This is a genomic window from Robertmurraya korlensis NBRC 107688, from assembly GCF_001591645.1.
Taxonomy (GTDB): domain Bacteria; phylum Bacillota; class Bacilli; order Bacillales; family Cytobacillaceae; genus Robertmurraya_A.
Genome location: NZ_BCVH01000003.1, coordinates 173,015 through 230,685, shown reverse-complemented (window position 1 = coordinate 230,685; position 57,671 = coordinate 173,015). Strand labels below are relative to the sequence as shown.

The following is a 57,671-nucleotide window of genomic DNA, read 5'->3' as shown; positions in this document are numbered from 1 at the left end:
GAATCCTCCTGATGAAATCTGCTGACTCGGTAGCACTCCGTCTTTAACCTTTCTTTTTTTATACGCATTACGCTTGTTTTTATTCCGTCTGCATCCGCATCCCATATTATCACCTCCGTGCGTTATCGTTGTATGATTACACAGACTAACCATCATCAATACATTGCTCAATATACTATTAGAAGTCGGGCAAAACTGCTTGGACCAATATATTGGATGAGAAAAAAATGGCGTATTCCCTATCTCCGGAATTCAAAAGAGTAGGAAGAAAAATGCGTTCCTTTATTTCACGCAAAATAAAAGAGCGCATATATTATCTATAAAAAAATGCTCATGAAGAGAAGCAGAACTCACCTTGCTTCTTTTCTGTTCCATAAGGAGATGATTTCATGCATGTCGGATGGTTTGACCTGATTATTCTCATATTGGCTTCGTTTCGTTTAACACATTTAATTGTCTTTGATAGCATCACTGAATTCATTCGAAAGCCATTTTTAGATGAATCCGGAGATGAAATAATCATTAAAGGAACCGGCATACGTCACTTTGTCGGAAAACTCTTGAGTTGTTATTGGTGTACGGGAATCTGGAGTTCGATCATGGTGGTGCTGTTATATATTTACGTACCTGTTACGTTTCCGTTATTTTTGATTTTGGCAGTTGCTGGCGCGGCGGCTGTCATCGAATCGAAGATATGAACATTCAAATACTTGCTGTAATTCTTTGATAATGCCATAAAGCCTTCTTGCCAATCTATTATACGGAGGTGTACCTGCTTGTTCATCACCTCCCACATGTCGGAAGGTGTAAGAAAGTTTCTGAGCATTTTCAAAAAACTTCGGATCATGCAAGACCTCCTATACTCTCTCTGCTAATCCTTCTTGACTCAACCCAAATAAGAACAACCCTCCTAAATAAATAAAATACACCATCCAATGAATCCATGGATGGTGCTTCCGTTATACATGAAAAATATTTTCTATTTAAATCGCTGTGGTTATTTAGATAGTACCTCTACGTTACACCTCTTTCTTCCCTTCGTACAAACTGAATTTATTACTTTTCATTAAGAGTAGAAAGAAGTCGGTGATCCACTTCGCAATCAGGGCTACCAAGAGATACCCTAAGAACAGGAGGAAAAAGTTTTCCTTGCCTCTAAAGTGAAACAATCCTAAGCCTAACAAAAGGGGTTTAAAGATATATGCAAACGTAAGACACATACCACCAAACCAAATATAATAATTTTTCTTTTTATCTAGCGTGTACTGATATAGAAGCATATAAGCTACTGGTACAAATGAAGCATCTAACGTAAGACTAGATGGAAAATATGGTGATAACTTGTAAGGATAAATCCAGTAGGCATTATGCGTACCAATTAAATCAGAATAAGTGAAAAACACATGAACACTGTACCCGTAAAAGCCTAAATGCAACATTTTCTTTCTATCTATAAACAGAATGACACAAATAAGTGGAAAAAGGAACATAGCGAGAACCACCCAAAATTGCCATGTGCTAGGTTCAGAAAAGTCCTTCCAGTATTCGAGCCACCTTTCACTCTGTTTCAATTCACCCTGAAAGATTTCATTGAGTTTCTCTAATTGTTCCGTTTTCATATATTCGCCTCTATCTAGATGTACTTTTTGTATTCATAGTATCGACTATTTCCAAAAATTTATTTTTAAAAAAGTGAAGTCGTATATTAGAACAACAAATTTGAGAATCACCTAGTGATGAGAGTTATATCTATTTAAATGTAAAAATATGAATAAAGCCGTACCTAGGCACGACTTCTACTTTCTTCCATGATTCGCTGTTTTCTCTTGTTCCTTAAAATGGAGGCAAGTACCCAATAAGGAGGGATTGTTAACAAATGCCAGGAGGTTCCTTCTGGTTGTACTTGAAGAATGAACGTAACAGATCCCAAGAATACAATAGCCAGGGGAATATCCCATTTGTGTCGTACTAACCAGTTTTTCATATGAATCACCTCTTATTAGATTTTCTAGTAATTTTAGTAGTATATACTTTTCTGCTTAGTTTTCTTATTGATATTGAAAATGTAGCGACTATAATGAAAATAGGACTATTTACTAATTGGATAGAATAGGCAAACTCATTGAAAAATGACGACGCAAAACTATAGGGACTAAGGTCATATTCGACTAGGTTAGCCAGTTACCGATGAGAGGAATGTAAGGCCTATCGGTAGCGATAGGCCTTTTATCATATTAAGGACGATATGATTAAAAGACATGCATTTACTTAATGTTATGATATATTTTTTTAATATATTCTAAAAGATGAGGGTCTAAATGAGTATGAATTATACAACTGGGTTACTTACAGGGATGGCTATAGTTAGTTTGATTATCCCCTTCTTATATAGAAGACGGGAAAATCATAAAAGGAAGGTACTAGAAAATCAGAAAAGTTTTGTTCACATAATTGAAAACACAAGGGATTTTCTATATTATTATCAGGTTTATCCAAAAAGAGAATATAAGTATCTTAGTCCTTCAGCTGAACATTTTTTTGGAGCAGGTTCCATTGAACGTGCCTTTAAGAATTCCGAGGTACCCTTTATAGATATTCACCCCGATGATTATCATATTCTTGAAAAAAAGGTTAAGGGGGAACTTAATTTTGACGAGAGTATTGTACAGCGATGGCTTGATAAAAATGGGGAGTATAGATATTTCGAAGAATATGCTACTCCCATTTATAAAAATGGAAAGCTAGTTGCTATACAAGGAGTTCTAAGAAATATTGATGATAAAATCAAATTAGAACAGGAGTTACAGTATCAAATTAGCCACGATTCTTTAACTGGTATATATAATCGGGAGTACTTTGAAAATAAATTTGAATGGCTTGATCAAACGTCAAACGTTCCTGTAGCTATTATCATATGTGATTTAGACGAGTTGAAATATGTTAATGACCATTTTGGACATAAAGAAGGAGATTTTATCATCAAAGAAACAGCGGGGCTACTCAATAGATTCTCCTCGGATTTAGTAACAGTTGCTAGACTTGGCGGAGACGAGTTTGCTCTCATACTTGAACATGCAACAGAGGATGCCGCGAATGATTTAGTCGATCAAATAATAAAAGAGTTTAAGAGCTATAATGAAACCTCTACGAGGGAAATCAAACTATCTATTGGGGTTTCTTTCTGTGATCATTCTTTGAACAATATGAACCATTTATTCTCTAGAGCTGACAAAAATATGTATCATGATAAAAACAGAAATAAAAATGGAATTTTAAAACACTATTCCTAGATGTACGAACACCTTAGATTATTCTAAGGTGTTATTTATATTGGTTATTTTGTAAAATTAACTCTAAATATGAAGGACACATCATATTCTTTCAGAACTTCTTGAAACAAATCTTCATCTAGTTGTAATTCGTTATGAAATAAGGTTCCATTACCAGCACTGCTATAATTCATACTCCCTAACACCATATTCGGAATAAATGCTTCTTTGCCTGAAATGTTATCCCCCCATCCGCTCACTAGATTCTTTTCATAATCAGTAGGCATCGTCTCTGTATATTCACCTACTGCTGTTGATTGATCTGAATACACACCAATTCGAAACGCGATTTGATCTTCATGACCTATTACTCTATTTGTTGAGAAAATAATCATGCCTTTGTGTTCGTCTAGACCCATCGTTACTCCATTGGGATGATCCGTTTTCAGTTTTCCAAATTCATATCTATCAACCCAAATGTTTATGTTCTTATACTCCTCTTCTACAGAAAAATCATATACAAAAGATTGAGAAGCCGCGGTTGTGAGTAATGCTCGTTCCCGTTCTGTTAATTCAGATCTGCCTAATGTACTTTCAGTAATAGCGTGTGGGTTGTCACAAGCCACTAATAACAGAAATACAGAAATCATTAAAAAGAATATCCTCATCATCCTTCTCCCACTTTCGACACGACTTATTTATACATGGCAATACATTCAAAACATTACCAAAATTTGCCTAACTTTTTATATCATAGCACATAAATTTAAAACAAAGTTTATTTTTTGCTTAGTCCCTTATTGTCTATTTTGTATTTGTAGAATGATAACAAAAAATATATTATTAGTTTGAAAGGAGGCAGTTCATGAACAAAAAAAATAAAACATTCCGAATAGTCCTATTAGGGATGCTTTCTGCCATCATCATTATTCAAACGACAGTCCCGTTTTTAGGATATATCCCGATGGGACCGCTTAGCTTGACGATTATTCAGATAACGGTTATTACCGCAGCAATCGTACTTGGAACAAAGGAAGGAGCCATTGTAGGCGGCATATGGGGAATCATCACGTTCATCAGGGCATTTATCGCCCCGACAAGCATTATTGCACCCATTGTTTTCACGAATCCACTTGTATCCGTTTTGCCTCGAATTTTAATTGGTGTGGTTGCTGCATTCGTGTTCCATCGGTTACTTAGTGGGAAGCTCAATGAAACAGCAAGAATGAGTATTGCTGGTGTGCTCGGATCTTTAACAAATACTGTTTTGGTGCTTGGATTCATTTATTTATTTTATGGGGAGCCCTATGCGAACTTTTTAAAGTTGGACATGGACGAGCTCTTGCCTGCACTCCTAACTATTGTAGCCACTAATGGAATTACTGAAGCTATTCTTTCAGGTGTGTTGACTCCAATTATTTCAAAACCGTTAGTAAGAATGAGAAAAAAATAGCAGCCTTGGCTGCTTAAGGCTGTCGACAAACTTGTGTTTTTAGTTTGTCGACAGAAGGAAATAATATTAATGTCTGGTTCTTTAGTATTCAGAGGTGAAAGTAAAATCAAGAAGATGACAATTATTATACTTCTACCCCATTCTAATTCTATTTAAGTATTTATTTACTCTGCTGCTTTAAAATTTTCAAGAAATTCTTGGGTTTCTTTAAGTGAGATGTGTTGATTTACTACATCATAGATATATTCACCTTTTTTCCCCGTGAGATGCACCCAATCACCTTCACCATCATTCATAACCGTCCCCTCCCATTGAATATCGTTCAATGAAAAAGGTGAGATCCTAGTATCACCTATTAACTCGAAGCTTCCTATACTTCTTACATAAGAGTCCTTGTGGTGAACCCTCACGGACAACATCTGCGAGGAGTTTTTGTCTCCATCTCTGTCAAGCATGTAGTATAAGTAGCCAATTTTATAGTCTTTAAATGTCTCATAACTAGCAGAAGATAATTGTAAGTCTGGATGGGTAAATTCAAATAGGAATGGCATATCCTTTTTCATAAGGGCAAACACATCGTCTATCTCCTCAGGGGATTTCGTTCCAGCGACATGCACCACTTCCGCTTCACGAGGATCAACAACGTCTATTGGATCCTTTTCTTCCTCATATCCTTCCAGATCTGGTGAAAATATTTCACTATTAACTGGGATATTCACTTCTAGGCTTAGTGGATGTAAATAATCAACCACTTCCCCGTTTCCGTTATACGTCTCATACTTTAAGAGAATCCCTGTGTCTTTATCTACCCAAAAACGAAACGACTGAAAATCTCTAGTATACTTAATGCCTTTAATCACTAAGGTATTATGTCCCAGCAATTCCTCGTTCTGGTTTTCAATTTCCCATTGGTTTAGGTCACGAGTATAATTCGATGCAATTTCATAAGGAAATAAAGTTGCGTCTGCTGCACTAAAAGGTGGGCTTTCTCTATAGTCTGTATAAGGGGTCCCTTCTGAATCCATTGAAAATGCTTGGTCTAAGCTTAAAGTAGTACCACCTAAATGCCAGCCTGATGCTTGGAACTCTCTATACGTTTTGGAAGAATCAGATAACATCCAGACCTTTTCACCGTTATAATATTCTTCTCGTATTTCTCCTTTTTCATTTGTAGTTATCCCGTATCCGCCAAGTTGATTTTTCATACTTAATGAATACTCAACAATTTCAAACGCATGATCCTCGTAAAAACTATAGTGAACTTGATACTTCCCTTTAGCTGTCTCAAAATAATCAATGGAATTAATCATCTTTGTGAGGATTTCTTCCTTAGTCATGTCTTCGTAATTCTCCTCCTTATCTGGAGGGATATACACTGACTTTTCTCTCTCTTTTTTTGTTTCTGTTTTCTTTTCATCAACTTTAATTTCATCTGCCATTTTCTTTTCATCATTTCTTTGTTGCAACTGTGTTCCAACAAAGAAGCTAATACCTGAAAACATTAAGGTAACGACTGCAAAACTTAACACTGCTCCAAATTTATTCTTCATTTGAAACTTCTTACTAGGTTTTGGTTTATTTATTGAATGTAGCACTTGGTGTATGTGCTGCTCTTTAAAACTAATATGATTGAGGAGTTCATCATTGATTTCTTCTTTTATATGTTTTAATTCTTTATCCATGATTACTCTCCCCTTTAAACATTTCTTTTAACTTTAGGCGACCTCGATGCATCCTAGTTCTCACTGTGGTTGAATGTACCTCTAATAGCTCGGAGATTTCTTCAATCGTAAGTTCTTGAAAATAATAAAGAATAATGACTTCCCTTAATTTCACAGGCAACTCTATTACTTTACTAGACACCAATTCTTTTTTATCATCTATTTCTTTTGGTTCTTTACTGTATGAAATAAGGTTTTCTCTTATAAAGTCAGTAACCAACAGGTTTCTATAGGACCAACTTCTTAAGACATCTTTACATTTGTTAACAGTTATTTTTATTAGCCAAGTTTTATAAGAAGATTCATTGCGAAAGGTATCTAATTTTTCATAGCACTTAATAAATACCTCTTGAGCAACATCCTCAGCTAACTGTTCTTGTTTTAAGTATGTATAGGCAATTCGAATAATATCGTTCCCGTATTCCTTCATTAACCACGCTAGTTTCTCTTGGCTGTTTAAATGACTTAATACAGTTGCTTCATTATTCTTTATTTTCTCAATCATGTCTCTCCTCACGCTTCTTTATATTTATTAATTAGACGAATGACATTCGGTCAAATGTTCTATATATCCTAAAATATTTTTTAATAACTTTCTATCGATAATCAACATAAGGGGGTGATAACTAGCCTAGCCTCCTTCTTATTTAAAGTGTACGCCCCTACCGTATAAATAAGAAAAACCTTACTTCCCACTTGAAGTAAGGCCTAATTACATATTCGACGAACGGATACTGCTCCTTTTCTTCAATCTGATCAAATTAATACGTTATATGAAACTATTTTATGATTGTCATGCTGCATTTTTTATTTCTAACATCCACTTAATCAATAAGTCTCTGTCAATTAATGATACATTATTTGATTGTGCTAATTTGACAGCTGGTGCAGTGAAATAGTTGTTTGTGATAACCCAACATTCATCAGCCTTATAATAGTTCTTAGCAGATACAACCTCTTGAACGGCCTTCAAGCCAACTTTCTTTTTGTACCTCTTGGCCTGCACGACAATTTTTTTTTCATTATTTGAAAGCACAAGATCAGCACCATAGTCTCCTGTTACTAAAATAGTACTTAATTATTTTAATTCTACCATTATATTGTAATTTATAGGTATATTTTCTCAAAGAAGTTTGTAAAAACCATCTTAAACAAACGTTGGTATTCCTGACCTTCTCTATTAATACGACTGCTAAAGCAGAAACAAAGTGGTTACGTAGTAATCATCTACAAAAAAGCCCAACCTTTTAAAATATGAAGAGAAACAGATCCTTCCTTACTTTTTATTTTGGCCATAGCCGGTGCTGCTACTGTCATTGAATCGATAATTCAAAAGGGTTTTGTAACCTAAATGAAAAGCCCCATTCACATTGAATGGAACTTTCTATTGTTTAGTCATTACAAACGATACTCAAACCAATCAAAATACGCAGGAGCTGTAGAACGTCGGCCGTTTCCTGTTGCATACAGTCCAAAGAACACCCCTGTAAATCCACCCGCTACTTCCGTCGATAAAAGAGAGCATTCTCCCGTACCCATAGTAATTGAGTCTCCACCCGGTGATTGATAGCTGAAGGTATAGTTTTTGGCATCTGCCTGAACCGATAGAATAATAGAATCTTGTTCATACTCATGCTCTATCTCTACTTTCCAAAGCGACCCGACCCTACGTCTGACGAAGACCTTTTTCACCTCATCACGGATTCCCATCGCGATTTCATAATGAAATCGATCATTCATGAAGACGGTCAGTCCAGCCTCTTCGCCTTCTTCGGTTGGAGAGAACTCAAGCAGTGTTGAGATGTTGCACTCAAAATGCTGTTGTCTTCTTCCGATAAAGGACGGGGAATCCACGTCATCTAAACAAACAGAAGATCCATATAGGGTAAGATAGCCTGGTCGCTCAGATAAGGACCAGCTTTCTTTCTTAGGATTTCTCAAAAAACTCCAGGAGAAATCTAAGGTTTCATGATCAAAATCGTCCTTTTCAAGCCACGCTTTCCTTCCCTCTATCTGAAGTGATTTTCCGTCCATTTCTAATTCTACTGGTGTGCTAATAGATGGCCAGCCATCCTCTTTCCATTCAACAGGTGCCAGGAAGGTTTCTCTTCCCAGATGATGGTGCTTTCCACTAAAACGAACGGGTGCAGGTCGGATTCCTAAAAATACCGTCCACCAGCTGCCATCGGTATATTGAATGAAATCAGCATGCCCTGTTGCTTGAATGGGACTGGCACTGCTTCGGTGAGTAAGAACCGGATTGTTCGGATGACCCTCGAAGGGTCCAAATGGCTGTTGGCTTCTAGCCATGGTCACCATATGCCCGTATTCGGTTCCTCCTTCAGCAATCACTAAGTAGTAGGTCCCGTTTATATTGTAAAGATGCGGTCCTTCCGGATGAGCCCCGCCCATACCTTCCCAAATCAACCGTCGTTCAGAAAGAAGTTTCCCTGTCTCTATATCAATTTCTGCTTGATAAATCCCCATAGGTTCTCCGCTAAAAATATCTTGTGTTCCGCTTAGATACACCTTTCCATCTTCATCAAACAGTAACGATGGATCAATGCCTGGCCAATCGAGAAAAATTGGCTCAGACCAAGGACCTTCTGGATTTTCAGCCCAAACAAAAAAGTTCTTTTTGCTAGTCATATTAGTCGTAATCATATAAAACCGTCCATTGTTATACCGAATTGTCGGGGCAAATATGCCCAAGGAACTTTTGGCTTGATGCAGCGACAATTGACTTTCGCGTGTTAAGCAGTGGCCTATTTGTTTCCAATTAACAAGGTCCTTCGAATGGAAAATCGGGACACCGGGAAAATATTCAAATGAACTTGTCACTAAATAAAAATCTTCTCCCACATTACAAATGCTTGGGTCTGGATGAAAGCCAGGGATAACAGGATTTGTATACTTCATAACGAATCTCCTTCCGTGGTAAAAAGTTTGTGTCAACCTAAACAGAAACAGCGTTGTTTTTTGAAATATTCCCTAACACACGTCCGCTCTCTTTTACTTGTCTCTCTTGGGTATCCCTATTCACTGCAATAATCCCGAACTTCGGTTCATATCCAAAGGTCCATTCATAGTTATCAAATGTAGACCAATAAAGATACCCAATTACTTGAATTCCGTCCTCGATGCACGAATGCAATTCTTTCAGTCCTCGTTGGATAAATTCGACCCGGCGGCTGTCATCGTTCGTGGCTATGCCGTGTTCGGTTACCATCACAGGGATATCTAGTTCTTTCACCACATTTCGAATCGTACCAGCCAATGCTTCTGGATAGTACTCATACCCCATCGCCGTCACTTCTGTTCCTTCCGCAACCGGAACTTGACCTTGTGGCCCATAAATTTCACGGGTATAATTCTGTATTCCTAAGAAATCGTCTCCTTCAATCGCAGATGTAAATTGTCCAAAGTAATCATACCAAACCTTTGTCGCCTGCTCTTCCCCGCCATCAATGGCTTGAATTTCTGGCAGCGCCAAAGATAACCCAACTTTAGTTAACGGATTGATCTTCTTCATAACCGCTCGGGCTTTACAATGGGCCTCTTTCACAATTTCTAATGACACCTCATCAGAAGCCATATGGAAGGTGAAATATTGATAGATGGTAGTACCGCATTTTTGGGCAGCTGATTCACGCCAGCCTGGTGCTGTCCATGACTTAGCATCCACACCTACTGGCGGCATAAAATCTAGATTAATGAACAGTTCTTTTAACATCACCGGTAAATTGACTTCGTTCATCGTCAAGACATAAGGAATGTCCTGCCCCAGCTCCTCAAACACCACCTCGCAATACTTGGCAAAAAGGTCGGCCGTTTTTGGATTTCTCCACCCTCCTATCTGCATCAACCACTGTGGTGAAGTAAAATGCATCATTGTCACAACAGGTGTGAGCTGATTGTCATAACAAGCTTTTATGACATCGCGATAATGGTTGATCTCCTCTTTTGAATACACCCCTGGTTCTGGTTCAATTCTTGACCACTCGATGGAAAAACGGTAACTGTTCAACCCTAACCTCGCCATCAATTCAATATCCTGCTTGTATCGATTGTAGTGATCGACCGCGTCACCGGAAAAATCCTTATACGGTGATCCTTCTGAATACTCTTCCGCCCACATATCTGATTGTTTATTGTTACCTTCTACCTGGTAGGCAGATGTTGCTGTTCCCCATAGGAACGATTCAGGAAATGTATATTTCATCGTAATTACCTCCGCGTGAAATTTTTTACCAAGCTATACTTTGATAGTAGCAAACGCTTTCCGCTAAGATAATGTTAAAATCCTAGAAGTTGATTGCTCGAATCATAGATTTCTATTTTAGTAAGCTTTCGTTAATATGAAACAGCTCTTAGGGTTAACACCAGGTCTTTTTTATATTAAAATGAGAGAAATGATTACTCGAATCGAAAAAGGGTGCGATACCATGGAACGATCAGAACTAGAAAGCTTTTTGAAATCGGTACATTTTGAGATTGATAAAGAAAAGGTTGTGAAGGAGTATCAACCCTCCATCGTGACAGTAGATGGAGAGGAAGTCTTTCTTTTTAGCAAAGGCTTTGATATAAACGATTCACCGATTGCGGAGAACATCTCTATTTCCCAACAGCCTTATCACTCGGTAATTCCTCTTCATATGCATGATTATATTGAAATGATGTTTGTCTATCGAGGGAGTTGTACCGTTACTGTAAAGGGGAACAAGGTGGTTTTGGAAAAAGGAGAACTGATATTCATTAACAAAGAAACACCACATAGTGTGGATGCAACGACAAAGAAGGACCTCATTATCAACATCATCATGAAACAGGACTATCTATCTCCTAGTTTTCTTAGAAGATTGTCTCAAAAAAGCATTATTTCTCAATTCATGATTGAATCATTAGTCAGCACACGGAAACAAAATCATTTCCTGATTTTCCGACCAGATGAAAAGACGAAGATCATTGAAATCATGGAGAATATGATGTGTGAATTTTTCGATCGAGACTTCTGTTCGGAAGAAATTATCGACTCATATATGATCGTGTTATTTTCCACACTCCTTCGTTATCACAACGACCCTACTACCTATGAAAGATCAAACGACTCTTCTCTATTAGAATTTTTGAGATATATTGAAGAGCATTATCAGGACTGTTCTCTAGTGGATATGGGTCAAAGGTTTGGCTTCCATCCCAGTTATCTTTCCACCTTGCTGAAAAAAGGGACAGGCAAGTCGTTTAAAGAACTTCTCCAGATTCAACGGTTAAACCAGGCAGCTTTGTTCTTGTCACATTCTGATCTACCTATTCCACAAATCGCAGAGGAAGTCGGGTATTCAAGCGTGACGTTTTTTTATAAAAAATTTAAAGAATTGTTTCAGGAGACACCTTACAGTTATAAGGAAAAACATAGATATGACAAAACCACCCAATAGGATGGTTTTGATAGTGTATTCAAAAGTTCTATAGAGAGATTCCCTGCATAGTACAGGCCCAAGTAACAAGTAAAGGTAATTAATATTTGGTTTCACTATTCAATAAAGTAACACATTGGTATGTAACAAGCTTATGAAATGAGGGGTTTATTTGGTACGTTTACTCACTTTATATCTAGTTTTATTCCTATTCCTTTCAGGATGCTCCCCCACCAAATCTGTACATCAACAGAATGTTACTGAGAGTACAGAGTTTAAGAGAGTCCAAGTAGCACTTGATCATCCTGTTGATGGAGACACCATTTCTGTCATCTATCAAGGTGAAGAACACAACGTACGGTTCTTGCTTGTGGATACCCCAGAAACGTCTCACCCACGTTTAGGTGAACAACCGTTTGGTCAAGAAGCGAAAGACTTCACTAGTGACCTTGTAACCAACGCTAAAACCATTGAACTAGAATTTGATATTGGCCCTCAAAAAGATAAATATGGTCGCCTTTTGGCTTATGTTTATGTGGATGGAACGATGGTTCAAGAGGAGCTATTACAGAATAGTCTAGCGAGGGTCGCTTACGTATATCCACCCAATACACGCTATGTTGATCCATTTACTGACTTACAAAAGGAAGCTCAACAACAAGGCATCGGAATTTGGGAAGTGGAGAATTATGTACAGGAGGATGGTTTTAAACCTGAGGTCATTGAATCACCACAAATGGAAAGTGGGACGGAACTTCCTGAGAGTTGTTTGATCAAAGGGAATATCGGTTCGAAGAAAATCTACCATACGCCTGATTCGCCCTGGTATGAGCAGACAAAAGCCGAAGTAATGTTTTGCACGGAACAAGAAGCCATAGACGCTGGATTTCGAGCACCAAAGGGAATTTAACACTATTTCACTTCTATTACTAGCTGCATAATTGAAACAAACATAGCACAGATCGCTACTGATCTGTGCTACTTTTAAGTAAAGTTATATTTCAGAATAGACCTATCTTTTTCAAATCCTCCATCTTCCCAAGACAATCTACTCCCCCTAGAGGGTCTACCTATTCCCTAAAACCTCGTCTGCCTTACGTAATGCCGCTTCGACAACCTGGTCCATATTATAATATTTGTATTCCCCTAGGCGGCCTCCAAAAATGACGTTGCCTTCTTTATCTGTTAGTGCTTTATACCTTTTATACTGCATGCTGTTTTTCTCATCATTGATCGGATAATATGGCTCGTCGCCTTGTTTCCACTCGACACTGTATTCACGGGTAACAACGGTTTTGGGTTGAGTGCCGAAATCAAAATGTTTGTGCTCTATGATTCTCGTGTATGGTGTCTCGCGGTCGGTATAATTCACGACAGCATTCCCTTGAAAATTATCTGTATCCATAACCTCTGTTTCAAACAGCAAACTTCTATACTCCAGTACACCAAACTGATAATGAAAATAGGCATCAACCGGACCCGTGTACACGACCATGTTTGCAAGATGATCCCAGTCGCTTTTGTTTTCTAGATAGTCCGTTTCAAGTTTCACTTCAATTCCTTCAATCATTCGTTCAACCATAGCTGTATATCCGTCAATTGGAATTCCCTGATAAGGATCGTTAAAATAATTATTGTCGTACGTAAATCGAACCGGCAATCTGCGAATAATGAAGGCTGGTATTTCCGTACATGGACGTCCCCATTGCTTTTCTGTATAGCCACGAATCAGCTTTTCATAGATATCGCTACCTACGAGGTTAATCGCCTGCTCCTCCAGGTTTTGCGGATGTTTAACATAGCTTTCCCTACGCTGTAGGTCAATCTTCTCCTTTGCTTCATCTGGAGTAGTCACGCCCCACATTTTGTTAAACGTATTCATATTAAACGGTAAATTATAGATTTCACCCTGATAATTAGCTACTGGACTATTTGTGTATCGATTGAATTCAGCAAACTGGTTGACAAACTCCCATACCTCTTTGTTGTTAGTATGAAAAATATGCGCACCATATTTATGTACCTGGATATCCTCGACTTTTTCTGTATAGATATTTCCAGCAATATGGCTTCGTTTATCAATAATGAGGCAGGACTTTCCCGCTTTTTTCGCCTTATAGGCAAACACGGCACCATAGAGACCTGCTCCAACAATTAAGAAATCATATTTTGCCTTCATACTGTCCTCCTCCTTTTGATAAAAAACAGCTTCAGAAATTTCACTGAAGCTGTTTTTTATTTACGAGTTTTTAATTAAAGCCAACAACTTTTTGGGATAGTTTATAGGCTCCTACAGAAATACTACGTCCTGCTCGGCCAGGTAAATTCAACAACTGGCCCATCATTCCATATCTAAGTTCATGATACAATTCATTGTCTCTATTCTTAATATACTTCCATAGTTCTTTTTTCTTCTTTAGATTTTCTTCCGTACCTGATCGTATTAATAAAATGGCCGAAACGATCGTGACAATTTCAAGATGGTGAAGCAGATACTCACGAAGCTTTGGACTGCTAATATGTTCAAGTTCAACTTGCTCAATCATGAGCTTGTTTACCTTAATCTGCTGATCAATTCTTTTAATCATGACACTTTCATGAACCGATTGATCTTCCCTGCCAATAAAATATCTGTAAAAGTCGACATTAAGGTAAAAGATTTTCTGAACATGTTCAAGTGGTCGATAGACATATAAATTGTCCACATAAAAGGTATGCTTCGGAAGTTCAAGCCCGCACTCTCTTAGCATCTCCGTTCGGTAAATTACCGAGTGCATCAATAGATATTGGCCTTTACGAAAACGTTTGATATCATCCCAAGAGAAGATTTCCCCTTCTGGTAGAATATTTTCATATTTCATTACTTTTTTATATTTTGCGCCTTCTTTTTCATAGACAAAATTGCTAATCATCATATCAACGGAATGATTTTCCGTAACAAAATTTGCTAAAGTGTCCAAAATTTTGAGATAAGCTCTAGTATCTACCCAATCATCACTGTCAACCACTTTAAAGTAGATTCCTGATGCATGACGGATTCCTGCGTTGACCGCTTCCCCATGTCCTCCATTTTCCTGATGAATCGCTTTGACGATCGTTGGATACTTTTGAGCATATTCATTAGCTATTTCTGCCGTTCGATCAACCGAGCCGTCATTTACTATCAGTATCTCAACGTTTTCCCCACCAGGTAGAAGCGACTCGATGCAGTATCTCATATAATCTTGTGAATTATAGCAAGGAATGACGACTGATAATAATTTCATTTCGAACCCTACCTTTATAAAGCCTGATTTTCAGGCTCTTGTTTAAATATGATTTTAAAAATCGGGAAGAATACCCAGAATGAAATCGCACTATTGATAATCATTGTTATCATATCTGCCATGGTTTCACCGAAAGAACCCATCCCCCATGTATTCATTAACAAATAATAGATGGGAGCCTTATAGAATCCTTGAGCTGCGGCAGCACCAATGGTGATACCGATATACGCCACTACATACCAAAACGCGGCTCTCCACACATTGCTGTTTGATTTAAATGTAATGCTTCTCTGTGCGAAAAAGTTAATAATCTGTGCAATCGCAATGGTAATTTGCACGGCAAGGAAGTAGGCAAGTCCTCCTCCCCCACCGGAAGCAAGTGAACCTGCTGCATAATCAAATACATAATAGTCACTACCATCAAAATTTTGTCCAAACGGCAAAACCTGAAAATCCGTAGTAACTAAGGAGGTTTGAGCGAATATACTCTTAAACACAGGCATTAATACAAGCTGTAAGACGGTAATCCCATTACTTAGCAAAAAGAATACTAGGAATTGAGCTGTATTAGGATGCTTTTCCTTATAGTTATTCCAGATTCCAGCCATTCCGGAACCCGCTTTATTTGAATCTACCTTTCCGTTACTCATCCTATTTTACATCTCCTTTGTCGCCTGTACCATGGTTGTTTTTAACTTTTCGCGCTTCACCTTTTTCTTTCTTTCCTTTAGCAAATGACGCAAACCTTTCATGAACTGACCATTCATGATCATCAAAATTCCATCTAGCATTGGCATATTGATCACTCCGCCTGTCATTCTAGCAACGCCACGGAACGGCATATGATAGATGGACATCATGATTAAATTAGCCGTACTTCTCTTCCCTATTTTTTTTAGGAACCAGTGTGAAAAATTGATGGTCTTAAAAATAAACCTTGCGAATCCGCTCTTCGCATACTGACACTGGGCAATCGTATCATTATAGCCTAGCGCTTTTGTTCGATCCCATTTGGATTCTGGTACCTTTCTTCCTAGCAACTGTTCAAATTCCTCTTGGCTTACATGGTTTGCTTTACCAGAATAATAGGATGGTAGTTCATTTTGATCGTATGGAAGTGGTGCTCCTGTCCCTTCAATCGCGATTACGTCTTTTAATCGGATATCTGCAATCGATGCACCAATCATTAGTTCATAGTCAGCTGCTTCTATTTCCCAGCTATTGGTCTTAATATTAAAGTAACGAAATGTTTTATCATCAAATGGAATGGTAACGGTTTTTGTCTCGCCTGGAAGTAAGAACACTTTCGTAAACCCTTTTAACTCCTTTTTTGGCCTGAAAATATTCGTAGATTTACAGCCAACATACAGCTGTGTCACTTCACTTCCAGCCCTTCCGCCCGTATTGGTCAAGGTAAAGGTGACACCCTCCTTCGCCACTTGGATATCAGCGTATTCAAAGGTAGTATAACTCAGTCCAAATCCAAATGGGAATAACACAGCAACATTGGCTGTATCATAATAGCGGTAGCCTATATATGGACCCTCTCGGTATTCCACACTAACCTCTTTCCCTGGGAATTGGTAGCAAGACGGGGTATCCTCGTAATGAATCGGATACGATTCTGCTAATTTTCCAGATGGATTTACATCGCCTGACAATACCCGTAGAATCGCTTTTGCTCCTGCCTGCCCACTTAAATAACCATGCACTAGCCCTTTTACCTTACCAATCCATGGCATTTCAACTGCCGCACCAGAGGATAGGATCGCGACAATATTGGGATTCACTTTTTGAAGAGCTGTTAATAATTCAATCTGATTTTCAGGTATTTCCATGCTTTGTCTGTCAAGCCCTTCCGCTTCTGTCACTTCATCCAGTCCAATATATAAAAGGACCACATCCGCATTTTTGGCGAGTGCACATGCTTGATCTATTTTTTTCTGACTTTTCTTTCCGTATCGGTCAAAACCAGGTTCAAATCCAATGCTCACAAATTCGCATTCCTTGATACCATCTAACGTACTATCTAATTTCGTAGGATTAACAATGGATGAGCCTGCCCCTTGGTATCGTGCTTCTTTTGCAAAATCACCAATAATAGCGACTTTTGTTCCCTTTTTAATGGGCAGGATTTGTTCTTCATTCTTTAATAGAACAATCGATTCTTCGGCAACGGTTTGTGCCATTCGATGATGCTTTTCCTGATTGATCTCTTTTTGAGATTCCTTCAAAGCCTTATCAGTTGTAAAAATAAGGTCAAGCAATCGATCTACATTTTCGTCTAATACTTCTTCTTTTATTTTTCCCGTTTTAATGGCTTCAATAATTTCCTCATTTGTTTCACCAGCCGTTGTTGGCATTTCTAGCTCATTGCCTGCAACTAATCCTGCTACACGATCATTGCTTCCGCCCCAATCGGTTACGACAACACCATCGTATTTCCATTCATTCCGCAGGATATCTCTCATCAAATGGATATTTTCATTCGTGTAGGTGCCATTCAGCATATTATAAGCAGACATGACGGTTTTTGTCTTACCTTCTTTAATAGCAATTTCAAATGCTGTCAAATAGATTTCTCTTAGCGTTCGTTCATCAACAATGGTATCAATCGCCATTCGACGCTCTTCCTGATTATTGACAGCAAAGTGCTTCACACAGGCAGAAATTCCATGTGATTGAATTCCCTTAATCATGCCTGCAGCCAATTTGCCTGCAAGAAAGGGATCTTCACTAAAATACTCAAAGTTTCTTCCTGCTAAGGGATTTCTCTTCATATTGATCCCAGGACCTAAGAGAACGTGTACTCCCTGTGCAACCGCTTCTTCACCAAGGTACTCACCCATTTGTTCTCCCAGCTCTACGTTCCAGCTATTCGCAACTGTCGCCGCTGTTGGAAAACAAGTGGCAGGAATACTAGCATTAAGGCCGAGATGGTCTGCCGCTGCCGCTTGCTTTCGGATGCCATGTGGTCCATCGGCTAGAAACATGTTATTGATTCCAAGACGTTTGATATCCTGTGTTTGCCAGAAATCTTTTCCTGACATTAACGATGCTTTCTCTTCAAGCGTCATTTTTTCGATTAAGTCTTTATATTTCATTGTAAAAACCTCATTTTATACATTCGGCGGTCCCTGAAAAGAACCGCCGAATTTTATTTTCTATCCATTATGTCTATCTTTAAATTCTAGTTTTGCATCTTCCAAGAACGAGAAACGGCATAAAGTGTGTTCTTACTGGCTCTTTGTAAGTTTTTAATGGTGTTAATTTGAGTAGATGGCTCTTGAGCTGCGTCTAACCATATCTTACTGTTGTTTGCTCCACCTTTCCAAATGGCCATAACGTCTAGAGAAACATCTCCACCTTCATAAAGCATTTGCATAGGATTCATATGCTCATACATATGAGCATCGGTTAGGACTAATCCCTTAAAGCCCCATTCATTTCTAAGAACTTGGTTGAGTAAACCGTCATGTCCACCTGCCCATGTTAAACCAATGAAGTTAAACGAAGACATCACTCCAAGACTTCCACCTTCTTTAACAGCTATTTCAAATGGCTTTAGGTAGATTTCACGAATGGCCTGCTCATTAGACCAAGTAAATAGAGTTGAGCGAACCCCTGTTTCACGTTCATTTAAAGCAAAGTGCTTGATATAAGTGATGACACCTTTTTCATTCGCACCCTTTACGACTTGTGCAGCAATCTTTCCGGAAAGAACACCATCTTCACTATAGTATTCAAAGTTTCTTCCATTAAATGGTGTACGATGAATATTCATTGCTGGAGAATACCAGCCGTTGTACCCGAATGCTTGTGCTTCTGTTCCAACACTGATTCCCATGAGATAACCAGCATCCTGATTCCATGTAGAAGCCGTCACACTTGGTGCTGGATACGTAACACCCACTCCTTCCACTCCCATAATAGGACCTGAATAGGTGTTGGAAGCAATCGCCATCGAGCCATCTGGCTGTAAGGTTTTCGGAACTCCCAATCTTTTAATTTCAAGTAGTTGGTAAGCACCCGTACCACTAATGTTAGCCATTTCTTCAAGTGTTAATTGTGAAACGAAATCGTTCCATTTTGGATCATTGTAATCAACATTTACCATATCAGAAAGCATGATAGGCTGATCTAATTCTTGTCCATATTTTGGAATATCAGAAGAGGTAAGTCCCAATTCTTGATCAGTAGGTGTTTCATACGTCATTGCATCGAGAATTTCTTTTGATGCAACGAAATCTGAATCCTGTGGTCCAGTAAAGGCCCTGCTTGCTTGATCCCAGTCCCTTGTTAAATAGTCATCAATATGATGAGCATCTTCAAATTGGTTGGTTGCTACCTGAGTATCTGTCGGTCGATTCCCAGCATTTTCAGAATTATAAACAATCGAATCGTCAAGAGAATACGTTTCTGAGTCAAGTTTGCTATGAGCATTTTCCATAAGCATGATCTCGTAGTCACCAGCTTCTAGAACATACGCCTTGTTTTCTTTATAATCGTACGAAGCCATGTCCTCTACTTTAAATGTAAGAGGATAAATTTCTGTTTCTCCAGGCTGAATTTCATTTGTCTTTTTGAAATCTACAAGGTTCACGGTAGATTTTTCAATAGCACCTGTATAAGGAGGATTATAATAAATTTGAATACTATCCTTACCAGGTTCATCTCCTGTATTCTTGACAGCTACGCGGACGGTAACTTCTTCCCCGTCTACCGTCATTTCTACGATTTCCTTTTCGAATGAAGTGTAGCTTAGACCATGTCCGAATGGAAAGACAACTTCTTCATCATAATTGTAGCTTTCATCTGTCATATGGCGTGTTTCATAATATTTGTACCCGACATAAATTCCTTCATGTAACTGAGTAAAGAAACCAACATCTTCTTTTTTCTGCGTTAGAGGGTTTGTAACTTGACCGGCATTTGTATAATGATTTTTGCCTTCAGCCCAGTTTCCATCCTCTTCAAGTTTCATATAGTTTTTGGCTGCAGGCATACTCATGACATCCGACACCCAAGTGTCGACTAAATGACCGGATGGATTGACCTTCCCATTTAAAATTCTTGCTAATGATTTTGTACCAGATTCTCCTGGGAATCCCATCCATACCACACTTTTAATAGAAGGATAATCCTCTAAAAAGCCAAGCTCTATCACATTGGTAGAGTTAATAAGTAAGATCACATTTTCAAAGTTCGTGCTCACCACATCAACCATATCTTTTTCTTCAGATGTAAGTTGAAGATCATTCGGTCCTAATTCGGTCATTTCTCCACCACCACGACCAATGACTACCATCGCTGTATCTGAGAAATCCTTTGCATGTTCGATAATCGTCTTTCCATCGCTATATAATGAGGTATCTTCATAGGCGTTCTTAGGTACCTCAGGGAGAATAAGGTTTGAAGCGGTTCCTAATATTTCAGAATCACTTTTGTTTTTAGGCGCTGACGTTTCATCAATGGAAATATTACCTTTTTTATAGAAATTATAATTGAGGTATAACAAATCTTGATTCAATTCAAAATTTCCATCTGGGCCTTGAAGGGCCTCTTCGAGTTTAACCGCGTTCGCAACATCTGTTGCGGTTGAACCACCTGAGTTAAATAAAGTGACAACCGATCTTGTTCCAAAAACGTTAATCTTCGCTTTTTCTTTTTCAGAAGTGGCAATTGGGAGAAGGTTGTCGTTGTTTTGCATTAATACGAATCCCTCATCCGTAATCTTCTCAATGCTCTCTACAGCGGTAGAGTACGAAAGTTTTTGTTCCTCTGTATCCGGCTTAAATTTGGCCAATAGCCAGTAACCTGATGAAGTGATAACAAATCCATAGATTAGTACTCCAGCAAGTAAAAACACCAATGTACTTAATGAGATGAGTGTATTCCTTTTCTTCTTGCTCATCTTTGGTTTTTCTGTTTGTTGCATGCCATTGTTCCCCTCTCTATATCTAGTGTTCAACAAGAAGTCATCCATTTTTTGTCTACGCTTACATTAATGATTGACCTCTTCCTTACCGCTTTACAACGAAATGGTATCACATTTTTTTCTGTATATAAGAGCGCTTGCATAAACGGTACGATTTTTTGCATGAACGGACATTACACATGAAAAAGGCTTGGATAGGAAGTTAGCACATCACCCAAGCCTTTCTTATCATTTCCTCTATTATCAATCAGCTGCCACTCTAGGATAGCTTGGGTATGAGAATCTTCAGTTCAAACCAGCTGTCCTTTTGATCCACATTAACTACCCCGCCATACTTCTGTACCGCGTATCGAATACTCTTTAACCCATAACCATGATAATACGAATCTTCTTTTGTTGTTGCGGGTAAGTCCCCTTCAAGCTCGAGCTCTCCTTCGAAATAATTTTCAATGCGAATCATGAGAAAATCTTTTTGAGAAAATAACGAAACATGAATTAATCTTTTTTCTTCGTCTTCAATCTTTTGTTCATATTCAATCGCATTATCCAGAGCATTACCAAAAATCGTACAAATATCGATCACATCAATCCCTTTAAGCAAGGTTCCATCTGCCACACAGGTTAACGTAATGCCATTTTTAATACAATACATATTTTTGCTAGCCAGTAAGGTATCCAGCACATGGTGTCCTGTTTTATGTTGTGCTTCGTATGACTTGATGTCATTTTCCATCTTCGTTAAAAATTCGTTTCTCTTATCTGAGTCCTCTTCTGCTCGTAAAGCGATAATTTGATTCTTTAAATCGTGGTACTTAAAGTTGATGATTTCAATACTTTCTTTTGATTGCTGATATTGCGAGTATTGATTTTGAAGGATATTCTCCACTGCCTTCAGTTCATGTCTCACCCTTAGTTCCTTTAATTGAATATGATAGGCATAAACAATCGTAAATCCACCTAGGTCTACCAAGGTTCGAATATTAAAGATTTCTTGCGCATATTTTCCGCTAAAAGGGGTTCTTGCCGTCACAAAGCTTAAATTACTAATACCAAAAACGGCTGCTCCAATCACAACCGTTGACCATAATTCACGTGGTCGAATATTTAATTTCCCACCATCAGGGATTTGTCGTTTCTCTAATATCCAAATCACCAAAAATGAAACCCCGTAAACTATAATCAGGATCAACCCTGCCAATAACCAATCACTGTTTTTCCCCTTCAAAAAATAGAAATGCACTTGCCACTCCAATGAAGCCACTAGCTCAGCTGCTACGAATGCCCTTGCACTAAAATAACCTGCTTCTAAAGCAGAAATGTCGCAACTTCTATAGATGAACGCAAACATAAGTCCAATGGCTACAACCATACTAGGAATCCAAAGAACAATCGGTAAATCTTTAGTCAATACCAAAAATACCACTTGTCCAATCAAAACCACACCGGCGAAAGCAACCAGCTTCCATCCCGTTAGTAGTTTTTTTAATACCGAGATGTACACAATGCAAGCCATCCACTCAGCCAAGGCGGTATAGATCCTGGGGATATCAGGGAGAACATCGTTCATTTAATCACCTCACCCCAATAATGGGCCAAAGCTTCCATGAACCCTTTCTTTTTCGTACGACTCACAAGAAGTTCTTCCCCATTGACCACCGCACAGTTATCCTTCATTCCTTCTACATGCTCTAAATTGATGAGATACCCTTTATGCCCTCGATAAAAATGAAAACTGGATAATTCTTTTTCTAATTCCTTCATCGTTCCTGATGCGGTCAGCTCCCCTTTATTGGTACGAAAAATAAGGTTATGACCTTGACTTTCCACATAATAGATATCAGAAATCTGAAGCCGTTTCACCCCACCTTTTAAACTCACCGTAAGATAATGGGATTCCCTCTTTTTCATTCGTTCAACCGCCCGATTCAAGCGCTGTGAAAACTGAAAATAGGAAATCGGCTTTAATACATAATCCAATGCATCCACGGCATATCCTTTGATGGCATACTGTGCCATATTCGTAATAAAAATAATCACTACTTCAGAGTCCACTTTTCTAATTTCTTCTGCTGCAGACATTCCATCCATAAAGCGCATTTGAACATCCATTAAGATAATGTCAAATTGGGCCTTATAATGTTCAACAAACTCATCACCATCAGAAAAGGTCTCCATTTCAATGGTTTCACCTCTATCTTCTTCAAACCTGTGAAGATATTCTGTTAATTGCTCTTGGTAAGTAACCTCGTCCTCAACAATTGCTATGCGTATCATATGTGCCTCCTTAAACGCGGGACACCGGGACAGGCACCCTGTCCTGTCGATCCATCTTTCTCGCTTCCCAATGAAAGTCCCATAAGTCATTCTACAAGATTTACTATATATATTAAAAGAGAGAGAGGAAATAAATTTTGCATTAAAAAAACTCATCTTCGAAGGTGAGACATAGAAATGAAAAAACCATCCAATCGGATGGTTTTAATCGTTCATTTAAAGTGTTTAATGATTTAAACCAATACAGCTTCCCATTCAAGCTGATTGATTTCTTCAAGAATCTCTTTCACTTTCTCCTCTGTAAGGTTTGCTTCTCCCATTTCTAGTAACTCTTTCAGACTCCTTGCTTTCGTTGTAAAAAGAGCCGGTGGTTTGGTCATGCCTGGTGCTACTTTTTCAAGGACAGCTCCTGCCTCTTTGTGATCAAGGAAGTCGATAATTTTCGTATCCTCAGTAAAAATTGGTCTTAGTCCCTGCTCGTTTGGATAGACAAACTGATAGGATCCAGAACCCACTGTCACTTTTACACCTTCTGCCGTTTCCATAAATGAATGGATATCACTTGATACTAATAACTCTTCCCCTTCATAAACATCAGCAAGTGTTGCTTTTGGTAAAAGAATGTCTGCTGTTGTGTTCGGAGGAACCTCGACTTCAAGCTCTACCTGTTCGTTTGTTAGCTTCCAAGATGAGACGATTTTTCCATACATGGATTCATGAACTGCTTTTGCAGAAGTGAATGACAATCCAGCAAATTTCGGTTCGATTTTGATTTTCTTATAGGCAGGACTTGTCGCATCCATATCGAGCCCAGCTATGACTTTGTACATCCAATTGCCGATGGACCCGTAAGCATAATGGTTAAATGAATTCATTTGGTCACTCCAGAACGAGCCGTCTGGTTTAATGCTATCCCAATGCTCCCAAACAGTGGTGGCACCTTTTTTAATTTGGTACAGCCAAGATGGATAATCGTCCTTCATTAGTAATTTCACCGCGGTTTCGTGATAACCGCCTTTTGAAAGAGCAAAACAAATATACGGAGTTCCCACAAAGCCGGTATTTAAATGATAGTCATTTTGAATAATTAACTCGTTCAGTTCATAAGCCGTTCTTTCCATTGCTTTCCCATCCACCATATCAAACATTAACGCAATGATATGAGCCGTTTGGGTAGGAGACACCAATCGTCCTGCTGGGGAAACAAATTCGTCGTTAAATTGTTCAATAATATTAGTTAATAGTGTGCTATATTCTTCAACATCTTCAGCTTTCTCAAGAACCTTTGCCGCATCTCTTAAGATTCTTGTGGAATACGCATAAAACACTGTCGCAATCAAATCCTTTGGTGTGACTCCAACAAAGCTATTTTCTTTCGCATCCAGAGCTAACCAATCGCCGAAATGAAAGCCTGTGTTCCATAGGCATTCATTTTTTCCCTGCCTGCGAATATATTCCACCCAAGCTTTCATGCTGTCATATTGATCGGCTAGCACTCGCTTATCCCCATATGTCTGATAGACCGTCCAAGGAATGATCGTCGCTGCATCCCCCCAGGCGGCAGAGCCCTTTCCACCCTCTACATTGGGAATGACAAATGGTACATTGCCGTCCGGCAACTGATCCGCTTGTAAATCTCGTAGCCATTTGGTAAAGAATGGCCCTCCATGATAATTAAATAAGGCCGTCTGAACAAAGACCTGAGCATCTGCGGTCCATCCAAGTCTCTCACTTCGCTGCGGACAATCGGTCGGCACATCTAGGAAGTTTCCTCTTTGCCCCCAAACAATATTCTGCTGCAGTCGGTTCACAAGTGGATCGGAACATTCGAAGGTTCCAGTTGGTTCCATATCGGTATGGATGACTTCCCCTATAAAGTTATTAAGAGGAAGCCCATTTTCCTGTCCTGGGTATCCTTCCACTTTTACATAACGGAAGCCTTGGAACGTAAAATTGGGTGCAAAGGTTTCAATCCCTTCCCCTTTTGCAATGTATTCAACCTTCTGCTTGGCAAATTTTAAATTGCCAAAGTAAATATTCCCTTCCTTATCTAGTACCTCGGCATGTCTCAAGACAATTCGAGTACCTTCAGGAGCACGGACTTGGAATCGAATCCGACCGACCATGTTTTGGCCCATGTCTAGAACGGTATCGCCAGCTGGAGTAACAAACGATTCGATTGGTTTTAGAACTTCTGTGACACGGACCGGATCATTTTCCTGTGCCACCAATTGAGTGATCGGCATTTCCGGAATGAAGGTGTCGGCCCAATCCTCATCATGAAAATCGGGTTGGCTCCATCCCTCTTGTTCCAGTCTGGCATCGTACGTTTCCCCATGATAAATTTCTGAGAATAAAATAGGACCTGTTGCTGCTTTCCAAGTAGGGTCCGTTACAATACACTCTTCTGTCCCGTCGTGATAAGTGACATGAAGCTGGAACCTTGCTGCACGTGTGTCACCATAAATATTTCGGTGTTCCTCTCTGACCAGATTCCCTTTATACCATCCGTCAGCTAGTACAATTCCCATCGCATTTGCACCATCTTGAAGCTGTTCCGTTACATCATATGTTTGATATTGTAGCCGTTTATGATAGCTAGTCCAGCCTGGAGCAAGCAAATCCTCTCCGACCCGCTCTCCATTTAAGAATAATTCATATAAACCAACACCGGTGCCATACGCCCGAGCCGAAGAAATCCCTGTCTTAAGCGTAAATTCTCTTCGTAAAAGAAAAGCCGCTTCCGATTGAGAATCCAATTGTTCAGGGGCAGGTGTGATCCACTCGGCCTTCCAATCTTCTGGAGAAAATAGGGCTGTTTCCCACCAGGCTGTTTCACTCCAATCCGATTCACGGTTATAGCTATCCCAAATCTTGATGCGGTAAAAATATCTGGTACGGGATACAAGAGGAGGACCAGAATATTCAATTTGAATCGATTTCTCTGATTGGACAACGCCTGTATCCCATAACGTTTCATGGAAATCTTGATCTACTGCTACTTGAATCTGATACGCCTTTTGTATCGTTCCTCGTAAATCAGATTGGATCTTCCAACTAATACGAGGTCTTTCTATATCCATTCCTAAAGGATTTTTTCGATACTCACTTGTTAAAGCTTCTACTGTTAAGTTTGTCATTTTTCTATGATTCCTTTCCACACAAATTGTCAAAAGACAATAGGGATGAATATACTAAGTATACCTCACCCCCTGTATTGTCTAACTAATGTTAATCTACTTAAATCATCCATTTTCAAAAACATAGCAAGCGTTTCAGTGGAAAATCAAACTCCATTCTAACAATGCTGATACAACTTACCTTCTACTTTCATTTTATCAAGCGTTTTCAAATAATTTAATGATAAAACCAAAGACTATTATTACTCGAATCAAAGATTTAAATGATGGCACTACATTTTCGTGCAAATGAGAAAGTTAGAATAAGATGGACTGGACGAAAAAGGATGAAATAGAAAGAACCTAGTATCCTATCGAACTAAGGCATTCGTTTCAGCTGTGATTTTCCCTCTATTCTTTAGGTGTTTGATCGAACATCTCATGATACTTTTTAGAAAACTGAAAAGACAAAACCACCCAATAGGATGGTTTTGTCAACAAAGTTTATTACTGATGACTAGCCCATTCGTCTAGCTGTTTTTGTTTTTCTTTAATAATTGTATCTATTCCGGCTGCTTTTAACTTAGAAATAAACTCTGGAAGAACCTCATCTGGATCTACACTTCCTGTTTCTAAAGATAACTTATATTGATCAATAACGTTACTAACAGCCGTATATTCGTTTCTTACAGGTTCTGCATTAAATGTAAAACCTAACGCTTTTGAGAGATGAGCAGTTTGGTTAAACTCTTTATAGTCCTGTGCTAATTTTGGACTTGTACCATTCCAAACATAACCTGAACCAAATTGATTTCCAAACATCCAGTTTTGGTTTAGTGCATAACCAGAATTGGACCCGTCTACACCCTCTGGATAATCAATCACATTTTCTGATACCTCCACATAATGCTCCCCTTCAATTCCCCAATGGAGCAAACGAGCAATCTCTTCATTGCTAAACATCAAGTCAAGGAATTGCATTGCTTTTTCGGGATTTTCTGAAGTAATCGGGATACCCCAGTTTAAACCAACAACATTTCTAGTGGTCGAATAAGCTTCAGTCAATGGTGTAGCAACCATCTCCATACCAAACTTTATTGACTCATCTTCTGCAATACCTGGCTTCATTCCTGAAATGAGTGCTGCTCCTCTACCCGACTTAAGTAAATCAATTTGGCTATCCTGATTTGTCGCTGCATCTTTCATAATATACCCTGCTTCATACCATTTTCTTAGCAGATTCAAATGTTCCTCATATTCATGAGTTTCATATAAATTTACGACTTGTAAATCATTATCGTAATTCGGCAACACACCTATGGAATCCCCTAGTGAATCATACCAACGATAATGATCAAGGATTGAGAAACCTACACCTGCAGGAACAAGTGGAGCAATATCAGAATTATTTTTCTTAATTTGCTCAAATACGTATTCCAAATCCTTAAATTCTGTAACCTTACTTAAATCAATACCGTAGTCATCCACGTATTTTTTCGGAATCAAAAGTCCGTTACTTTCAGCCATTTCATTATAATTAGGTATAATAAAATGCTTGTTATTGTGCTTGGCTGCATTTAAGTATTCAGGCTCGAAAACTTGCTTGATTCCATCACCATACTTTTCTAGTAAGTCATCTAACTCATGTAATGAACCCTTTGATATAAGGCCGTCAACCGTTCTAAAACTTACCATTAACAAGTCTAGTTTTTCATTACTAGTTAACATTAAGTTATATTGTTGATCATAGGCTCCAATACTTATTGGTTCCAGGTCAACCGTTGCATTAATCTTCTCTTTTGAAATTTTATTGATAGCTGCCTCTACCTTATCCATATCTTTAGGTACAGGTCCAAACACTGGAAAAGCCATGACAAGCTCATAAGTCTCTTCTTTCCCATTATTGCTTCCTTCAGACTGGTCAGAACTATTGGTGGTGCTTTCATTCTTTGTACAAGCTGTAACCAACAATAAAGTTGCCAAAAACAGTACTTTCAACCTATTAAAATACTTCATCCTTGCCACCCCTTTTATATATTTTTTTGTACAACTAAATTGTAAGGGTTTTCATATCGTATCACCGCTACAATTCAGACATATGAATAACAATATTTCGACTATTTGACTGATCCAATTGTGATTCCTTTAACTAAGTACTTTTGAAAAAATGGGTAAGCTACTATTATTGGCAAAATGCCTACAACTGCGATAGCCATTCTTATCGTAGCAGATGGCAACTGCGAGATGGTTTTTCCTGATTGTGCAGCGTAATCACTGTTACTAGTTAAAAACTGAATATCTGTTAGGATCCGATTTAATATATTTTGAATACTGTAGAGTGATGGATCAGTTAGATAAATTAATCCATTCATCCAATCGTTCCAATACATAATTGTTTGAAGCAACCCAATTGTTGCTAAAATCGGCAAGGACAAAGGCAATACAATTGAGAAAAAAGCTCTAAATTCACCAGCTCCATCAATTCGAGCTGATTCTAGAACAGCATCTGGAATGGTATTCATAAAAAACGTTCTCATCAGCAGAACATTAAAGCCGTTAACCAGGAGCACAGGTATAATGAGAGCCCAGATGGTATTTTTTATATCAAAAATTTGTGTGTATACATAATACGTTGGTACTAAACCTCCATTAAATAATAACGTAAAGAAAACCAAAAAAGTGAAAAACTTCCCTAAAGGTAAATCTTTGCGCGACAACGGATAGGCAAGTAAGGCTGTAAGAGCTAACCCAATAGAAGTTCCAACAACGGTTACAAAGATGGTTATTCCATATGCTCTGATTAACTGTCCACGTTGTTCCCAAAGATAGAGATAGGCATCTCTACTAAAGCTTTCAGGTAAAAATGAATATCCATTTTGAAGAATAGACATTTCATCAGAAATCGATGAGATAATTAATAATAGAAACGGAATGATACAAAAGATGGAAATACTAGCTAAACAAATATGTGAAATCCATTGCCACCTTCGCGTTTCTTTTGTCATTCACAACACCCCCTATTTAAAATAAAGCATTATCTTTGCTTCGTTTTCGTACGATTAAATTAGCAATAAGGACCAAAATAAATCCAACAATAGACTGATAGAAACCTGCCGCTGATGCCATTCCAATATCTCCAAGCTGTAGCAGTCCCCGATATACATACGTATCAATAACATTTGTTGTATCATACAACATACCCGAATTTAATGGCACTTGATAAAACAACCCAAAGTCCGAATAGAAAATACGTCCAATTGATAGCAAGGTCATCATGATAATTACCGGTGAGATTAGAGGAATGGTTATTTTTTTTATTTGCTGCCACTTAGATGCACCATCCAATGTAGCAGCTTCATAATATTCTTTATCAATCCCGAGAATGGCAGAGAAAAATATAATTGTAAAAAAACCAATACTTTTCCAAAGATTAATGATAGGCAAGATAAACGGCCAGTATTTTGGCTCCATGTACCAAGAAATGGGTTCTAATCCTAGAAGTGGCAATATAGTGTTATTAAGAATTCCACTCTCTACACTTAAACCTGCATATACCAAATAACTAACTACTACCATTGAAATTAAAAAAGGGATTAAAATAATACTTTGATACAATCTGACAAAGAAAACTTTCCTAATCTCATTTAAAAGAATCGCAACACCAACAGCTGAAACCGTATTCAAAACAATAAAGAAACCATTGTATAATAGTGTGTTTCGGGTAATAATAAATGCATCCTGTGTTTTAAACAAAAACTCAAAGTTTTTAAAACCGACCCACTCACTCCCCAAAATACCTTTTACAAAGTTAAAATCTTTAAATGCAATGACAAGTCCAAACATGGGCAAATAATTATTGATAAGAAGATAAAGTAACCCAGGTGCTAACATGATGAAAAAGGGAATATATCTCTTAAACGTTCTTATTTTCTTTTTGACTCTCACCTTTGTAGGCGCATTATGCACCAAGTTCGGATCATTTTCGTATTCCAAGTCTTTTCTAATTGTTTCTGCCACCCAAAACCCTCCTTTAACTTTTAGTAACCTTCTAGTTACCTAAATGATAACGCATTCATTTCTCCCCTCACTACTTCTCATTAGACTTTTCACTAGTAGTTTTACGACTAAAAAAATTATGTCCCGTACAATAAAGAACGGGACAATTAATAAATGCTAAAGATTAAGCATAAGTAAGTTTAATTAACTTGATTTTTGTTGAACCTTTAGTCTATATTCTACGGGCGTTACCCCTTGATTTTTTTTGAATAGTTTCGAGAAATATGAAAAGTTGCTGTATCCAACATATGTAGCTACCGAACTAACCGACATATCGGTTTTTTCTAATAATTCTTTGGATATATTCATACGTTCATTAACTAAATATTCAGAAATAGAAAACCCTGTTTCCTTTTTAAAAATTCTGGATAAATAATCTGGATTCAAAAAAACTTCATTGGCAATATCCTCACGAGAGATATTTTGGTCAATGTTTGCTGTAATATATTTAATGACTTTTTCTAGGACAGATTCAGATTTACTATTGCTTTCTGAATATTGTTCCACTCGCGCCGTACTGTGAGAAATCCATTCCATTAAATCCTTCACCGATTTGCATGCAGAATTTAGTTTATTTATAGATTCATTGTCATTAAAAATAACATGGGCCTGAATCCCTTTTTGCTTTAACGTATAATAAATCATCTGCTGAAAATCGTGATAAAAATTGCGTAGCCTTTTTGCATCAATTCCATCATTATATATAGCTTCCACAATCGCACGAGCCTCTGCAATCACTTGATTGTACTTACCTTCCTGAAGCATGACGGACCATAAACTCATATCAGGTAATTTTAGATTTGAATCAATAACGATCTTCTCATCAATAAAGAACACTTTATTAAGGAATGATACATTATTTCGATCCAGGTCATACAATTCATCAACCATCGTAATGAATTCATCTGCTGTTGTTAGTGTGCCAATATAACAAGATAAATTACAATCATAAGAGGTTTGGCAATAATTTAAATAAAAACCACACATCTGTCTCAATTTATTTCGATCCAGCTCTTCTTCATTCACAACCGATAAAATTGCAATCAGCTTATCCTGACCTTGGCGAATAACTTGTATATTATAGCCATTTTGCTCACCAAAAAACTCTTCAGCTGCTTTTTTCAATACCTGTTCGGATGACCTTACCTCATGTAACCTTTTATCCTTCCAGCCTTGGAAACATATAAGAATAGGTAAAAGCTTTCTCTTTTCACTAAATTCAATAGAACGCTCACTAGCTGCATCCTTAATCGCCTGTAAGGTACTTTCAATGCTTCCATTAAGGATGTCATGCCAGAAACGCTCAACTAATAGTGGTTGATTTTTAACCCAATTCCGGCCCCATTTGCTTTCTTGTTGTAATTCTAATTCTTTATTTATTTTTTGATTAGCCTTTTTTATCACTTCTTCTAACTCGGCAAAAGGCACGGGCTTTAATATATAATCCATACTTCCTAAATGAATAGCCTTTTTTGCAAAACTAAAATCGGCGTGGCATGTAAGAAAAATACACTCTGTTTTTGGATAGAATTCTCGTACCCATACTAAGAGATCTAATCCACTTCCCTGAGGCATTTCGATATCACAAAGCAGAATATCAATAGAATGATGTGCAAAAATTTCTTTTGCTTGTCGATTATTATGTGCCGTGTACACTTTCTCTACATGAAGACTTTCCCAGTTAACACCAGCCTCAACACCCTTAACCGCATGAATTTCATCATCTACAATTAATACCGAGTACATTTTTCCTTCCCCCTTTTGAATTTCTAGTTTTCTTAAAAGGCAGAATCACTTCAACTAACGCTCCCATTGGAGAGGCATGGCCAAAAACAATCTGTGCATGATCCTCATATACCAATTGCAACCTTCTTTGCACATTCCAGATCCCAATATGTTGTTCCTGGTCACCAATTAGTCGATTACCCGCATTAAGATTGTTTAATACGTCTTCTGGAAAACCATCACCATTATCTTGAATAGTTATCTTTATTTTCTCCTCTTTTTCGTCAGTCTTTACTGACTCAACTTTAATAGACAAGTGAATCGACTTATCCATATTAACGGCGTATTTAATCGTATTCTCAACAAATGTTTGAATAACAACTGGAGGAAGCTTAGCACATAGTAAATGCTCTTCTACAGTAAATTGATAAGTAAAACGTTCAGGAAATCGTAATTCTTGAATGCGCAAATAGTTTTTAATATGCTCTAATTCATCTTTTAATACAGCAAAGTCCTCATTTCCCCTTAATATATATCGAAAATATCGCACTAGACATAATGTCATTTCTTGAACTAGGTCATGTTTTTTTACTTGAGCAAAACTAAAAATAATATTTAACGTATTCATAAAGAAATGCGGATTAATTTGATATTGCAAGTATTGTAGTTCTGCCTTTTGTTTCAATATTCGTTGCTCATAGATATTAATCTTTAATTCTTGTATTTGATCCATCATCGTATTGAAGGTATGATTCACAAGCTGCAATTCTTCTGAAGTAGAATTTCGTGGCAAACGAATATCTAAATTCCCTTTCCCTATTCTCCTCATTGCATGAACGATTTTGTTAAGAGGAGATAATACTGTCTTATTTAATTGATAAAGACATAAAGGGATTAAAATTAAGTACCCAAAGGCCGCAAAAGTAACAATTTTCTTTAGTGCTTGGAAATTTTCTGTTATCTTTTCATCAGGTATCAGCGCTACGAGACTAAAATTTGCGGTTGCTGATGGTTGACCAACAGTTAAAAATGTTTCCTCATCTCCTGTTAGATAGTAATTATCTAAATTACTCATTAATTCTATGTAGTTTTCTTCCATTAAACTAGACGGTGCACCTACAGCGTTACCTGATTCAGTAACAAAAAAAGAAGCTCCCTCATCACCTATATCAATCAAATTTAGTGGTGTTAATAGCGTCTCCAAATTTAACCATGCTCCCACTACTGTCCCACTTGTTTTTATATAACGGAACAAGTAGTGTTCACCGTCAATCGATTTTAGATGCCAGCCCTTTTCATTTACCTGCCAACTGTCGTCATGAATCACTTGTCTTATATAGTTTCTTGCATTTTCCCTATCCCGGTAAGGTGCGCTATCAAGTTTGAACGCTTCAGTGAATTCATTCGTATAATTCGAAAATAAAAAAAGCGATTCAATCGAATCAAACATTAAAATATGGTCTTTTATCTTTCTTTGTGCTCTTATTTTTGCTAACGTATAATCCTTCTCTGATAAAAAATATTCTAGTTGCTGGATATCTGTGTCAAACGTTGCTAGGTTTAATAGATATACCTCCACAGTTTTTAACTTTCGATCAATCGTATCCATATAAAGCGTTACCATTTTTTTATTTGATTCTGCTACTTCATCACGGACAACATTCATCGCGTGATAATTACTGTATATTAGGAAGACAAGCACTGGAATAGTGAGCAATAAAAACCCAAATATTAACTTAAAAACGATAGAATTCGGTGTAATTTTTAATTTCACTTGTTGGACTCCTTCTATATAAAAAAATATATAAAACTATGCCTTTATCTTAAAGAATATTTAACCGTTTGAAAATAACGAAAATTCCAACATTTAAGTTTAAAAGAGTGATATTCCCAACTACCGTCTGCTTCATAGTGATGTAAGTGCTTTCATTTTTCTGTGGAATTCTAACTATACTCTCTGACTATTCATCATCTAGTTATTGTGATTCTTGAATCTTTTGGAATACATGGTTACTTAAGAACATTAGCAATATCGCAATAACACTCCCACTAAAAAAAGGAAGAACCCCCGGAAATGTAAGATAAAGAAATATCAAGAGACCCGTCAATACCAGTTTGCTGAATGTAATTAAAGGATTTACTGTCATTAGAATGATAGAATTTTTTATTATTTCTACTAACCTGATGTTGAAGTGTACAAATACTGGAAAAATATATAAAAGCGTAAGGATATACAACATGGTAAGGATAATGGTGGGTATATATAGAATTTTAAACGCTGGAATAACTGTTGCTTCAATAATCGTAAAGTTGAAATACATCAAAAATCCAGAAAATAAGATAACTATTCCTAACAGATTACTTTTTAAAAATTCACTTCTATATGTGGACCAGAAGATTTTAAAAATGGGTGCATCGATTTCCTTCCTCACCCATTTGCGAACCACCGCAAACATGGCAATTGTTGAGGGAAAGAAACCAAATAAAAGCAAACCGATCATTGAAAAAAATATCCATAATACATTCACATAGGCCAATCGCATAACCCATTCTGAAATGCTATAGAATCCACGCATAACACCATCCATTTTTAATCCTCCTTTTCTATAATTAATTAATTATAGTTAATTCAGTTACTTCTTACTGCTACAAATAAGGCTTATTAATAGCACGATTATGACATATTTTTATATAGTCATAACATTATCTAAAGAAAATTCTCGGTTTTAGTGAAACAAGAAAAAGACAATAGGGATGAATATACTAGTATACCTCATCCCTTGTCATATTTATCTATGGTTAAGCTACTATTTCATTAGAAGAAACATTGTTATCCTTTGCCTTTGGTTCCATCTCAGGAATTGGAATAACCACCACTGCTGAAAGAATGGAGAAGGCAGCAAGCACTAGGAAAAATAATGTATAACCATCTCCACCAAACAGGCTGACTCCTAAAGCAATGATACTTGGTGCTGCAAAGTTTACTAGGGTAGAAGACAGACTTGTCGTGGTGTTCATAATCGAGATATCCTTTGCTGCCTGTTCTTTGGAAGGAAGAATCCGGTTAACAAGAGCATTGTCAACTGCATTGTACATTCCGAATCCAAAGTTAAAGATAAAGTTACCAACGATGACCCATGTAACGTTTGTTGAAAAGGCAAAGGCAATTAAACAAAGTCCTGTAATAAGTGCTGCTCCCATTACAAAAGGCTTTTGCTTCTTTACCTTGTCTGATAAGAAACCTCCAAGAATGCCAGCTAAAACCATTAACATAATCGCAGGTGCCGTAAGTCCCATGATTTTGAATATGTCGGCTTCGCCTAGATGAAATCTTGTAATGTAGAATAGCGTTAACATCCCCATCCCCGCATTAGAGAAGTTAATAAATAACTTAGTTAATAACGCCCATGTATAGGAAGGATATTCTTTAAAACTTGGGTAGAAGCCACGGAGACCCAATGATTTCTTTTCACCCGTTGTAATCCCTGCAAAAGAGTTGTCTTTAATAAGGCTAGCCGCTAAAAATCCACCGATCAGTTGGACAATTATAATCGTAATCATTTTCTGTTCAAGAGTAGAATCGGCAAAAGCTCCCATCGTCATTTGTCCCGTCATAACGAATGCAGGTGCTGCTGCACCAATTAACCCGGCTACTCGACCATACTTCTCCGCTTCTACTTGTTCAGGAACAATGGCGTAGCAAGAGAGTGCAACCATCCCGTAAAAGAAATTGATCAAACACATAGAGATGATAAACATTGGGATAGATGAAGCATACGTAAGGGCTAACATAGATAGGGCTCCACCAATACTGCCCACAATCATCCAAAACCGTCTTCTCCCCATCCTTACTTTCGTCTTATCCGCTATCACTCCACTTAAAAGTCCAAAGAGTACGACCGCTATTCCGGATATTCCCGTGGCAGTTGCAAAGGCAGCCGTTGCATGTTCTTGTCCAACAATTCTAATTACAATAAAGGTAGAAAGTCCAAATGATAGTAAAACCAAAGGAGCAATCGACGTACCTACTCCCAGCATGGCTGCAATTACCAATCTTTTAAAAGGCGTTTTATTCAGTAAACCTACATCCATTTTCATAACCTCCCTATTAATCTTCCATTCCCGATATTATAGCAAGCGTTTTCATTTAGGATAATAGCAAAAGCAAAGTTTTTCTTTGCGTGTTTCAAAGATTTCTTTACAGCCCCCGGAACTAAGACCCAGGGAGCCATGAAAATTATTTTGAAGCTAAACTTTCCTGTTGAGCTAATCGACCTAAGTACCTGCCACTTTCCTTTACCTTTCTTTCCTGCGTTGATCGGTCCACTTCTATCAACCCGAACTTCAAAGCATAGCCAGATTGCCACTCAAAATTATCAAAAGTGGTCCAGTGAAGATACCCTCGAACGTCTAAGCCTTCGCTCAAACAGTCCTGTACACCCTCTAATGCTTCTCGGATAAACGCTACCCGGCGCTCGTCCTCATCCGTTGCAATCCCATGTTCGGTAATGATTATCGGTATCGATATGTCTTTGGCTACCTTTCGGATGACATTACTAAGTGCCTTTGGATAAAACTCATATCCCATTTGGGTAAGTTCCGCCCCTTCAGCTGGTTTTACTTGGCCCTCTGGTCCGTAAACTTCCCTTGTATAATTTTGAAGCCCAAAGAAGTCATCTCCTTCCAACATATCTAGATATTGTCGGAAATAGCTGTTCCACTTTCGATCGGCCTCTTCTTCCCCACCAGGGATCGACTGAATATCGGAAAGAGCCATCGAAAATCCTACTTTTGTATTTGGCTGAATGCGCTTGATTGCCTCACGTGCCTTACGATGAGTTTCTTTTAAATTATGGATAGAAAACTCATCTGAAATCATGTGAAAGGTAAAGTAGTTCTGGGTGGTGGTTCCGCACAATTGAGCAGCTGATTCTCTCCATTTCGGAGCCGTCCAGGCATCTCTATCAATCCCAACAGGTGGGATGAATCCGATTCTTGAAAAAATCTCACGTAACATAACCGGCAAGTTGATTTCATTCATGGTCAATACATGTGGGATTAGATGTCCAATTTCACGGAAAACCACTTCACAATATTTAGCAAAACGGTCAGGTACCTCTGGGCTCGCCCATCCGCCTAATCTCATCAGCCACTTGGGGGAGGAAAAATGGTGCATCGCTACTATAGGTGTGATCCCGTGCTTGTAGCATGTCTCCAGTACATCCCGGTAATGCTCAATGGCTGACCGTGAGTATTGTCCTGGTTCTGGTTCGACTCTAGACCACTCAATCGAGAACCGGTAAGTATTCAAACCCAGACTGGCCATGAGAGCAATGTCCTCTCGATAAAGACGATAATGGTCGATTGTATCACCAGATTTATCTTTATACGGTGAGCCTTCCGCATGCTCCTCTGCCCAAAAATCGCTGTTCACATTATTTCCTTCCACTTGATACGCTGCTGTTGTTGATCCCCAAAGAAAATTGGGTGGAAATTGCCATTCCATTTCTAACACTCCTCGCTGCTACAACTTACTTTCTGATTTCATTGTAGCAAGCGTTTTCAGTTAAAATAATAGTAAAAACAAAGATGATGATTGCTCGAATCAAAGATTTTAAACGGCACTTCATTTTTGGATAAGGAGTGGACGTTTGTATACTATCGATTGAAAAAAGGTTGAAAATAGAAATGGCTTTAGCCCCTATAGAACTAAGCCATTCGTTTTAGCGGTGGTTTTCCCTATATTCTTTCGGTGTTTGACCAAACACCTCATTAAACTTTTTGTAAAAGAAAGAAACACTTGAGTAACCAACTTCCTCGGCAATCTCAGGTATAGGCAAGTCAGAGTTTGATAGATATAGAACTGCCTTATTTAAGCGTTGGTTCTGAAGAAGTTCTTTAAACGATTTTCCTGTCGCTTTTTTAAGGACAGCCGATATATAGTTTGGATGGTACCGAAAATAATCAGCCATGTCGGTTAAGGTGCATTCCTTATAATGGTCTTCAATAAACTTGAGAAAATCGAGAACAATGACATCATTCTGTGTCATCTGGTCCGTCTTTTTATCTGTTGTACTATTTGCGTGACGGATTAATTCTGTTAAGAGAATGAAAAGATACGCATTGATCATATCCGCCGAAACAAAGTCCTTATCGAAATACTCACACATGATTTGCTCCATAATCCCAACAATCTTGGAATCGCTTTCCAAAGGAAAATAAAGAAAATTGTTCTCTCTTCGCTTGTTAATGAGAGAATCTATTAAAAATTGAGAGATAATGCTCTTATTGGTAAAACGGCTAAGAAACCCTGACGACAGAAAGTCATGCTTGAGTTTGATATCTATAATGATATCTGATGGTGAAATATCCTTTACCGTATGAGGAGTGTTTTTATCAATGATAATAATGGCTCCCTCAGTTAGCCTCATTTCACCCTTATCAATAACCACTGTACATGTTCCCTGATAGACGTAGATCATTTCGATGTAATGATGAATATGTATAGGGACGTATGCGGTAGGCAATTGCTGCCAGATCACAATGTTATCTTCCACAGGAGTAGTTGAGGAATCAAAACTCAGATTGAAAACGTACACTTCCTGATCATTTACTACAATCGATTCCGGATGATACACTTCCTTTATGACATTCCAATCAGGCGCTTCATTATTGTTGTTTTTTACTAAAAATGTTCTTAATTCATTCATGTTCATATAGGTGGTTCCCCTATCTAATGTTTTGATACGGTCATTTTTCTATAGGATATGTTATCTTCAGGAAGTAGTGGAATAGGTGAGCAAAATGAGCATTTAGAACATGCAACTTCCAGTAATTAGTGGAACGGGTGAACTAAATGGGCATTTAGGACATGATGTTTCCAGTATTTAGTGGAATGAGTGAACTAAACGAGCATTTAGAACATGATGTTTCCAATAATTAGTGGAATGAGTGAACTAAACCAGCATTTAGAACATGGTATTTCCAGTATTTAGTGGGACAAATGAACTATACTTGCATTTACTATACCATATTTAGAGAATGATAGTTGATCGTCTTCGCATTGGGTTAAATTAGTAAACAAATCTTCAGAAGCAATAGAACCGTCTCCTAATTTTCTATAGCATGTTGGGAACAGCCTTTTCTAATTGCAAAAACGATCTTTTGATTTTGGATAAATCACAAAAGAACTTGCATGATCCATGCAAGTTCTTTTGCGTATGAAGGGAAACTCACTTATTTATACCCAACCTCTAAATCTTGATGCTTCAGACATTTTGCGAACACCTACCATATAAGCGGCTAAACGCATGTTAATATTCCGTTGTTGGGATGTTTCATAAACATGATTAAATGATTGAACGAGCACTTTACGAAGTTTTTCATTTACTTCTTCTTCACTCCAATAGTAACCCTGGTTGTTTTGAACCCATTCAAAATAGGATACCGTTACCCCTCCTGAACTCGCTAAAACATCTGGTACTAATAGGATTTCCCTATCAGAAAGTATGTTAGTTCCTTCTAGGGTGGTTGGACCATTAGCTGCCTCGACAACAATTGAAGCTTTGATATTATGTGCATTAGCTGCGGTAATTTGGTTGGAAATGGCAGCTGGGACTAGAATGTCACAGTCAAGCTCAAGTAACTCTTTGTTTGTAATCTTGTTTTCAAATAATGTTGTTACCGTTCCAAAGCTATCTCTACTTTCTAATAAGTAATCAATATCCAACCCCTCTGGTTCATATAGTGCACCATAAGCATCAGATATCCCGATGACCTTTGCTCCGGCATCATGCATAAATTTTGCTAAAAAACTTCCTGCATTCCCAAACCCTTGAACGACCACCCGAGACCCTTTGATGGCAATTCCCCGTTTTTTTGCAGCTTCTTCTATACAAATGACGACTCCTTGTGCAGTGGCCTTTTCACGGCCATGGGAGCCACCAAGCACAAGTGGTTTCCCTGTGATAAATCCAGGAGAATCGTATTCACGAAGCCTGCTGTATTCATCCATCATCCACGCCATAATTTGTGCATTCGTATAAACATCTGGAGCAGGTATATCCTTTGTAGGTCCTACAATTTGACTGATTGCCCGCACGTAGGCCCTGCTTAGCCGCTCGAGTTCTCCCATTGACATCATTCTTGGGTCGCAAATAATACCACCTTTTCCGCCCCCATAGGGAAGGTCAACAATGCCGCATTTTAAACTCATCCACATCGACAATGCCTTCACTTCGTCCTCGTCCACTTCAGGATGAAAACGAACGCCGCCTTTAGTGGGTCCAACCGCATCATTATGCTGGGCGCGATATCCAGTGAATATTTTAGTCGAACCGTCATCCATTCTAACTGGCATACGAACAGTAAACATTCTCAATGGCTCTTTTAATAATTGGTACATCTCATAGGTATAACCCAATTTATCTAAGGCTTCTTTTATCACAATCTGTGTTGATTTGAAAAGGTTCAAAGACTCATCTGACTTTCGTTCTGTATGGATCTCTTTTACCCCTACTTCTCCCATATGGCACCCCTTAGTCTGGATATCTAAGACAATACCTTCTGCATTCGTTCAATCGACCAAACAATCCTTTGGCCTAATTATGAGCAGCTAACGAAACGAATCACGGTATCTCTATTGTGAGGACTTATCCTCAAAAGAACATTCCTTTAGTGGAACGATCTTTGTTTTATGAACAAGTTTAAACCCGAACCACAATGCCAAAAAGATCGGTAAACCTAGATAGGACACGACTACTCCATACCAATCAATCTCACTAGTTAAAAAAGCTTGATAATTTTGGCCGAGAATGACAAAGATGCACATCGCTAAAGCGAGAATTGGACCTAACGGGAACCATTTCGCTTTGAATTTCAAATCACTCATGTCTCTGCCTTGAGCCATATATGCTTTTCTAAAACGATAGTGACTAACTGCAATTCCAAGCCATGCAATAAATCCAGTTAAGCCGGACGCATTTAATAACCATGTATACACTTGATCTCCAAAAATGGAAGTTAAAAAGGCGAAGCCTCCAATAATCGTCGTCATAACAAGGGCATTCATCGGAATCCCGCGATCATTTACATTTTGTAGAAATTTAGGTGCCTGTCCGTCCTTTGCCATAGACCAAAGCATGCGTGTCGAAGCATATAAACCGGAAGTTCCTGCCGATAAGACGGAAGTCAATATAACCGCATTCATCACAGATGCCGCAAACGCGATGCCCACTTTCTCAAATACAAGGGTAAAAGGGCTGACTGCGATGTTGTCGACATCCCTTCCTAACAGGTCAGGACTTGTATAAGGAATAATTAAACCAATGACCGCAATGGCGACGATATAAAATAGGAGAATTCGCCAAAATACTTGTCGGATTGCCTTTGGCACATTTTTCTCCGGATCTTCACTTTCACCTGCAGCAATCCCCACGAGTTCCGTTCCTTGAAACGAAAAACCTGCGATAAAAAAAATACTTAACACAGACAAAAGGCCTCCGTTAAAAGGAGCATGTTCGACAGTAAAATTTTTAAATCCGATGTACTCTCCGCCCAAAATACCGAAAATGGTGAGCATACCAACTCCAATGAAAACAATGATGGTTACTACTTTGATTAGGGAAAACCAATACTCGGATTCTCCGTAACTTTTCACTGACAATGCATTCAATAAAAAGATTAGACCTAAAAACAATATACTCCAGACGATGCTCGGTACATCCGGAAACCAGAACTTCATAATAATAGCTGATGCAACGATTTCAACGGCAAGTGTAACAGCCCAGTTAAACCAATAGTTCCAACCAAGCGCAAAACCAAATGCCGGATCGACAAAACGGCTGCCATATGTCGAAAAGGACCCCGAGACCGGCATGAAAGTGGCCATTTCACCGAGACTTGTCATCAAAAAGTAGACCATGATGCCAATTGCTCCATAAGCTATAAGTGCACCACCAGGTCCAGCTGTTTGAATGGATGCCCCAGTCGCTAAAAATATCCCTGTACCAATTGACCCTCCAATAGCAATCATCGTCATGTGACGTGCCTTTAGTTTCCGTTTGACATGCTCTTTACCCTCTTTTTTATTCTGAACATTCTGACTATTATGTTCGTTTTTATAGCTATTGAGTGATCCCATTCTTGTCCTCCCGACTCCCGTCTATATTTAACATTGTGAGAAAACTACAAAACTATTGCATATTCCCTTCAAATTTATATAGCATTTGAAGGGAATACCTTGACCTTAAACGAAAGTAACTATCACCTAATGAAAAACGGATACATCTTGCTGTTTATAATGAAAAATCAAAGTAGTTTCGCTTCAACAAGCGTGGAACGGCCATAAGTGTTTCATACTTCACACTTTTTTCGAGCTTTGAGCAATCTATTAAAAATAGATGATCCTCGATTTCTTTCACTGTATGATCTGTTTGATAGGTCATACCGCATTCTAAGCAATGAATGGATGGTGTTTCTAGTATTTCGATTGCAATTGTTCCATCTGGAAGTTCCCAATAGACTGTGTTGCTCGTTTCCCTTGCTGTGTCAGATTCGCACCATTGACAAATCAAAATTACTCCTCCTTTGCTCCCACTGTTTCATATTTCTTCATTTGCGATTGGAACTTTTTCTCTTTTAACTCGTCTCGTTTGTCACGTTTATCTTTTAATGAACTATGCTCCGTATTTTCGTTATACGTTTTGCGGCGATCTAAACGTTTCAATCCTTCTGGTGTAAGGTTAAATTTCGTATCATCAATAATGGATAGAACTCCATTACTTTCAAACTTTTCAAACACTTCAGGATATACTTTTTTGTAGTAATCCTCTGCACTGCCTGACTGATAATTTGTTGGTTCTGGATAAGAGGTAATGACACCTTCAAAGTTACGTAATACGACTTTATTAGAACTTTGAGAAATGATATAGTTCGGTTGCAATGGAATTTTGCCTCCTCCACCCGGGGCATCAACAATAAATGTCGGAACCGCATATCCCGATGTATGACCGCGAAGTCCTTCCATAATTTCCAATCCTTTGCTGATTGGTGCACGGAAATGACCAATCCCTTCTGATAAATCACATTGGTAAATATAATATGGACGAACGCGAATTTTAACAAGGTCATGCATAAGCTGTTTCATAATCGGTACACTGTCGTTAATGCCTGCCAAAATAACAGACTGGTTACCAACAGGTACACCCACATTTGCAAGCATTTCACAGGCACGTTTGGATTCTTCCGTAATTTCAATCGATGTATTGAAATGTGTATTCAACCAAACGGGATGATACTTTTTCAAGATATTGCAAAGATTCTCGGTAATGCGCTGTGGGAATACGACAGGTGCTCTTGTACCAATACGAATAATTTCTACATGCGGAATCTCACGTAAATTCTTTAAGATATATTCTAAAATATTGTCATTAATAAGGAGCCCATCTCCTCCGGAAATTAACACATCTCGAATTTCTGGATTAGATGCGATATAATGAATCGCTGTGTCTAGCTGTTTTTTGGGTACACCCATACCGATTTGTCCAGAGAAGCGCCTTCTTGTGCAGTAACGGCAGTACATGGAGCATTGGTTTGTTACTAGGAACAACACTCGATCCGGATAACGATGTGTTAACCCAGGTACTGGTGAATCTTCATCTTCGTGAAGGGGATCTTCTAAATCATATCTTGTTTTATGCAATTCCGCAGAAATCGGAACAGACTGCATTCGTACCGGACATCTTGAATCATCACGGTCCATAAGCCATGCATAATAGGGTGTGATGTTTAATGGGATGGTTTTTGTTGAGATTAAAACCCCTTCTTCTTCTTCTGGCGTTAAGTTCACTACTTTCTTTAAGTCTTCTAAATTTTTAATCGTATTCGTCAACTGCCAAACCCAATCATTCCATTGATCCTCTGTAACATCCTTCCAAAGCTCAATTTCTTTCCAATGTCTTTTTGGTTTGAATAAAGTGTTTCTCATCATAAACTCCTCCTAAAAATCAGTCTATTTTTTTCGGGTGATTTCTCCACTAATCATTACTAGATTAAGAAATTAGGTGTTCCATATAATAGCGATTTTCCCCTTCGCCAAATTCATTTAATCTCGTCTCTTTTATGACAAACCCTAACTTTTTATATAATTGGACGGCTGCTTTGTTTTGAGTACTGACCGTTAAGCAAACCTTCCGAAATCCATCTTGCTTTAAAATTGGATAAATGTCCTGTAAAAATAATTTCCCGATTCCTTTCCCTTGCTGGTCGGAGCGGACATAAAACCCGAAAATATAGGCTTTATGGATATCATGATAAGCTCTCATCACTTCGCAAATCGCAATCGGCTTTTGATCATTTTGCTGCCGGTATTGAATGAGTTTCCCGTAGCGTGTAAGCGGAACAAGCGTTTGTTCATCTACTGCTCCTAATCCCGGAAACGCATCTTGCTCAAGCTCCATCATCATTTTTAGCTGTTCTGGATTTAAAGAAGATGGTACTTCAACGTAATAGGTTTTGTTCAATGTTTCCATTTTTCTATCCCCCTCAAGTTTCCTTCATATTGGATATCATCCAGCGGCCAAATAGGCTTAGGGATGTAACGATAACTAAAAGTTGTTAAACGATTGGAGGCAACACCAGGTGCATCCACATAAATGATACGACCAACCATCGGCTCAAACGCTGCCCGAAAATGATTTTTAGCTTTTAATCCAAGAATTCTCTTTGTCGAGGGCTCAAGGCCAATATGACGAAACATTTCTGGATCATTCGCTGACATCGGCCTTCCAATAAGGAGGATATCCATCTTGCCAACTCGAATGTGAGCGGCTCCCTTTAAATCAACTCTTAAATGCTGATTGAACGGCCCAGAATTGTGAAATACACCGTCTGATAGAGCCACAACCGTTGCTTCGACCTGTATGGACTCCCCAAATTCAGGCGATACTTTCCCTCCTAGGGACAACCTTACCTTCTTTCCGGCACCCTTCTTACGACAAGCCTCGATGGATTCTGGATCGTAGAGCCCTCCAAAAAGCGTGTCGGGAATATTCATCTTGACCATCTCCCGAAGTAGCTCGGTTGTATCGCCGCTCCCGCAGCTTAGAGGGTTATCCGAGATGTCCGCCAGCACAACTGGTTTATCATCTTCCACCGACATCGCCAGTTCGAGTCCTTCTCTAACACCGGGTAAATCCATGATAAATTCTTCTCTTACACTCCAGAACAAGGTGGCCAATTTTTTGGCAGTCTCTTTACCCTTTTCAGGATCGACCGACACAACAAGTACACTTGCACCGACCATCGGAATATCCGAGTAAGGGAAGCCTCCAAATACGGACACATGATGAATTCCTTCTTCCTCTTCGGCTTGTTTCGCCCACTCTATCATTTTGTGCATCGGCCCTTCTGCCGTTCTCATATTGATAGAGGGCGGCATCATCGGCAATTTTTCAAAAGATGCGTAATAAGTGACCTCTTCTTTTACCTGCTTTAATAAAGCGATTGCCGCATGAACACCTTGTTCATACATATCAATATGGGGGTATGTTTTAAATCCAAAATGAAGCGGTGTATGATCAATCATTTTTCCACTTAAATTGGCGTGCATATCAAGTGTTGTCGCAATCGGGATATTCGGTCCAACCAATCCGCGAATGTTCCCCAGTAAATACTCTTCCGGATCATGGAGGTGTTCCACGACCATCGCTCCATGCAACGCAAGCAATAATCCGTCTAACCTCCCAGCCTCCCGGATGGACTGGAGCATTTGCTCTTCGATGATCGAATACGCTTTTGTTGATACTACGCCCGATGGGACCGCTGCCGCACAAAGCAGCGGTACGATTTCTACATCCCTTTCCTGTGTCAACACATCCAAAAACCCGCCCACTTCTGTTTTGGTTCCAGAATAGGCATCATATATTTGATCACCGATAAAGTAGCCTTCATTTCGAAACTGTTCAATTTCCGTTTTCATCGGGCTGAAACTGTGGGATTCATGGTAAAAGAATGCAATACCGATACGATGCTTTCTCATGTTATCCCCCCTTTGTATTTGAGACTTTTAAAGATTGCGTAGCCTTTCCATCAAATAAATGAGGAGAGGTTAACCGTCTATTGAGTTTTTATAGAACTTTGACCCTACCGATTAAACATTTTCGTTCATTAATAGTTCGTATAGATGGATTTCCACTCTGTCATGACATCGAATGCATGATGGGAAACTTCACGATGACCATTTCCGGACATTTTCATTCCCCCAAACGCTACACCCATCTCAGCATTGGACGTTCCGTTATTAATATAGACAAGCCCGCTTATCGCTTCCTTTGCAGCACGATTCGCATAATGAAGGCTCTCTGTATAAATAGAAGTGGATAGCCCATAGATCGTTCCGTTATTTACCTCCATGGCTTCCTCATAGGAATCCACTTCAATGATAGCGAGAACCGGACCAAATATTTCTTCCTGCGCGATCGTATGATGCGGTTTCACATCCTCAATGATTGTCGGCTCATAATAATAGCCACCCAATTCTTTCACACGCTGCCCACCTGACACGATTGTTCCGCCTTCTTCAATCGCTGTTTTCACATAGTTCTCGACGGTATGAAGCTGGTCTTCATTTACAAGTGGGCCCACTTGTATCCCTTCTTCAAGTCCATTTCCTATTTTCATAGACTGTGTTAGGTCTATTACTTTTTGTAAGAGCATCTCCTTTACTGGGCGTTCGACAATGACTCGGCTTGCCGCTGTACAGCGCTGACCAGTTGTCGTAAAAGCTGATTTTACGATTCCGTCTGCCGCTTTATCCAAGTCCGCATCCTTCAAGACGATCACTGCATTTTTTCCACCCAATTCCAATGAAATTCGTTTTAATGTTTGACAGCCCATTTCAGCCAGCTTTTGTCCAACTTCTGTTGAGCCCGTAAACGAAATGACTTTAACATCTGAATGCTCTGCGAGTGTTTGACCGACTGTTCTTCCTGAACCAGTAACTAAATTTACAACCCCTGGTGGCAACCCGACTGCATCTAATACTTCCACAAAAATCTTTGCCGATAACGCAACCTCTGAAGCTGGCTTCCATACAACGCTATTACCAGCAATCAGGGCAGAAAAAATTTTGTAGGAAGCAAGTGCAACCGGGAAGTTCCAAGGAGTAATGCACGCCACCACACCGAGAGGCTCACGGACCATTCTTACATTCCTGTCTGGGAAGCCTGCAGGGACCGTTTCACCAAAGAGCCGGCGTCCCTCGCCTGCCATATATTGGGCAGTCGCGATGACCACTCCAACTTCACCTAAAGACTCAGTTAGCACTTTTCCCATCTCCATGGTCATGACACGAGCAAGTACCTGTTTTCGTATGTCAAACAATTGGGCAGCTTTCAGTAAATAAGCCGCTCGTTCGGGAATGGGGATGTTCTGCCATTGTAAATACGCCTCATTCGCTTTTGTTACCGCTTCATTCACTTGCTCCGTTGTGGCGGCTGCACATCTGCCGACAAGTTCCCCCGTTGCCGGATTGAAGCTTTCAAAGTAGGACTGATTGGGAGCACTTACCCATTTCCCATTGATATAAAGCTCTCCCTGAAGAAAAGTTGTTTCGATTTGACTAGACATCAACCTGACCTCCTTTTTCTTGTCTTCCGAGGAAACAAAAATTAGTTTCCTGAAATGGTTTCTGTTATCACATCTTCTAGAATCGTTAACCCGCTATCAAGCACATCTTCTTGAATATTAAGAGGCAGCATTAATCGGATGGTTTGACCTATTACCCCGCAGTTCATAATGAGTAAGCCCTTTTCCAGAGCTTTCGATTTGATTTTCGGTACAAACAAAGCAGCAGCTTGCGAATCGAATTCAATCCCGATCATCATACCGATTCCTCGCACTTCAACAATGCCCGGTAAATGTCCTAGCGTGTTATGAAGTCTGCTGACAATCTTGGCACCGAGTTTAGCACTGCGTTCTACTAACTTCTCTTCCTCAATGACCTCAATGTTTGCCAATGCGGCAGCACAGGAAACGGGATTTCCTCCAAATGTCGAACCATGACCGGCTGTCGGCCATTTTTCATGAAGCTCACGACTTGCAACAATGGCGCCAAGAGGCATGCCACCGGAAAGCGCTTTTGCCAGTACTAAAATATCAGGAGTCACATCCGCATGCTCTGCCGCGAACATTCTACCTGTACGCCCAAATCCTGTTTGTACTTCGTCAAAGATCAGCAAAATGCCGTGTTCCTCTGAAATCTTTCGTAATTCCTGCAAAAAGCTTGGCGGTGCCGGATAATAGCCGCCTTCACCCATGACAGGTTCAATAATGATGGCCGCTACACGAGAAGGATCCACGCGTAAATCGAACAATTTTTGTAGCTGATTCAAGCAATATTCTTCCGCTTCTTCTTCTCGAATGTTTCTCAGCTGGCTGGGATACGGATAGGGAACGTGATGCACCTCGCCTAAAATCGGTTCATAATAACGACGGTATTTGGAGCTTGATGCCGTAATGGCTGTTGCTCCTAATGTACGGCCATGAAACGATCCTTCAAAAGCAATGATGGCGGGTCTGCCGGTCGCCGCCTTCGCGAGTTTAAGTGCCCCGTCAATTGCTTCCGCTCCCGAATTGGAGAAAAAGACCGTGTCTAGATTTCCTGGTGTAATAGTTGCAAGCTTTTCCGCCAAATTTGCTGCCGTTTCATAATAACCATAGTTCAATCCAAGATGAATCAAGGCTTCCGCTTGCTTTGTAATGGCTTCAACCATTTTTCTGTTCGTATGCCCGACTGCGTTGACAGCTACTCCTGAAACAAAATCGATATATTCTTCTCCGTCAGTCGTCCAAAATTTGGCGCCATGCGCTTTTTCAATAACAAGCTCCGTTACTCTTGTCATAACCGGTGATAGATGTTTTTGTGCTTTTTCCTTAATCTCATCTGTTTTATTTTGCAACTTCATACATCTCTTCCTTTCTTAATTGATCTTTGAATATCGTGAATGATTCGTCTAAAATTCTCACAATCTCATCAATTTCTGTTCTTGTCACATTTAAAGGAGGGCTGATGATGAGGTGCTCTCCTTTTGTACCGTCAATGGCACCTGAACCGGGATAAAAAACCGCACCGAGTTCCATCGCAATCCCATTCAATCGTTCGGCCGCTTTTTCAGACGGTTCAAACAACTGATCCTGCCTAGAATCCTTCACAAGCTCCATACCAATCAAAAGCCCTTTGCCCCGAACATCAGAGATATAAGCATGTTTTTGCTTCAGCTCCTCAAGACATTTGACAAGATAGGGACCTTGTATTTTGACGTTTTCTAGTACCATGTCTCGCTCATATACGTCCAATGCAGCAAGACCTGCTGCTACAGACACCGGATGCCCACTATAGGTGTACCCGTGAATGAATTTCCCGTCGCTGTTTTGAATGAGCCCCTCGATTAACCGATCATGAACAATCATTCCGGCGAGCGGTGCATATCCAGCTGAAACCCCTTTTCCGAATGTGATGATATCAGGCATGATCCCGATCTGTTCTGTCGCGAAATGGGTACCAGTACGGCCGAATCCAGTCATCACTTCATCGATAATTAAGACGATTTCGTAACGATCACACAGCTCTCGAACCTTCTTAAAATAGCCCGGCGGCGGTGGAACAGCACCTTGCTGGCTTCCAACAATCGGTTCGGCAATAAATGCCGACACGTTCTCAGGACCAAGTTCTAAAATCGTTCTTTCAATATCCGCTACACACGTCCAGTTTTGTTTAGAGAGACAATCGTCTTTTTGGCGATCGTATGGACATCGGTGGCAGTAGGGCGAATAGACATGGGCATAGTTTAAAAGATTAGGAGTGTATGCGTGTCTCCTTTTAACGTCTCCTCCTGCGGACAAAGAACCGATGGTGTTCCCGTGATACGACTGCCATCGCCCGATAACTATATGCTTTTGAGGTCTGCCGGAATCCCTATGATATTGCCTCGCCAGCTTCATCGCACTTTCATTTGCTTCGGAGCCACCGGTTGTAAAATACACTTTATTTAAATGGGCTGGAGCCATGTGTCCGATTATTTCAGCCAGCTCATGCAACGCTTTTGTCTCGAAGCGCATGGTATGGACGAAAGCTGCTTTTTTTGCCTGCTCTGCCATTGCCTCTCCTATAGAAGTAATCCCATGTCCCAAGTTAGCTGCAACCGCTCCTGAGCAAGCATCCATATATTTTTTCCCGTTCTCATCTACGAGATAGACCCCTACACCGTGAGTAATAATCGGGTACTGCTTTTTTAAATCACGATGAAACACGTAGTCTTTTTTTACTCCATCCATCTTTCCACCACCATTGCCATTCCTAATCCCCCCGCTACACAAATCGTGGCTAGGCCGTATTGCCGTTTTTGTTTTTCAAGCTCATGGCATAAGGTTGTGACGATTCTTGCACCGGTGCAGCCAAGTGGGTGACCTAAGGCAATCGCCCCTCCGTTCACATTCACGTTTTCCCCTTTCAAGCCCCATTCTTTTAAACAAGCAAGACTTTGAGCAGCGAATGCTTCATTTAATTCAATCAAATCGATATCTTCTAATCGAAGACCTGCCTTTGTTAACGCGAGTTGTGAGGCTGGAACCGGACCGATTCCCATTTCTTTTGGTGATACACCCGTTGCAGCAAAGGAACGAATTCTTGCCATCGGGATCACTCCAAGTTGTTTGGCTTTTTCCTCCGACATCAACAGCAGCATCGAGGCTCCATCATTTCTGCCGGACGAGTTTCCGGCTGTTACCGTTCCATCCTTTTGAAACACAGAACGTAATGTTCCTAACTTTTCAATATCCGTTAATCTTGGGTATTCATCTATCGCAAAGTGTCTGATCCCCTTTTTTCCTTCCTTTACCGGAACAGGAATGATTTCTTCATCAAAACGACCCATTTCAATGGCACGTTTCGCTTTCAGCTGACTCGTAAAGGCAAATTCATCTTGTTCATGGCGGCTAATGTTATATTTTTCTGCCAGCCACTCAGCTGTTTGCCCCATCGTGAAACGACCATATATCTCCTCTGGCTGTGATTTTGGCTGACTCTCCGTATTTGAATCATACAGGGTCATATTTCCCATCTTTAGACCGAATCGAGTGTCAACCGAATAATGAGGAGCTTGTGACATGCTTTCGACACCACCTGCTAAAACGACGTCCGCTTGACCAGTCAAAATCGACATGGCCCCGTTCATGACGGCCTGCAAACCTGAACCGCACTGACGATGGACGGTATAAGCAGGAATTGATTCTGGAAAATGAGCGTGTAATGCTGCAACTCTAGCAATATTCGGAGCATGCGCACTCTGCTTGGTTTGGCCGACGATGACTTCATCGACAATATGGGTACCGTAACCAGAAGCTGAAAGATTATTTTTCATAATGAGAGATACGAGCTCTTCCGGGCGCGTATCCGCCAGTGATCCGCCGAGGTTTCCGATAGGAGTTCGGAATGCATTTACGATTACAACCACTGTGCCATCACCTCTTTGCCATTTTTGAAAGATTCAGCAACACGGAACGGGGCGTCCGTTTTCTGTTGAACTTCCTCAAGGGAAACTCCAGGGGACAGCTCCAAAAGATGAAGTCCATCTTCCTTTACAGTGAACACCGCTAAATCGGTAATAATAACATCTACTTTTCGTTCCGATGTGATCGGATAAGTTAATTCCTTTACGATTTTTGACACTCCCTGATTAGACGTATGCAGCGTTGTTACGATGATCCTTTTGGAGCCTTCCAATAAATCCATCGCCCCGCCTACTCCAAGAACATTTTTTCCTGGAACGGCCCAGTTGGCGATCCGCCCCATTGCATCGATTTGCAACACACCGAGAATCGAAACGCTTACATGTCCTCCGCGAATCATCGCAAAAGATGATGCGCTATCAAAAAAGGATGACCCCTCCAAAACGGTGACAGGCAGTTTCCCTGCATTAACAAGATTGGGGTCAATATGCTCTGGATCAGGGCTAGGACCTACTCCAAGGATGCCGTTTTCCGAGTGTAAAAAAACGTGAACGTCTGATGGAATGTAATCTGCCACCAGCGTGGGAATCCCTATACCCAAATTGACGATATCGCCATTCTTTAATTCCTTCGCCGCTCTTGCAGCAATGTATTGTTTCGCGTTCAAGCTAGTTCCCGCCCTTCACAACGATAAAGTCAACATATAAATGAGGGGTTACAATTTCTTCAGAAGAAATTTCGCCTACCTCCACCATCTCATCCACCTCTGCAATGACCACATCGGCAGCTGTTGCCATCATCGGATTGAAGTTTCTTGCCGATTGGTTGTATATGAGATTTCCTAAGCGATCCGCTTTTTTCGCTTTAATGAGAGCAAAATTAGCTTTAAGTGGTTCTTGGAACACATATTTTTTACCGTTCAGTGTACGCTCTTCTTTGTTTTCAGCCATTTTTGTTCCTACGCTGACCGGTGTATAAAATCCTCCTAGTCCCGCACCACCCGCTCGAATCGCCTCAGACATCGTTCCTTGAGGGAGAAGCTCCACTTCCAATTCCTTATCCTGAAAGGCTTTAACCACCTCCGGATTGCTAGTAAAATAAGAACCTATCGCTTTTTTCACTTGTTTTTGCCGAACTAACACGCCAAGACCTCTACCTGGTTCACCAAGGTTATTACTAATAATCTCTAAGTCTTTCACTTCCGACTGAGCCAAAGCAGCTATTAAACTAAGCGGACTTCCTACAAGTCCAAATCCACCTACCATAATTCGTGAGCCGCTTGTAACCTTTTTTACAGCTTCTTCGCATGTAATCAGCTTGCTCATCTTTTTCCCCTTCCCTCTCTTAGATTTTTGTGGATGTAACATTTGGGAAATATAAAAAACCGAGCCAAACATAAATCCTCTATAAGAATGTCGTTACAAACGAACATTCCTTACAAAGAGTTCATGTCTAACTCGGTTTTAATAAGACCATGGGAAGAGGTTATCTTCCCACTTTATTATAACCAAACGTTATATATTCATTTGCTTCACGTTATCCCAGTAACGTTGAACTGCAGCTTGTAGAGCTACAATGATCGCTTGCTGGGATGGAGCAAAGTAAAAGCTTTGAATTCGTTTAATCAGCTGCTCAACACCGTCTAGAAGACAGTAGCCTAACAGAAGTTTTTGAAAATAATTTTTCGTTAGTTCCGTTACGAATGTGAATTCAGCTCCGACAATTTTATGATCATTCAGGTCGACTTCTAGTACAATTCCTGCATGCTTATACATTTCATACATGGAAGTTCCCTGTGGAGCTTTTGCATATCCTGTAACAATCACTGTTTCCAGTGTTTGCATGCGCTAGACCACCTTTCAAAAACCAACGGATCATTTTCTTTTTCTAACACGAGTATATAAGTCAGAAAAATGAATGTCAATAAAAATATACTAAATTTTCAAAACTATAAAAACGTTTTCATTAACAAATAAACAGCCATGATTTGTAAAGTGAGTATACCAACCTAAAGCATAAAAACCCGCTTACCATCCACGATCCTGCATACGTGCTTCAGGAGACAGTGTTGAAATTTCAATTCCCTTCATTGCAACTCCAAGATCTTTTGAAATCTCCGCTATTAGTTTGTAATCCTGGTAATGGGTAGTGGCTTCAACGATTGCTCTAGCGAATTTTGCTGGGTTATCAGATTTGAAGATTCCTGACCCAACAAATACTCCATCGGCACCTAATTGCATCATAAGTGCAGCATCAGCAGGCGTTGCTACTCCACCAGCTGCAAAATTCACAACGGGTAGTCGACCAAGACGCTTAATCTCTAGAAGAAGTTCATAGGGAGCCCCAAGTAGCTTAGCCTCTGTCATCAATTCATCTTCATTCATCGTAGCAACTTTACGTACTTGTGCATTTACCTTACGGATATGACGAACAGCTTCTACAATATTACCAGTTCCCGGCTCTCCTTTAGTACGAAGCATGGATGCCCCTTCACCTATACGGCGTGCTGCCTCGCCAAGATCACGACAACCACAAACAAAAGGTACCGTGTAAGCATTTTTATTTAAATGATATTCTTCATCTGCTGGTGTTAATACTTCACTCTCATCAATATAATCAACGCCCATTGCTTCAAGAACTCGGGCTTCTACGATGTGTCCGATACGTGCTTTTGCCATAACTGGAATGGAAACCGCATTCATAACTTCTTCAGTAATACGCGGATCTGCCATTCTTGCTACTCCACCAGCTGCGCGGATATCAGAAGGAACTCGCTCTAATGCCATTACGGCTACGGCCCCTGCTTCCTCTGCTATTCTTGCTTGCTCAGCATTCACAACATCCATAATGACGCCGCCCTTTTGCATTTCAGCCATGCCTCTTTTTACACGATCCGTACCTGTTTTCATTGTGAATTTCTCCTTTCATCCACCTAATAAGTATACGCTTTTACTTCGCTTCAAAAATAGTAATCAGATTTACAAAACGTGAGCCTTCACATTTGGAAGATACCCGTTAAAGGTAACTTTGCAAATATTTTGAAGTTTTTACTATTTTAACAAATAAACATGCAATTTCTGTGCCAATATTAAAAACCCTTATTTGTGAACTTTTTGCGAACAAATTATGCCAAATTTCTTGGCACTAACCTGCTATTTTTCTGCACTTTACCTGCAAAAAATCTTTCCAATCCGCTGGATACAGTTCATGTTTTCACTTGACTTTTTACTATTAAAAATTGAGAGATAATGCTCTTATTTGTAAAACGGATACCCTTTTTTATAAGTAATACATCGACAACCTTCTATTTAAAGCGTTTAAATTCTACACATAAAAAAAGGGATCCTCTATAGAGGTCCCCTTAAAAAACCTATTATTGTTTCCAAACTAATTCATAAATTTATTAAATGAAAAATGTCGAGTTGCTGAATTTTTGCCATTTTTCAAAACCGAAGTTTCAATCAGAATCCCTACTTGCAAAGCAGGAAGGATTTCACTGTTGCTGTATCTCATAAATTCTTTTTCTGATTCACTTTGTCAATAAAAACAGCTGTTTTTTTCTTTAAAAAGATTGATAGAATGATAGCAGCAAAAAATGCGCCCACAAGAGAACTAAAAATAAATAAAGGGATAAATCCAAACAGAGTCGCTTTTTGCCCCAGCAGTAATATGGCCATCGGGTACGCAAGAATGGCCCCAATGATTCCCGTACCTATTACCTCACCTAAAAAGGCCATATAAATCTTACTTGTTTTTAAAAAGAAAAGAGAAGCCAAAAATGCTCCAACCATACTTCCTGGAAAAGCAAAAACTGAGCCGGTTCCCATGATGTTTCTCAATATAGAAACACTTAGTGCTTGAGCAACTGCATAATATGGACCTAATAGGACCGCGGACAACACATTGATAAAATGCTGAATGGGAAATACCTTTGTAAATCCAATTGGAATATAAAAGATATTACTCGAAAGTGTCCCAATGGCAATCATCATGGCTGTTAATGTAAGTTTGTTTGTTTTTCTCATTTACAAAATCCTCCTATTTATTAATAAAGTACTTAATGGTTCTTTTAGGGCAAGAACAGTCTTAAACCATGTAGCACCTGAACAACCAGATGATAAATCCGTACGAAATCGTGATGAACTGTACAAGGGAATACTCTGGAACAGTTTCTTTATATAACAAAAAACCAGCTCCAATTCATTGGACCCGGCCTTATTAGTTTTAGAATGGTTACATTCATATACTGGTTGGCTACTTTCCTACGCTGGTATAATCCAGATCAGGTCCAAAGGGTTAAAAAACTTTACGTTTTTCTCTCAGCCTGAAGAAAGGGCACCCCTAGTAGAAGTTAGTTATTTAATTAAGCATTATAATAATCCAATAACTCCATTTCGTAAAGGTATTTGATCTTATATTAGAGGAGTCCCATTGACTCTCACCCAAAATATATGGATGTCTCAAGTCCCTGCTTTTTCACAAAAAACCCAAGTGTGAAGAGACTTAAAAGTCATTTACGGGTGATTCATAAAGGTAATAAAAACAGAGACCGGATTCATTCAGAATCCGGTCTCCTATATGCTGGACAGACTTTGTCTAGGACCTATAAGGTAAAGGCTATCCCCGTTTCACTTGTAAATTTAGGCAACCATTCACCATGTGCTTCAATTAAGTCATCACATAGAGAGATAATGTCGTCCATGGATAACTCAGCCGCGGTATGTGGATCAAGCATAGCAGCCTGATAAATATATTCCTTTTTCAACGTGATGGCTGCTTCGATGGTCAGAAGTTGCGTGTTGATATTCGTACGGTTTAAGGCTGCGAGCTGCTCTGGAAGGTCTCCCACATAGGTTGGGGTGATTCCGCTGCGGTCCGCGATACAAGGAACCTCGACACAAGCTTTCTCTGGAAGATTGCTAATTAGTCTTCCGGTATTTAAGACATTTCCGCCAAATTTAAACGGAACATCCGTCTCAATTGCTTCAATAATGCGCGATCCATATTCACGAGAACGAATATGATTTAAGGAATGATTGTTCACCAGATCCTCTCTCATGGCTACCCAATCATTAATTTGCCTTTCACAGCGACGTGGATATTCATCAAGCGGAATATTGAAACGCGCAATTAACTCAGGGTAACGAGATTTGATAAAGTACGGGTGATATTCCGCGTTGTGTTCAGATGACTCAGTCACATAAAACCCGAATTTATCCATTAATTCAAATCGAACCATATCGCCATGCTTTGTTTTTTGCAATTCACGGGCTCTTCTCTTAATTTCAGGATACAGGTCAACACCATCCTTGCTAACCTCAAGCAGCCAAGCCATGTGATTGATCCCGGCAATTTTCTCCTTCACACCTGTCCGGTCCATCCCCAATGCCTCAAATAATTCTTTTGTACAAACCTGCACACTGTGACATAGGCCGACTGTTTTAATATTTGTATAACGGTTCATGACCCCAGTCAAGACAGCCATCGGGTTGGTATAATTCATAAATAAGGCATCCGGACAAACTTCTTCCATATCCTTTGCAAAATCAAGCATTACCGGAATCGTTCGTAGGTTACGGAATATCCCACCGATTCCGACTGTATCAGCAATGGTCTGCCGTAAACCGTACTTTTTCGGAATTTCAAAATCAATCACGGTACTCGGCTTATAGCCGCCTACCTGGATTGCATTGATTACATATTTCGCTCCTCTTAAAGACTCCTTCCGATTCGTATACGCTTTAATCGTAAGGTTTTTCCCGAGAATTTCCTTTAAATTGTTCAGCATTTGTTCGGAATCTCGCAAACGCTGTTCATCAATATCAAATAAGGCAAATTCAAAGCCGTCCAACGCGTCAACAAACATGCAATCTCCTAATACATTTTTTGCAAATACGGTACTACCTGCGCCAAGAAAAGTAATTTTA

The 57,671-nt window shown here is 39.3% G+C and carries 47 protein-coding genes and 2 riboswitches (2 of these 49 running past the window's edge); of the genes, 5 read left to right on the top strand and 42 right to left on the bottom strand.

Translation table 11 applies throughout. The features are described 5' to 3' along the window. Nucleotides 1–105: the 5' portion of a hypothetical protein gene (locus BKO01S_RS07510; RefSeq protein WP_066051170.1), read on the bottom strand. The gene continues 90 nt to the left of window position 1, outside the view; the window shows 105 of its 195 coding nt (coding positions 1–105); the start codon lies at nucleotides 103–105; its stop codon lies off the left edge, out of view. A 284-nt stretch (nucleotides 106–389) separates the two neighbouring features. On the opposite strand from BKO01S_RS07510, the gene BKO01S_RS23845 reads away from it, so the two are divergent. Next, nucleotides 390–698, top strand: coding sequence for a DUF1360 domain-containing protein (locus BKO01S_RS23845; protein ID WP_084362002.1), 309 nt, complete (start codon nucleotides 390–392; stop codon nucleotides 696–698). 321 nt (nucleotides 699–1,019) lie between these two features. On the opposite strand, the gene BKO01S_RS07500 is transcribed toward BKO01S_RS23845, so the two are convergent. Continuing rightward, nucleotides 1,020–1,619, bottom strand: coding sequence for a CBO0543 family protein (locus BKO01S_RS07500; RefSeq protein ID WP_066051165.1), 600 nt, complete (start codon nucleotides 1,617–1,619; stop codon nucleotides 1,020–1,022). Nucleotides 1,620–1,783: 164 nt separating this feature from the next. After that, nucleotides 1,784–1,984, bottom strand: a complete 201-nt coding sequence (locus tag BKO01S_RS07495) for a hypothetical protein (protein ID WP_066051163.1) — start codon at nucleotides 1,982–1,984, stop codon at nucleotides 1,784–1,786. A 118-nt stretch (nucleotides 1,985–2,102) separates the two neighbouring features. Then, nucleotides 2,103–2,189, top strand: a riboswitch (cyclic di-GMP riboswitch). Nucleotides 2,190–2,318: 129 nt separating this feature from the next. On the opposite strand from BKO01S_RS07495, the gene BKO01S_RS07490 reads away from it, so the two are divergent. Beyond that, nucleotides 2,319–3,290 carry a sensor domain-containing diguanylate cyclase gene (locus tag BKO01S_RS07490; protein ID WP_066051158.1) on the top strand — a complete coding sequence of 324 codons (972 nt, stop codon included), beginning with the start codon at nucleotides 2,319–2,321 and terminating at the stop codon, nucleotides 3,288–3,290. Between the two features lie 44 nt (nucleotides 3,291–3,334). On the opposite strand, the gene BKO01S_RS07485 is transcribed toward BKO01S_RS07490, so the two are convergent. Beyond that, on the bottom strand, nucleotides 3,335–3,937 hold the full coding sequence (locus BKO01S_RS07485; RefSeq protein WP_066051157.1) for a YgaN family protein: 603 nt from the start codon (nucleotides 3,935–3,937) through the stop codon (nucleotides 3,335–3,337). A gap of 197 nt (nucleotides 3,938–4,134) precedes the next feature. On the opposite strand from BKO01S_RS07485, the gene BKO01S_RS07480 reads away from it, so the two are divergent. Further along, nucleotides 4,135–4,722: an ECF transporter S component gene (locus BKO01S_RS07480; protein ID WP_066051153.1), complete on the top strand. Its 588-nt coding sequence runs from the start codon at nucleotides 4,135–4,137 to the stop codon at nucleotides 4,720–4,722. 164 nt (nucleotides 4,723–4,886) lie between these two features. Here BKO01S_RS07480 and BKO01S_RS07475 read toward each other — a convergent pair whose 3' ends face one another. From BKO01S_RS07475 to BKO01S_RS07455, 5 genes are all read right to left on the bottom strand, one after another. Then, nucleotides 4,887–6,404, bottom strand: coding sequence for a hypothetical protein (locus BKO01S_RS07475; RefSeq protein ID WP_066051150.1), 1,518 nt, complete (start codon nucleotides 6,402–6,404; stop codon nucleotides 4,887–4,889). After that, nucleotides 6,397–6,948 carry a sigma-70 family RNA polymerase sigma factor gene (locus BKO01S_RS07470; RefSeq protein WP_066051145.1) on the bottom strand — a complete coding sequence of 184 codons (552 nt, stop codon included), beginning with the start codon at nucleotides 6,946–6,948 and terminating at the stop codon, nucleotides 6,397–6,399. Before BKO01S_RS07470 ends, BKO01S_RS07475 begins: the two co-directional genes overlap by 8 nt. Nucleotides 6,949–7,236: 288 nt before the next feature. Continuing rightward, complete coding sequence (locus BKO01S_RS07465) at nucleotides 7,237–7,512, bottom strand: restriction endonuclease (protein WP_084362001.1); 276 nt, start codon at nucleotides 7,510–7,512, stop codon at nucleotides 7,237–7,239. A 329-nt stretch (nucleotides 7,513–7,841) separates the two neighbouring features. Beyond that, complete coding sequence (locus BKO01S_RS07460) at nucleotides 7,842–9,362, bottom strand: glycoside hydrolase family 43 protein (RefSeq protein ID WP_066051140.1); 1,521 nt, start codon at nucleotides 9,360–9,362, stop codon at nucleotides 7,842–7,844. Nucleotides 9,363–9,399: 37 nt separating this feature from the next. Beyond that, nucleotides 9,400–10,665, bottom strand: a complete 1,266-nt coding sequence (locus tag BKO01S_RS07455) for a glycoside hydrolase family 1 protein (RefSeq protein WP_066051135.1) — start codon at nucleotides 10,663–10,665, stop codon at nucleotides 9,400–9,402. A 223-nt stretch (nucleotides 10,666–10,888) separates the two neighbouring features. On the opposite strand from BKO01S_RS07455, the gene BKO01S_RS07450 reads away from it, so the two are divergent. Next, nucleotides 10,889–11,881 (top strand): AraC family transcriptional regulator, encoded by a 993-nt coding sequence (locus BKO01S_RS07450; protein WP_066051132.1) that lies wholly within the window; start codon nucleotides 10,889–10,891, stop codon nucleotides 11,879–11,881. 151 nt (nucleotides 11,882–12,032) lie between these two features. Continuing rightward, nucleotides 12,033–12,770 (top strand): thermonuclease family protein, encoded by a 738-nt coding sequence (locus tag BKO01S_RS07445; RefSeq protein ID WP_066051129.1) that lies wholly within the window; start codon nucleotides 12,033–12,035, stop codon nucleotides 12,768–12,770. A gap of 156 nt (nucleotides 12,771–12,926) precedes the next feature. Here the strand turns inward: BKO01S_RS07445 and glf are convergent, their stop codons facing one another. The 33 genes from glf to BKO01S_RS07280 all read right to left on the bottom strand — a co-directional run. Next, on the bottom strand, nucleotides 12,927–14,039 hold the full coding sequence (glf, locus tag BKO01S_RS07440) for a UDP-galactopyranose mutase (RefSeq protein ID WP_066051124.1): 1,113 nt from the start codon (nucleotides 14,037–14,039) through the stop codon (nucleotides 12,927–12,929). 70 nt (nucleotides 14,040–14,109) lie between these two features. After that, the gene (locus BKO01S_RS07435; RefSeq protein ID WP_066051121.1) at nucleotides 14,110–15,126 is read right to left on the bottom strand and encodes a glycosyltransferase family 2 protein; all 1,017 of its coding nucleotides are present in this window, start codon (nucleotides 15,124–15,126) and stop codon (nucleotides 14,110–14,112) included. Between the two features lie 14 nt (nucleotides 15,127–15,140). After that, nucleotides 15,141–15,776 (bottom strand): hypothetical protein, encoded by a 636-nt coding sequence (locus tag BKO01S_RS07430; protein WP_066051118.1) that lies wholly within the window; start codon nucleotides 15,774–15,776, stop codon nucleotides 15,141–15,143. 6 nt (nucleotides 15,777–15,782) lie between these two features. Beyond that, nucleotides 15,783–18,230 (bottom strand): beta-glucosidase, encoded by a 2,448-nt coding sequence (locus BKO01S_RS07425; RefSeq protein WP_066051116.1) that lies wholly within the window; start codon nucleotides 18,228–18,230, stop codon nucleotides 15,783–15,785. Nucleotides 18,231–18,316: 86 nt separating this feature from the next. Next, a complete protein-coding gene (locus BKO01S_RS07420) occupies nucleotides 18,317–21,064 on the bottom strand; it encodes a beta-glucosidase (RefSeq protein ID WP_066051113.1) in 2,748 nt (915 codons plus the stop codon). Nucleotides 21,065–21,323: 259 nt separating this feature from the next. Then, a complete protein-coding gene (locus tag BKO01S_RS07415; RefSeq protein ID WP_066051110.1) occupies nucleotides 21,324–22,631 on the bottom strand; it encodes an ATP-binding protein in 1,308 nt (435 codons plus the stop codon). After that, nucleotides 22,628–23,338, bottom strand: coding sequence for a LytR/AlgR family response regulator transcription factor (locus BKO01S_RS07410; RefSeq protein WP_066051107.1), 711 nt, complete (start codon nucleotides 23,336–23,338; stop codon nucleotides 22,628–22,630). The genes BKO01S_RS07415 and BKO01S_RS07410 overlap by 4 nt, the downstream gene beginning before the upstream one ends. Nucleotides 23,339–23,571: 233 nt before the next feature. After that, nucleotides 23,572–26,478 (bottom strand): alpha-L-rhamnosidase, encoded by a 2,907-nt coding sequence (locus BKO01S_RS07405; RefSeq protein ID WP_066051103.1) that lies wholly within the window; start codon nucleotides 26,476–26,478, stop codon nucleotides 23,572–23,574. A gap of 486 nt (nucleotides 26,479–26,964) precedes the next feature. Beyond that, the gene (locus tag BKO01S_RS07400) at nucleotides 26,965–28,473 is read right to left on the bottom strand and encodes an ABC transporter substrate-binding protein (RefSeq protein WP_066051099.1); all 1,509 of its coding nucleotides are present in this window, start codon (nucleotides 28,471–28,473) and stop codon (nucleotides 26,965–26,967) included. A 101-nt stretch (nucleotides 28,474–28,574) separates the two neighbouring features. After that, the gene (locus BKO01S_RS07395) at nucleotides 28,575–29,462 is read right to left on the bottom strand and encodes a carbohydrate ABC transporter permease (protein ID WP_066051098.1); all 888 of its coding nucleotides are present in this window, start codon (nucleotides 29,460–29,462) and stop codon (nucleotides 28,575–28,577) included. A 16-nt stretch (nucleotides 29,463–29,478) separates the two neighbouring features. Beyond that, a complete protein-coding gene (locus tag BKO01S_RS07390) occupies nucleotides 29,479–30,348 on the bottom strand; it encodes an ABC transporter permease (protein ID WP_084362008.1) in 870 nt (289 codons plus the stop codon). A gap of 309 nt (nucleotides 30,349–30,657) precedes the next feature. Then, a complete protein-coding gene (locus BKO01S_RS07385) occupies nucleotides 30,658–32,259 on the bottom strand; it encodes a response regulator transcription factor (RefSeq protein ID WP_066051095.1) in 1,602 nt (533 codons plus the stop codon). Further along, complete coding sequence (locus tag BKO01S_RS07380; protein ID WP_066051092.1) at nucleotides 32,234–34,012, bottom strand: sensor histidine kinase; 1,779 nt, start codon at nucleotides 34,010–34,012, stop codon at nucleotides 32,234–32,236. Before BKO01S_RS07380 ends, BKO01S_RS07385 begins: the two co-directional genes overlap by 26 nt. Before the next feature lie 202 nt (nucleotides 34,013–34,214). Next, the gene (locus BKO01S_RS07375; protein WP_066051089.1) at nucleotides 34,215–34,826 is read right to left on the bottom strand and encodes a YesL family protein; all 612 of its coding nucleotides are present in this window, start codon (nucleotides 34,824–34,826) and stop codon (nucleotides 34,215–34,217) included. A gap of 211 nt (nucleotides 34,827–35,037) precedes the next feature. Next, on the bottom strand, nucleotides 35,038–36,330 hold the full coding sequence (locus BKO01S_RS07370) for an MFS transporter (protein WP_066051086.1): 1,293 nt from the start codon (nucleotides 36,328–36,330) through the stop codon (nucleotides 35,038–35,040). A 145-nt stretch (nucleotides 36,331–36,475) separates the two neighbouring features. Next, nucleotides 36,476–37,744, bottom strand: coding sequence for a glycoside hydrolase family 1 protein (locus BKO01S_RS07365; protein ID WP_066051082.1), 1,269 nt, complete (start codon nucleotides 37,742–37,744; stop codon nucleotides 36,476–36,478). Between the two features lie 217 nt (nucleotides 37,745–37,961). Next, nucleotides 37,962–38,954 (bottom strand): AraC family transcriptional regulator, encoded by a 993-nt coding sequence (locus BKO01S_RS07360; protein WP_066051081.1) that lies wholly within the window; start codon nucleotides 38,952–38,954, stop codon nucleotides 37,962–37,964. 524 nt (nucleotides 38,955–39,478) lie between these two features. Beyond that, a complete protein-coding gene (locus BKO01S_RS07355) occupies nucleotides 39,479–40,765 on the bottom strand; it encodes a Glu/Leu/Phe/Val family dehydrogenase (RefSeq protein WP_066051080.1) in 1,287 nt (428 codons plus the stop codon). Nucleotides 40,766–40,876: 111 nt separating this feature from the next. Beyond that, nucleotides 40,877–42,379 (bottom strand): amino acid permease, encoded by a 1,503-nt coding sequence (locus BKO01S_RS07350; RefSeq protein WP_066051078.1) that lies wholly within the window; start codon nucleotides 42,377–42,379, stop codon nucleotides 40,877–40,879. Nucleotides 42,380–42,533: 154 nt separating this feature from the next. After that, entirely contained in the window at nucleotides 42,534–42,812 is a 279-nt protein-coding gene (locus BKO01S_RS07345; RefSeq protein ID WP_066051075.1) for a YokU family protein, read from the bottom strand. A 2-nt stretch (nucleotides 42,813–42,814) separates the two neighbouring features. Further along, complete coding sequence (gene kamA / locus BKO01S_RS07340; protein WP_066051072.1) at nucleotides 42,815–44,224, bottom strand: lysine 2,3-aminomutase; 1,410 nt, start codon at nucleotides 44,222–44,224, stop codon at nucleotides 42,815–42,817. 64 nt (nucleotides 44,225–44,288) lie between these two features. Further along, entirely contained in the window at nucleotides 44,289–44,768 is a 480-nt protein-coding gene (locus BKO01S_RS07335) for a GNAT family N-acetyltransferase (RefSeq protein ID WP_066051069.1), read from the bottom strand. After that, nucleotides 44,756–46,276 (bottom strand): M81 family metallopeptidase, encoded by a 1,521-nt coding sequence (locus BKO01S_RS07330; RefSeq protein WP_066051067.1) that lies wholly within the window; start codon nucleotides 46,274–46,276, stop codon nucleotides 44,756–44,758. The genes BKO01S_RS07335 and BKO01S_RS07330 overlap by 13 nt, the downstream gene beginning before the upstream one ends. 128 nt (nucleotides 46,277–46,404) lie before the next feature. Next, a complete protein-coding gene (locus tag BKO01S_RS07325) occupies nucleotides 46,405–47,865 on the bottom strand; it encodes an aldehyde dehydrogenase family protein (protein WP_066051064.1) in 1,461 nt (486 codons plus the stop codon). 41 nt (nucleotides 47,866–47,906) lie between these two features. Beyond that, nucleotides 47,907–49,202 (bottom strand): aspartate aminotransferase family protein, encoded by a 1,296-nt coding sequence (locus tag BKO01S_RS07320; RefSeq protein ID WP_066051061.1) that lies wholly within the window; start codon nucleotides 49,200–49,202, stop codon nucleotides 47,907–47,909. After that, nucleotides 49,186–50,571, bottom strand: a complete 1,386-nt coding sequence (locus BKO01S_RS07315) for an aminotransferase family protein (protein ID WP_066051056.1) — start codon at nucleotides 50,569–50,571, stop codon at nucleotides 49,186–49,188. The genes BKO01S_RS07320 and BKO01S_RS07315 overlap by 17 nt, the downstream gene beginning before the upstream one ends. Then, complete coding sequence (locus BKO01S_RS07310; RefSeq protein WP_066051054.1) at nucleotides 50,559–51,749, bottom strand: thiolase family protein; 1,191 nt, start codon at nucleotides 51,747–51,749, stop codon at nucleotides 50,559–50,561. The genes BKO01S_RS07315 and BKO01S_RS07310 overlap by 13 nt, the downstream gene beginning before the upstream one ends. Continuing rightward, complete coding sequence (locus tag BKO01S_RS07305) at nucleotides 51,740–52,411, bottom strand: 3-oxoacid CoA-transferase subunit B (RefSeq protein ID WP_066051051.1); 672 nt, start codon at nucleotides 52,409–52,411, stop codon at nucleotides 51,740–51,742. Before BKO01S_RS07305 ends, BKO01S_RS07310 begins: the two co-directional genes overlap by 10 nt. Before the next feature lies 1 nt (nucleotide 52,412). Further along, the gene (locus BKO01S_RS07300; RefSeq protein ID WP_066051325.1) at nucleotides 52,413–53,069 is read right to left on the bottom strand and encodes a CoA transferase subunit A; all 657 of its coding nucleotides are present in this window, start codon (nucleotides 53,067–53,069) and stop codon (nucleotides 52,413–52,415) included. Between the two features lie 189 nt (nucleotides 53,070–53,258). Then, nucleotides 53,259–53,588: a DUF3870 domain-containing protein gene (locus BKO01S_RS07295; RefSeq protein ID WP_066051048.1), complete on the bottom strand. Its 330-nt coding sequence runs from the start codon at nucleotides 53,586–53,588 to the stop codon at nucleotides 53,259–53,261. Between the two features lie 183 nt (nucleotides 53,589–53,771). Continuing rightward, entirely contained in the window at nucleotides 53,772–54,653 is an 882-nt protein-coding gene (gene pdxS / locus BKO01S_RS07290) for a pyridoxal 5'-phosphate synthase lyase subunit PdxS (RefSeq protein ID WP_066051045.1), read from the bottom strand. Between the two features lie 600 nt (nucleotides 54,654–55,253). Beyond that, complete coding sequence (gene thiW / locus BKO01S_RS07285; protein WP_066051044.1) at nucleotides 55,254–55,769, bottom strand: energy coupling factor transporter S component ThiW; 516 nt, start codon at nucleotides 55,767–55,769, stop codon at nucleotides 55,254–55,256. A 217-nt stretch (nucleotides 55,770–55,986) separates the two neighbouring features. Continuing rightward, nucleotides 55,987–56,097: riboswitch (TPP riboswitch) on the bottom strand. 250 nt (nucleotides 56,098–56,347) lie between these two features. After that, nucleotides 56,348–57,671, bottom strand: partial view of an alpha-glucosidase/alpha-galactosidase gene (locus BKO01S_RS07280; protein ID WP_066051041.1) — the 3' portion only. 5 nt of this gene lie beyond the right edge of the window; only the last 1,324 of its 1,329 coding nucleotides appear in the window; the start codon falls outside the window, past its right edge; the stop codon is at nucleotides 56,348–56,350.

Excerpts from the sequence above, each read along its gene's own strand:
- BKO01S_RS23845 (WP_084362002.1), top strand. The coding sequence starts at position 390 with ATGCATGTCGGATGGTTTGACCTGATTATTCTCATATTGGCTTCGTTT.
- BKO01S_RS07500 (WP_066051165.1), bottom strand. The coding sequence starts at position 1,619 with ATGAAAACGGAACAATTAGAGAAACTCAATGAAATCTTTCAGGGTGAA.
- BKO01S_RS07495 (WP_066051163.1), bottom strand. The coding sequence starts at position 1,984 with ATGAAAAACTGGTTAGTACGACACAAATGGGATATTCCCCTGGCTATT.
- BKO01S_RS07490 (WP_066051158.1), top strand. The coding sequence starts at position 2,319 with ATGAGTATGAATTATACAACTGGGTTACTTACAGGGATGGCTATAGTT.
- BKO01S_RS07485 (WP_066051157.1), bottom strand. The coding sequence starts at position 3,937 with ATGAGGATATTCTTTTTAATGATTTCTGTATTTCTGTTATTAGTGGCT.
- BKO01S_RS07480 (WP_066051153.1), top strand. The coding sequence starts at position 4,135 with ATGAACAAAAAAAATAAAACATTCCGAATAGTCCTATTAGGGATGCTT.
- BKO01S_RS07475 (WP_066051150.1), bottom strand. The coding sequence starts at position 6,404 with ATGGATAAAGAATTAAAACATATAAAAGAAGAAATCAATGATGAACTC.
- BKO01S_RS07470 (WP_066051145.1), bottom strand. The coding sequence starts at position 6,948 with ATGATTGAGAAAATAAAGAATAATGAAGCAACTGTATTAAGTCATTTA.
- BKO01S_RS07460 (WP_066051140.1), bottom strand. The coding sequence starts at position 9,362 with ATGAAGTATACAAATCCTGTTATCCCTGGCTTTCATCCAGACCCAAGC.
- BKO01S_RS07455 (WP_066051135.1), bottom strand. The coding sequence starts at position 10,665 with ATGAAATATACATTTCCTGAATCGTTCCTATGGGGAACAGCAACATCT.
- BKO01S_RS07450 (WP_066051132.1), top strand. The coding sequence starts at position 10,889 with ATGGAACGATCAGAACTAGAAAGCTTTTTGAAATCGGTACATTTTGAG.
- glf (WP_066051124.1), bottom strand. The coding sequence starts at position 14,039 with ATGAAGGCAAAATATGATTTCTTAATTGTTGGAGCAGGTCTCTATGGT.
- BKO01S_RS07435 (WP_066051121.1), bottom strand. The coding sequence starts at position 15,126 with ATGAAATTATTATCAGTCGTCATTCCTTGCTATAATTCACAAGATTAT.
- BKO01S_RS07430 (WP_066051118.1), bottom strand. The coding sequence starts at position 15,776 with ATGAGTAACGGAAAGGTAGATTCAAATAAAGCGGGTTCCGGAATGGCT.
- BKO01S_RS07425 (WP_066051116.1), bottom strand. The coding sequence starts at position 18,230 with ATGAAATATAAAGACTTAATCGAAAAAATGACGCTTGAAGAGAAAGCA.
- BKO01S_RS07420 (WP_066051113.1), bottom strand. The coding sequence starts at position 21,064 with ATGCAACAAACAGAAAAACCAAAGATGAGCAAGAAGAAAAGGAATACA.
- BKO01S_RS07415 (WP_066051110.1), bottom strand. The coding sequence starts at position 22,631 with ATGAACGATGTTCTCCCTGATATCCCCAGGATCTATACCGCCTTGGCT.
- BKO01S_RS07410 (WP_066051107.1), bottom strand. The coding sequence starts at position 23,338 with ATGATACGCATAGCAATTGTTGAGGACGAGGTTACTTACCAAGAGCAA.
- BKO01S_RS07405 (WP_066051103.1), bottom strand. The coding sequence starts at position 26,478 with ATGACAAACTTAACAGTAGAAGCTTTAACAAGTGAGTATCGAAAAAAT.
- BKO01S_RS07400 (WP_066051099.1), bottom strand. The coding sequence starts at position 28,473 with ATGAAGTATTTTAATAGGTTGAAAGTACTGTTTTTGGCAACTTTATTG.
- BKO01S_RS07395 (WP_066051098.1), bottom strand. The coding sequence starts at position 29,462 with ATGACAAAAGAAACGCGAAGGTGGCAATGGATTTCACATATTTGTTTA.
- BKO01S_RS07390 (WP_084362008.1), bottom strand. The coding sequence starts at position 30,348 with ATGTTAGCACCTGGGTTACTTTATCTTCTTATCAATAATTATTTGCCC.
- BKO01S_RS07385 (WP_066051095.1), bottom strand. The coding sequence starts at position 32,259 with ATGTACTCGGTATTAATTGTAGATGATGAAATTCATGCGGTTAAGGGT.
- BKO01S_RS07375 (WP_066051089.1), bottom strand. The coding sequence starts at position 34,826 with ATGGATGGTGTTATGCGTGGATTCTATAGCATTTCAGAATGGGTTATG.
- BKO01S_RS07370 (WP_066051086.1), bottom strand. The coding sequence starts at position 36,330 with ATGGATGTAGGTTTACTGAATAAAACGCCTTTTAAAAGATTGGTAATT.
- BKO01S_RS07365 (WP_066051082.1), bottom strand. The coding sequence starts at position 37,744 with ATGGAATGGCAATTTCCACCCAATTTTCTTTGGGGATCAACAACAGCA.
- BKO01S_RS07360 (WP_066051081.1), bottom strand. The coding sequence starts at position 38,954 with ATGAACATGAATGAATTAAGAACATTTTTAGTAAAAAACAACAATAAT.
- BKO01S_RS07355 (WP_066051080.1), bottom strand. The coding sequence starts at position 40,765 with ATGGGAGAAGTAGGGGTAAAAGAGATCCATACAGAACGAAAGTCAGAT.
- BKO01S_RS07350 (WP_066051078.1), bottom strand. The coding sequence starts at position 42,379 with ATGGGATCACTCAATAGCTATAAAAACGAACATAATAGTCAGAATGTT.
- kamA (WP_066051072.1), bottom strand. The coding sequence starts at position 44,224 with ATGAGAAACACTTTATTCAAACCAAAAAGACATTGGAAAGAAATTGAG.
- BKO01S_RS07335 (WP_066051069.1), bottom strand. The coding sequence starts at position 44,768 with ATGGAAACATTGAACAAAACCTATTACGTTGAAGTACCATCTTCTTTA.
- BKO01S_RS07330 (WP_066051067.1), bottom strand. The coding sequence starts at position 46,276 with ATGAGAAAGCATCGTATCGGTATTGCATTCTTTTACCATGAATCCCAC.
- BKO01S_RS07325 (WP_066051064.1), bottom strand. The coding sequence starts at position 47,865 with ATGTCTAGTCAAATCGAAACAACTTTTCTTCAGGGAGAGCTTTATATC.
- BKO01S_RS07320 (WP_066051061.1), bottom strand. The coding sequence starts at position 49,202 with ATGAAGTTGCAAAATAAAACAGATGAGATTAAGGAAAAAGCACAAAAA.
- BKO01S_RS07315 (WP_066051056.1), bottom strand. The coding sequence starts at position 50,571 with ATGGATGGAGTAAAAAAAGACTACGTGTTTCATCGTGATTTAAAAAAG.
- BKO01S_RS07300 (WP_066051325.1), bottom strand. The coding sequence starts at position 53,069 with ATGAGCAAGCTGATTACATGCGAAGAAGCTGTAAAAAAGGTTACAAGC.
- BKO01S_RS07295 (WP_066051048.1), bottom strand. The coding sequence starts at position 53,588 with ATGCAAACACTGGAAACAGTGATTGTTACAGGATATGCAAAAGCTCCA.
- pdxS (WP_066051045.1), bottom strand. The coding sequence starts at position 54,653 with ATGAAAACAGGTACGGATCGTGTAAAAAGAGGCATGGCTGAAATGCAA.
- thiW (WP_066051044.1), bottom strand. The coding sequence starts at position 55,769 with ATGAGAAAAACAAACAAACTTACATTAACAGCCATGATGATTGCCATT.